This window comes from Cellulophaga sp. RHA_52, from assembly GCF_007827205.1.
Lineage (GTDB): Bacteria > Bacteroidota > Bacteroidia > Flavobacteriales > Flavobacteriaceae > Cellulophaga > Cellulophaga lytica.
Window position 1 is genome coordinate 3,585,514 of record NZ_VIRZ01000001.1, and the last position, 57,671, is coordinate 3,643,184.

The 57,671-nt window shown below is 31.8% G+C and carries 62 protein-coding genes (1 of these 62 running past the window's edge); 12 read left to right on the forward strand and 50 right to left on the reverse strand.

Translation table 11 applies throughout. The annotated features are described in order from the left end of the window. The 3 genes in view from JM80_RS15655 to JM80_RS15665 are tightly spaced (at most 7 nt apart) and all read right to left on the reverse strand, a layout consistent with a single transcriptional unit that may run on beyond the window. Nucleotides 1-24, reverse strand: partial view of a PepSY domain-containing protein gene (locus tag JM80_RS15655; RefSeq protein ID WP_144711005.1) — the 5' portion only. The gene continues 2,178 nt to the left of window position 1, outside the view; the window shows 24 of its 2,202 coding nt (coding positions 1-24); the start codon lies at nt 22-24; the stop codon falls past the left edge of the window. A gap of 7 nt (nt 25-31) precedes the next feature. Further along, nucleotides 32-517: a DUF2271 domain-containing protein gene (locus JM80_RS15660; protein WP_089118918.1), complete on the reverse strand. Its 486-nt coding sequence runs from the start codon at nt 515-517 to the stop codon at nt 32-34. Nucleotides 518-523: 6 nt separating this feature from the next. Further along, the gene (locus JM80_RS15665; protein WP_144711007.1) at nt 524-1,999 is read right to left on the reverse strand and encodes an ankyrin repeat domain-containing protein; all 1,476 of its coding nucleotides are present in this window, start codon (nt 1,997-1,999) and stop codon (nt 524-526) included. 219 nt (nt 2,000-2,218) lie between these two features. Between JM80_RS15665 and JM80_RS15670 the strand changes: the two genes are divergently transcribed. Continuing rightward, nucleotides 2,219-2,578, forward strand: coding sequence for a hypothetical protein (locus JM80_RS15670; protein ID WP_013621799.1), 360 nt, complete (start codon nt 2,219-2,221; stop codon nt 2,576-2,578). A 3-nt stretch (nt 2,579-2,581) separates the two neighbouring features. On the opposite strand, the gene JM80_RS15675 is transcribed toward JM80_RS15670, so the two are convergent. Continuing rightward, entirely contained in the window at nt 2,582-3,562 is a 981-nt protein-coding gene (locus tag JM80_RS15675; protein ID WP_144711009.1) for an AraC family transcriptional regulator, read from the reverse strand. A gap of 124 nt (nt 3,563-3,686) precedes the next feature. Between JM80_RS15675 and JM80_RS15680 the strand changes: the two genes are divergently transcribed. Together JM80_RS15680 and JM80_RS15685 are read left to right on the forward strand one after the other, a co-directional pair. Then, entirely contained in the window at nt 3,687-6,113 is a 2,427-nt protein-coding gene (locus tag JM80_RS15680; RefSeq protein ID WP_144711011.1) for a TonB-dependent receptor, read from the forward strand. Between the two features lie 20 nt (nt 6,114-6,133). Continuing rightward, nucleotides 6,134-7,501, forward strand: a complete 1,368-nt coding sequence (locus JM80_RS15685) for a hypothetical protein (protein WP_144711013.1) — start codon at nt 6,134-6,136, stop codon at nt 7,499-7,501. Between the two features lie 83 nt (nt 7,502-7,584). Here JM80_RS15685 and JM80_RS15690 read toward each other — a convergent pair whose 3' ends face one another. From JM80_RS15690 to JM80_RS15765, 16 genes are all read right to left on the reverse strand, one after another. Beyond that, entirely contained in the window at nt 7,585-7,959 is a 375-nt protein-coding gene (locus JM80_RS15690) for a hypothetical protein (RefSeq protein WP_144711015.1), read from the reverse strand. A 122-nt stretch (nt 7,960-8,081) separates the two neighbouring features. Beyond that, the gene (locus JM80_RS15695; protein WP_144711017.1) at nt 8,082-8,708 is read right to left on the reverse strand and encodes a hypothetical protein; all 627 of its coding nucleotides are present in this window, start codon (nt 8,706-8,708) and stop codon (nt 8,082-8,084) included. A gap of 7 nt (nt 8,709-8,715) precedes the next feature. Further along, nucleotides 8,716-9,285, reverse strand: coding sequence for a hypothetical protein (locus JM80_RS15700; protein ID WP_013621793.1), 570 nt, complete (start codon nt 9,283-9,285; stop codon nt 8,716-8,718). A gap of 330 nt (nt 9,286-9,615) precedes the next feature. Continuing rightward, the gene (locus JM80_RS15705) at nt 9,616-9,966 is read right to left on the reverse strand and encodes a hypothetical protein (RefSeq protein WP_144711019.1); all 351 of its coding nucleotides are present in this window, start codon (nt 9,964-9,966) and stop codon (nt 9,616-9,618) included. 103 nt (nt 9,967-10,069) lie between these two features. Then, nucleotides 10,070-10,732, reverse strand: a complete 663-nt coding sequence (gene folE, locus JM80_RS15710) for a GTP cyclohydrolase I FolE (RefSeq protein WP_144711021.1) — start codon at nt 10,730-10,732, stop codon at nt 10,070-10,072. Further along, nucleotides 10,725-11,129 carry a MerC domain-containing protein gene (locus tag JM80_RS15715; RefSeq protein WP_144711023.1) on the reverse strand — a complete coding sequence of 135 codons (405 nt, stop codon included), beginning with the start codon at nt 11,127-11,129 and terminating at the stop codon, nt 10,725-10,727. Before JM80_RS15715 ends, folE begins: the two co-directional genes overlap by 8 nt. Before the next feature lie 194 nt (nt 11,130-11,323). Further along, the gene (locus JM80_RS15720; protein ID WP_034642686.1) at nt 11,324-12,355 is read right to left on the reverse strand and encodes an OmpA family protein; all 1,032 of its coding nucleotides are present in this window, start codon (nt 12,353-12,355) and stop codon (nt 11,324-11,326) included. 203 nt (nt 12,356-12,558) lie between these two features. Further along, nucleotides 12,559-12,948 (reverse strand): RidA family protein, encoded by a 390-nt coding sequence (locus tag JM80_RS15725; protein ID WP_034642688.1) that lies wholly within the window; start codon nt 12,946-12,948, stop codon nt 12,559-12,561. Between the two features lie 166 nt (nt 12,949-13,114). Then, nucleotides 13,115-13,678, reverse strand: a complete 564-nt coding sequence (locus JM80_RS15730) for a Crp/Fnr family transcriptional regulator (protein ID WP_144711025.1) — start codon at nt 13,676-13,678, stop codon at nt 13,115-13,117. Nucleotides 13,679-13,868: 190 nt separating this feature from the next. After that, nucleotides 13,869-14,336 (reverse strand): hypothetical protein, encoded by a 468-nt coding sequence (locus JM80_RS15735; protein WP_013621784.1) that lies wholly within the window; start codon nt 14,334-14,336, stop codon nt 13,869-13,871. A gap of 218 nt (nt 14,337-14,554) precedes the next feature. After that, nucleotides 14,555-15,490: a DUF5677 domain-containing protein gene (locus JM80_RS15740; RefSeq protein ID WP_144711027.1), complete on the reverse strand. Its 936-nt coding sequence runs from the start codon at nt 15,488-15,490 to the stop codon at nt 14,555-14,557. Nucleotides 15,491-15,638: 148 nt separating this feature from the next. Beyond that, entirely contained in the window at nt 15,639-16,235 is a 597-nt protein-coding gene (locus JM80_RS15745; protein WP_144711029.1) for a hypothetical protein, read from the reverse strand. Nucleotides 16,236-16,734: 499 nt separating this feature from the next. Then, on the reverse strand, nt 16,735-17,052 hold the full coding sequence (locus JM80_RS15750; protein ID WP_089118331.1) for a hypothetical protein: 318 nt from the start codon (nt 17,050-17,052) through the stop codon (nt 16,735-16,737). A 39-nt stretch (nt 17,053-17,091) separates the two neighbouring features. Then, the gene (locus JM80_RS15755) at nt 17,092-17,289 is read right to left on the reverse strand and encodes a hypothetical protein (protein ID WP_038507472.1); all 198 of its coding nucleotides are present in this window, start codon (nt 17,287-17,289) and stop codon (nt 17,092-17,094) included. Nucleotides 17,290-17,299: 10 nt separating this feature from the next. Continuing rightward, nucleotides 17,300-17,647, reverse strand: a complete 348-nt coding sequence (locus JM80_RS15760) for a hypothetical protein (RefSeq protein WP_013621780.1) — start codon at nt 17,645-17,647, stop codon at nt 17,300-17,302. After that, the gene (locus JM80_RS15765) at nt 17,648-17,977 is read right to left on the reverse strand and encodes a YtxH domain-containing protein (RefSeq protein WP_013621779.1); all 330 of its coding nucleotides are present in this window, start codon (nt 17,975-17,977) and stop codon (nt 17,648-17,650) included. A gap of 181 nt (nt 17,978-18,158) precedes the next feature. Here JM80_RS15765 and JM80_RS16505 point away from each other — a divergent pair, with 181 nt between their 5' ends. Both JM80_RS16505 and JM80_RS16620 read left to right on the forward strand, forming a co-directional pair. Then, nucleotides 18,159-18,335 carry a hypothetical protein gene (locus JM80_RS16505; protein WP_013621778.1) on the forward strand — a complete coding sequence of 59 codons (177 nt, stop codon included), beginning with the start codon at nt 18,159-18,161 and terminating at the stop codon, nt 18,333-18,335. Between the two features lie 91 nt (nt 18,336-18,426). Continuing rightward, nucleotides 18,427-18,558 carry a hypothetical protein gene (locus JM80_RS16620; RefSeq protein WP_255436839.1) on the forward strand — a complete coding sequence of 44 codons (132 nt, stop codon included), beginning with the start codon at nt 18,427-18,429 and terminating at the stop codon, nt 18,556-18,558. Nucleotides 18,559-18,644: 86 nt separating this feature from the next. On the opposite strand, the gene JM80_RS15770 is transcribed toward JM80_RS16620, so the two are convergent. From JM80_RS15770 to JM80_RS15815, 10 genes are all read right to left on the reverse strand, one after another. After that, on the reverse strand, nt 18,645-19,463 hold the full coding sequence (locus tag JM80_RS15770; protein WP_013621777.1) for a universal stress protein: 819 nt from the start codon (nt 19,461-19,463) through the stop codon (nt 18,645-18,647). Nucleotides 19,464-19,485: 22 nt separating this feature from the next. Continuing rightward, complete coding sequence (gene hemN / locus JM80_RS15775; RefSeq protein ID WP_144711031.1) at nt 19,486-20,847, reverse strand: oxygen-independent coproporphyrinogen III oxidase; 1,362 nt, start codon at nt 20,845-20,847, stop codon at nt 19,486-19,488. A gap of 84 nt (nt 20,848-20,931) precedes the next feature. Then, nucleotides 20,932-21,981, reverse strand: a complete 1,050-nt coding sequence (locus JM80_RS15780) for a lactonase family protein (protein WP_013621775.1) — start codon at nt 21,979-21,981, stop codon at nt 20,932-20,934. Nucleotides 21,982-22,084: 103 nt separating this feature from the next. Further along, nucleotides 22,085-23,452: an L-fucose:H+ symporter permease gene (fucP, locus tag JM80_RS15785; RefSeq protein WP_144711033.1), complete on the reverse strand. Its 1,368-nt coding sequence runs from the start codon at nt 23,450-23,452 to the stop codon at nt 22,085-22,087. Nucleotides 23,453-23,641: 189 nt separating this feature from the next. Then, a complete protein-coding gene (locus JM80_RS15790; RefSeq protein WP_144711035.1) occupies nt 23,642-25,051 on the reverse strand; it encodes a rhodanese-like domain-containing protein in 1,410 nt (469 codons plus the stop codon). Between the two features lie 65 nt (nt 25,052-25,116). Continuing rightward, entirely contained in the window at nt 25,117-26,841 is a 1,725-nt protein-coding gene (locus JM80_RS15795; RefSeq protein ID WP_144711037.1) for a SulP family inorganic anion transporter, read from the reverse strand. A gap of 68 nt (nt 26,842-26,909) precedes the next feature. Next, nucleotides 26,910-27,692: an aldose 1-epimerase gene (locus tag JM80_RS15800; protein ID WP_144711039.1), complete on the reverse strand. Its 783-nt coding sequence runs from the start codon at nt 27,690-27,692 to the stop codon at nt 26,910-26,912. A gap of 26 nt (nt 27,693-27,718) precedes the next feature. Beyond that, complete coding sequence (locus JM80_RS15805) at nt 27,719-28,306, reverse strand: sugar O-acetyltransferase (protein WP_034642723.1); 588 nt, start codon at nt 28,304-28,306, stop codon at nt 27,719-27,721. Nucleotides 28,307-28,318: 12 nt separating this feature from the next. Beyond that, nucleotides 28,319-29,299, reverse strand: coding sequence for a PLP-dependent cysteine synthase family protein (locus tag JM80_RS15810; protein WP_013621769.1), 981 nt, complete (start codon nt 29,297-29,299; stop codon nt 28,319-28,321). A 92-nt stretch (nt 29,300-29,391) separates the two neighbouring features. Further along, nucleotides 29,392-30,633: an FtsX-like permease family protein gene (locus JM80_RS15815; protein ID WP_034642725.1), complete on the reverse strand. Its 1,242-nt coding sequence runs from the start codon at nt 30,631-30,633 to the stop codon at nt 29,392-29,394. A gap of 3 nt (nt 30,634-30,636) precedes the next feature. On the opposite strand from JM80_RS15815, the gene JM80_RS15820 reads away from it, so the two are divergent. Further along, on the forward strand, nt 30,637-31,872 hold the full coding sequence (locus JM80_RS15820) for an exo-beta-N-acetylmuramidase NamZ domain-containing protein (protein WP_038506163.1): 1,236 nt from the start codon (nt 30,637-30,639) through the stop codon (nt 31,870-31,872). On the opposite strand, the gene JM80_RS15825 is transcribed toward JM80_RS15820, so the two are convergent. The 3 genes from JM80_RS15825 to JM80_RS15835 form a co-directional block, all read right to left on the reverse strand. Continuing rightward, the gene (locus JM80_RS15825; protein WP_013621766.1) at nt 31,869-32,699 is read right to left on the reverse strand and encodes a sterol desaturase family protein; all 831 of its coding nucleotides are present in this window, start codon (nt 32,697-32,699) and stop codon (nt 31,869-31,871) included. The two genes, JM80_RS15820 and JM80_RS15825, sit on opposite strands and share 4 nt — an antisense overlap. Before the next feature lie 63 nt (nt 32,700-32,762). Continuing rightward, nucleotides 32,763-33,257 carry a YkgJ family cysteine cluster protein gene (locus tag JM80_RS15830; protein WP_089118338.1) on the reverse strand — a complete coding sequence of 165 codons (495 nt, stop codon included), beginning with the start codon at nt 33,255-33,257 and terminating at the stop codon, nt 32,763-32,765. Then, on the reverse strand, nt 33,257-33,772 hold the full coding sequence (locus JM80_RS15835; protein WP_013621764.1) for a DUF2059 domain-containing protein: 516 nt from the start codon (nt 33,770-33,772) through the stop codon (nt 33,257-33,259). The genes JM80_RS15830 and JM80_RS15835 overlap by 1 nt, the downstream gene beginning before the upstream one ends. Nucleotides 33,773-33,832: 60 nt before the next feature. Between JM80_RS15835 and JM80_RS15840 the strand changes: the two genes are divergently transcribed. Together JM80_RS15840 and JM80_RS15845 are read left to right on the forward strand one after the other, a co-directional pair. After that, nucleotides 33,833-34,549: a bifunctional 2-polyprenyl-6-hydroxyphenol methylase/3-demethylubiquinol 3-O-methyltransferase UbiG gene (locus tag JM80_RS15840; RefSeq protein ID WP_013621763.1), complete on the forward strand. Its 717-nt coding sequence runs from the start codon at nt 33,833-33,835 to the stop codon at nt 34,547-34,549. Between the two features lie 68 nt (nt 34,550-34,617). Next, the gene (locus tag JM80_RS15845; RefSeq protein ID WP_038506155.1) at nt 34,618-35,424 is read left to right on the forward strand and encodes a hypothetical protein; all 807 of its coding nucleotides are present in this window, start codon (nt 34,618-34,620) and stop codon (nt 35,422-35,424) included. Nucleotides 35,425-35,439: 15 nt separating this feature from the next. On the opposite strand, the gene JM80_RS15850 is transcribed toward JM80_RS15845, so the two are convergent. Genes JM80_RS15850 through JM80_RS15870 form a run of 5 tightly spaced genes read right to left on the reverse strand, consistent with a single transcriptional unit; the run spans nt 35,440 to nt 39,217 of the window. Further along, on the reverse strand, nt 35,440-35,868 hold the full coding sequence (locus JM80_RS15850; protein ID WP_013621761.1) for a VOC family protein: 429 nt from the start codon (nt 35,866-35,868) through the stop codon (nt 35,440-35,442). Nucleotides 35,869-35,882: 14 nt separating this feature from the next. Beyond that, nucleotides 35,883-36,725, reverse strand: a complete 843-nt coding sequence (locus JM80_RS15855) for an alpha/beta fold hydrolase (protein ID WP_144711041.1) — start codon at nt 36,723-36,725, stop codon at nt 35,883-35,885. A gap of 30 nt (nt 36,726-36,755) precedes the next feature. Beyond that, entirely contained in the window at nt 36,756-37,124 is a 369-nt protein-coding gene (locus JM80_RS15860; RefSeq protein ID WP_013621759.1) for a cupin domain-containing protein, read from the reverse strand. A gap of 1 nt (nt 37,125) precedes the next feature. Beyond that, on the reverse strand, nt 37,126-37,671 hold the full coding sequence (locus JM80_RS15865; protein WP_013621758.1) for a hypothetical protein: 546 nt from the start codon (nt 37,669-37,671) through the stop codon (nt 37,126-37,128). 37 nt (nt 37,672-37,708) lie between these two features. Then, a complete protein-coding gene (locus tag JM80_RS15870) occupies nt 37,709-39,217 on the reverse strand; it encodes a helicase HerA-like domain-containing protein (protein ID WP_013621757.1) in 1,509 nt (502 codons plus the stop codon). 170 nt (nt 39,218-39,387) lie between these two features. Between JM80_RS15870 and JM80_RS15875 the strand changes: the two genes are divergently transcribed. Then, on the forward strand, nt 39,388-40,035 hold the full coding sequence (locus JM80_RS15875) for a 7-carboxy-7-deazaguanine synthase QueE (RefSeq protein ID WP_232228747.1): 648 nt from the start codon (nt 39,388-39,390) through the stop codon (nt 40,033-40,035). 62 nt (nt 40,036-40,097) lie between these two features. Here the strand turns inward: JM80_RS15875 and JM80_RS15880 are convergent, their stop codons facing one another. From JM80_RS15880 to JM80_RS15910, 7 genes are all read right to left on the reverse strand, one after another. Beyond that, the gene (locus JM80_RS15880) at nt 40,098-40,955 is read right to left on the reverse strand and encodes an esterase family protein (protein WP_144711043.1); all 858 of its coding nucleotides are present in this window, start codon (nt 40,953-40,955) and stop codon (nt 40,098-40,100) included. Nucleotides 40,956-41,086: 131 nt separating this feature from the next. Then, nucleotides 41,087-41,548, reverse strand: coding sequence for a GyrI-like domain-containing protein (locus JM80_RS15885; RefSeq protein WP_013621754.1), 462 nt, complete (start codon nt 41,546-41,548; stop codon nt 41,087-41,089). Nucleotides 41,549-41,590: 42 nt separating this feature from the next. Continuing rightward, on the reverse strand, nt 41,591-42,316 hold the full coding sequence (locus JM80_RS15890) for a YafY family protein (protein WP_144711045.1): 726 nt from the start codon (nt 42,314-42,316) through the stop codon (nt 41,591-41,593). Nucleotides 42,317-42,319: 3 nt separating this feature from the next. After that, nucleotides 42,320-43,291 carry a sulfurtransferase gene (locus tag JM80_RS15895; protein WP_144711047.1) on the reverse strand — a complete coding sequence of 324 codons (972 nt, stop codon included), beginning with the start codon at nt 43,289-43,291 and terminating at the stop codon, nt 42,320-42,322. Nucleotides 43,292-43,443: 152 nt separating this feature from the next. Further along, entirely contained in the window at nt 43,444-44,331 is an 888-nt protein-coding gene (locus tag JM80_RS15900; RefSeq protein WP_013621751.1) for a bifunctional 5,10-methylenetetrahydrofolate dehydrogenase/5,10-methenyltetrahydrofolate cyclohydrolase, read from the reverse strand. 49 nt (nt 44,332-44,380) lie between these two features. Next, the gene (ffh, locus tag JM80_RS15905; protein ID WP_013621750.1) at nt 44,381-45,721 is read right to left on the reverse strand and encodes a signal recognition particle protein; all 1,341 of its coding nucleotides are present in this window, start codon (nt 45,719-45,721) and stop codon (nt 44,381-44,383) included. 134 nt (nt 45,722-45,855) lie between these two features. Then, nucleotides 45,856-47,574: a hypothetical protein gene (locus JM80_RS15910; protein WP_144711049.1), complete on the reverse strand. Its 1,719-nt coding sequence runs from the start codon at nt 47,572-47,574 to the stop codon at nt 45,856-45,858. Nucleotides 47,575-47,688: 114 nt separating this feature from the next. On the opposite strand from JM80_RS15910, the gene JM80_RS15915 reads away from it, so the two are divergent. The 3 genes from JM80_RS15915 to JM80_RS15925 all read left to right on the forward strand — a co-directional run bounded on the left by JM80_RS15915 (nt 47,689) and on the right by JM80_RS15925 (nt 51,725). Beyond that, complete coding sequence (locus tag JM80_RS15915) at nt 47,689-48,201, forward strand: RNA polymerase sigma factor (RefSeq protein WP_013621748.1); 513 nt, start codon at nt 47,689-47,691, stop codon at nt 48,199-48,201. Between the two features lie 94 nt (nt 48,202-48,295). Then, a complete protein-coding gene (locus JM80_RS15920; protein WP_144711051.1) occupies nt 48,296-49,204 on the forward strand; it encodes a FecR family protein in 909 nt (302 codons plus the stop codon). Continuing rightward, nucleotides 49,191-51,725 (forward strand): carboxypeptidase-like regulatory domain-containing protein, encoded by a 2,535-nt coding sequence (locus JM80_RS15925; RefSeq protein WP_013621746.1) that lies wholly within the window; start codon nt 49,191-49,193, stop codon nt 51,723-51,725. The genes JM80_RS15920 and JM80_RS15925 overlap by 14 nt, the downstream gene beginning before the upstream one ends. On the opposite strand, the gene JM80_RS15930 is transcribed toward JM80_RS15925, so the two are convergent. The 5 genes from JM80_RS15930 to JM80_RS15950 all read right to left on the reverse strand — a co-directional run bounded on the left by JM80_RS15930 (nt 51,722) and on the right by JM80_RS15950 (nt 57,650). Next, the gene (locus tag JM80_RS15930) at nt 51,722-52,534 is read right to left on the reverse strand and encodes a zinc-dependent peptidase (protein ID WP_144711053.1); all 813 of its coding nucleotides are present in this window, start codon (nt 52,532-52,534) and stop codon (nt 51,722-51,724) included. The two genes, JM80_RS15925 and JM80_RS15930, sit on opposite strands and share 4 nt — an antisense overlap. Nucleotides 52,535-52,552: 18 nt before the next feature. Beyond that, complete coding sequence (gene argS / locus JM80_RS15935) at nt 52,553-54,325, reverse strand: arginine--tRNA ligase (RefSeq protein ID WP_144711055.1); 1,773 nt, start codon at nt 54,323-54,325, stop codon at nt 52,553-52,555. 59 nt (nt 54,326-54,384) lie between these two features. Then, complete coding sequence (gene ctlX, locus JM80_RS15940) at nt 54,385-55,317, reverse strand: citrulline utilization hydrolase CtlX (RefSeq protein WP_013621743.1); 933 nt, start codon at nt 55,315-55,317, stop codon at nt 54,385-54,387. A gap of 16 nt (nt 55,318-55,333) precedes the next feature. Beyond that, nucleotides 55,334-56,245, reverse strand: coding sequence for a dimethylarginine dimethylaminohydrolase family protein (locus tag JM80_RS15945; RefSeq protein ID WP_144711057.1), 912 nt, complete (start codon nt 56,243-56,245; stop codon nt 55,334-55,336). 121 nt (nt 56,246-56,366) lie between these two features. After that, nucleotides 56,367-57,650 carry a citrate synthase gene (locus JM80_RS15950; RefSeq protein ID WP_013621741.1) on the reverse strand — a complete coding sequence of 428 codons (1,284 nt, stop codon included), beginning with the start codon at nt 57,648-57,650 and terminating at the stop codon, nt 56,367-56,369. Nucleotides 57,651-57,671: the final 21 nt, after the last annotated feature.

The following is a 57,671-nucleotide window of genomic DNA, read 5'->3' on the forward strand; positions in this document are numbered from 1 at the left end:
GTATCTCCATACTGATAATGTCATAAATTAATTATTTCTGTGGTAACATACGTATGTAACGGATGTAACCAGTACCATCTACTTTGCTATTTACGCTTGCAGAAGTAAGCTCAAAAGTTACATCGTCCTCAACATATTTTTGATCTTCTACAGCAGTTTCAAACCTAATTTTATAGCCACTGTCTATTTTATCGTCATCAATTTTAATAACTTTTATAGCACGTTCACCACCACTAATTGTAGCACCTGTTATGGCATCAATACTTGGTTTCTTATTTTCAAAAAAGCTGTACCATTTGGTTAAATCATGGTACCACTCTGGGTCGTCTCCCAAAACATTTAATGTCTCTACGTATTTACCTTCAGCATCTAATAAAGATACCACAACGTAAGCACCTTCACCCTCATAATTTTTTAACTGAATCATACATTTGTATTGGCTAGTTTTAGGAGCCGTTGTAAAAGCTGCCATAGTAAACAAACCTACTATTGCTATAATTACTACTTTAAATTTCATTTTCTATTATTTTAAAAATTCAATTTTATTTTTATTCAAAAGTTCGTTTTCAGAAGCTAAGTCATAAACCGTTTCTTCAAACTCTGTTACAGCGTCTTTTTTAGCTCCAACACTAATTAAATACTTAATTAAGTCTACATTATTAGTTGTCATAGCAGCCAAATGTAAAGGTGTTAATCCGTTTGCATTTTTAGCATTTACATCAATATTTAATGGTGCTATTTTAGCTAATAAGTCTTTATTATTTTTAGCTACAGCCAAGTGTAAAATATTATTTTTACCCTCTTGTACGTGTGTCATATTTAAACCTTTAGCAGTTAACAAGTTCCATTTTTCTGTAAACGCTTTTTTATTTCTTTTAGAGTAAGAGTTAACCAAGTAGTATGCCAAATTGTTTCCTTTTGTATCTACCACATCAATAGCAGCTCCTTTGTTTATTAAATAAGTAACAACATCTGCACTATTATATGCTACCGCATTAGTTAATGCTGTTTTGCCATCTTTATTTTTAGCATCTAAATTTTTAACCTCAAAAAACTTTACAACCTCTAAACTGTTACGCCCAGCAGCATTCATTAACGGAGTATTTCCTTTAGCATCTGCTTTTGTTGTAGTAACACCTTTGTTTATAAAGTAATTAAAAATAACATTGTCTTTATTTCTGCTAGCCAAATTATGTATTGGTGTAACACCATTATTATCTGTAACATTTGGGTTTATACCTAAACCTTCTAAATACTTAAAAAACGCTAAGCTATTACCAGGACCTCTACCACCTTCTGACGCTACTAAAATAGCATTGCTACCATCTGCATTAGTATCTTTATAAGCAACTCCTTTTTTAACCAACTGTGCTATAATTGTTTGGTTACCAGAACGTGCTGCATAATCTACAGCATTGTGTCCATCCTTATCTGTGTGGTTTAAGTCTAACCCTTTTTCTAAAAAGTAGTTTAAATCTTTAAGGTCTTTAGCACCACCAACTAATTTTAAAATAGCGTTGGCACCTTTAGGCGTAGTTTCTGTTATTTTAGCACCGTTTGCCAATAACAAATCGTATAATTCTGGATTAGTTTGTCCGCCACCAGCAGCAAAAAGTAATACAGAACTTCCTTTATCATCTACAACATCTGTTTTTGCACCTAGCTTAATTAGCTTTTTCATTAATGGTAAATTACCCTTCATAGCTGCCCAAAAAAGGTAAGTACGTCCGTCATGGGTAACCTTATTTACATCATTACCTTTTAAACTTAACAAGTAGTCTACAACCTCTGTAGATGCATTTGCTAAAATAGCATTTGTAGTAGCATCAAAATTATTAGAGCTTAATGCCGTTGCACTGTTACCTGCAGCTTCTTTTGCTTGTATATCTTTAACTGTAGTATTTGGCTTAAAAAAACCACGAGACCAAAAAACATTTGCGTCTTGTGCGGCAATAGTACCTACAAACAGTAGTAAAACAAGTGTTGTTATTTTTTTCATAATAAAGTGTATTTATAATAAATAAAGCTTATTTGTTTATTTAGACTTAGTATTGATAAAGCGCAAATATAAGAACTATTTTTATTTAGAATGATTAAAAATAGATTTTTTATTTAACAATTTTACAAGGAAGATTACAGCAGTTAAGTACACTATAACTTTTAAGTGTTTACATTTGTATGCAACCAACAGCTACTACAAAATTAAATTACTATACCTATGCACATTGAAGACTTGCCTGGCACCTATGCTATTATGGGAAACAACCAAAATGCCGAAAAAACAACTTACAAAGGCACGTTAGTTTTAGCTTTAGATACAAATAAGCGTATAAAAGCAAAATGGTTAATAGGTAATGAACAATACCAATTAGGTACAGGCTTTTTTAAAGACAATATTTTAGTAATTAATTTTAATTATAAAGGAGAAGATAATGCTACGTACAAGGGTGTTGTGGTATACAAATGTATTAGCAAAGATATTTTAGACGGCTTTTGGTCTGAAAAACACGGAGACCCTAATTACTTAGGAGAAGAACGTTGCTTTAGATTAAAAGAAGAACAGGAATTGGTGAATTAGTGGTTATTTAATTAGTTTACTTGGTAAGTAGCCAATTGTTTTTTTAAAAGCTGCCGTAAAATGCTGTGGGTTAGAGTAGCCAACTTCATAAGAAACCTCAGCAATAGACAAGCCTTTTTCCTGTATAAGCTCTTTTGCTTTTTGCATTCTTAGTTGGGTTATGTGTTTAAAAATGGTGGTTTTATATACCTTTTTAAAGTCGCGTTTTAACTTTGTTGTATTAAAACCAGCAATAAGCGATAAATGATTAATAGTTAGTTTTTTCTTTAAGTTTTGGTTACAATACGCCTCTACTTTTACCAGTGCTAAATAATCTTGCTCAGCTATAATTGCCTCTTCTGCCACAGGTTTTGCTGTTTTCATTAAAAAATCTATTAGTAAAACTATAAGCCTGCTTTTTAAATAATTGTCTTTTAAACTACCAGTGTATTTACACTGTAAAATTTCGTTAATCTGGTTTTTAAATTTTAAAGGTATTTGTTTACTTTTTTTATAATAAGCTGCTGGCTCTAGGGCGGTAATTTTAGAAAAAAACTGTTTTAAATCTGTCCCAAATTCAGCACCTACAATTTTTGCCAATTCTTGCGGTGTAATATATACTTCTAAAGTTTTATGGTGCCTACCTGTATACGTTTCTACTGTTGGTAAAACTGGCACAAAAAACATATTACAACACCCTTCTGGCACATTTACCTTAAAATTGGTTGTATTGGTACAAGAGTGTAAATAATTACCTCGCAATGAAAAATGCAACTTTACAAATCTAACATCACTAGTAACATCTACATTAAACCCTATTTCTGTTACAGTGTTTTTATTAGCTACAACTATAGTACTATTACACACTAAGACCTCTTCATCTACTTGGTTGTGTACATTACTTACTATGTTGGTCCCCTTTAAACTAATTTTATCTTGGGTAGCTTTTACAGTGCTACAATTAAAATTAATAAAAGAAGAAAAGCTTTTTAACTCTACACTCATTATTTCTTAATACGTTGTTAAAACTTCCTTTTACGTTAGTTGTTTCAGTTGTCCTAAACTTAGATTTGCAAATCTAAATTAATTTAGACTAAGTCTTAATAAATATAAAAAATAATTTAATTCTATGTTAAAAATAGTATCAGTTTTAAGCCTGCTATTAACTTTTCCGGTTTTTTCACAAGCATCTGAAGAAATTGAAACAGGTACTATATCTGGAGTTATTTATTTTAAAAATGGTATACCGGTTGCAGAAGCATCTGTTTTTACAGAAAAACCAATTCAGCACTCTTATACAAACAGCAAGGGATACTTTACACTAAACAACCTTGGTTACGGAACTCATAAAATTGCAATAAAATACTACGGTAAAGACATTGAATATATTACGGTTAAGGTATCTAAAAAAAACACAAAAATTAAACATACACTTAGTTATAATGAAGACAATGAGCTAAATGAGGTGTTACTAAACGGTAAAACAAAAGAAACCCAAATAGAAACTCAAGGTTTTGCTGTAAACGTAGTAAAAACTGAAGAAGCAAGTATTAGAAACATACAAACAAATGAGCTACTTAACACTACTGTTGGTGTAAAAATAAGACAAAATGGTGGTTTAGGGTCAGACGTTAGCTATAGTCTAAACGGATTATCTGGTAGTGCTGTACGTATTTTTATAGACGGTATTCCTAGTTCTATGTATGGTTCTTCATTTAACTTAAATAGCATACCACCTTCTATGATAAAAAATATAGAAGTATACAAAGGTGTTGTCCCTGGCCATTTGGCAGATGATGCCTTGGGTGGTGCAATTAATGTTGTACTAAAAGATAATGCTAAAACTAATTTAAATGCATCTGTATCTTACGGGTCTTTTAACACCTTACAAGCTAGTGTTAATGGTTTGTACAGGTCTAACAATAGTGGTTTTACTGTAAAAACTTCTCTTTTTCACAATTACTCAGATAACGACTATAAAGTATCTGGAAGAAGTGTAGTTGTTACTGGTTTAGGTGGTGTACAAACCCCTATAACAGCTCGTAGGTTTAATGATGCTTACCGCTCTACTGGTGGTATGGCACAAATTGGATATACAAATGTAAAATGGGCAGATCAGTTTTTGGTTGGTGTTACCGGATCTGATGATTATAAAGAGGTACAGCATGGTGCTTTTATGACAATTACGCCATATAAAGACAGGTTTTTAGAGTCTAATGCATTACTGGCTAATTTTATTTACAAAAAAAATGATCTTTTTACCAAAGGATTAGGTGTTACAATAAACGGTGTTTATGGTAAAAGAAACCGTACTGTTAATGACACTGTTTCTTGGGCCTATAGTTGGAACGGAGATAGAGCAATTGATTTTAGAGGAGATGAATACCAATATACTTGGAGATCTCAGCAAGAAGGCGGACCAACTTTAGCTAAAATTAAAAGAGATGTTTCTTCTATTAGAACAGGTATATCTTACGCTATTAATAAGAATAACAAAATAGTTGCCAATCATATTTATAGTGGAATTGATAGAGAAGATAGTGACGAGCTAAGGTCTGTTTTAGAAAACACATTTAAAGGCACAAGAAATTTACATAAAAACATATACTCTTTAAGTTATGAGCTGTCTGCCGTAAATAACAAGTTAAAAGCAAATGTGTTTGGTAAACTATATCAGCAAAAAACAGAAAATATAGATCCAGAGATACAAGAAGATAGTAATGGTAATGCTACTGTTGTAGATGAAATTACTGTTAGTGATGTAGAGCACACTGGTTATGGTTTTGCTACATCTTACACCATAACACCTACTATTACCGTATTAGCATCTGCAGAAAAAGCCATAAGATTACCTAATGAAACAGAGGTTTTTGGCGATGATGGAGACAATGTAGTTGCTAACACAAGTATTAATCCAGAGCAAAGTAACAATTACAATTTAGGGTTTAGGTTTGGTTCTTTTCAGGTTAAAAAACACAATTTTACTGTAGCTACCAATTTGTTTTCTAGAAACATAAAAGACCGTATTGGCTTACCTATAGAAACATCTTTAAATATTGATGATGAACTAATTGTATACGTAAACCAAGGAAGCGGAACATCTAAAGGTATAGACGCACAATTAAATTATACGTTTAACAACAACTTTAACCTAAATTTTAATGCCTCTACGTTTAAACTAAATATAGAAAGTAATGGTATAGACATAGCTGTACCTAACACTCCGTTTTTTACTATGAATGGTAATGTGCGTTACGCTTTTAAAAATGTAATACAACAAAAATCTAGGTTAAACCTTTTTTATACAATGTACTTTACAGATGAGTTCTCTTACCTACCACCACAAGGTAAAAATACTGTAGGAGACGAGTTTTTTAAAGTACCTACACAATTGGTACAAGATTTTGGACTTAGCTATGTTTTTCCTAATAAAAAACTGATTGCAAGTTTTGATATTAAAAACATTTTTGATGAGCCTGTGTACGACAACTTATCGGTACAAAAACCAGGTAGAGCCTTTTACTTTAAACTTAATTATACCATAAATAAATTTTAATTTTTTAAACATTATATAAAATGAAACGTAATTTAATTCATATTAAATCTTTTGCTGTAGCCTTTGCTACATTAGGGTTATTGGCTTCTTGTAGTAGTGATGATAGCGGAGATGCACCAACAGATACTGAAGATCCAACTGCTGGCAGATGGATAACTGTTGCAGCAGCTAAAATGGGAGACAATCCTGGAGATGGTAATGGTGGTACTTTAATTTACTCTTTATCTAGTGAAGATGCCAAAGACCCAACGGTATCTATTGCTCCTTTTGATAACGGATTTATTGTGCCATCTAACAGAACTGCAAGGTTACAATCATCTGAAGATGGTAGTACAATGTTTAATATTAGTTATGCTGGTGATACTGGTGGTAATTATACAAAATACACTGTAGAAGGCGGACAAAATTTTACCAAAACAGGTACAGAAGTTAGTATTGCTCCTTATGTTGGTACTGCTCCAAGATGGATAAAATTATTTGATGGTGACCAAACAGGTACTGCTGTTTATGTTTCTACAGAACACCAGTTTGATGATAATGGTACACCTGATGATGCCACAGATGATACATATTTACGCACTGAAGCTACTATGGGTGTAGTTACTTTAGATTTAGAAAACTCTTCTATTAAAAACTTTGAAGAGCAAAGCATTTCTTTATCTGCAGAAGAAGAAGCGCAAGGTTATTACATTTCTAGAATAGATATGCCTACTTTAAATGCTGCTGGAGATAAATTATACATTGGCGCACGTTTAAGTAAAGTAGACCCTGCAACTGCAGAGTCTGACAGTGATTATGAAATTTTAGGTTCTAAAACAATTGTATTAGACTACCCATCTTTATTAAACCCAACCGTAATTACTTCTACTGCCGGTAATGGCAATACAAACGGTTACCGTAGTATTAATGCATTTTTATACAATGGTAGCGTATACCAAGCTAACCAAAGTGATCCTAATGGTTCTCATATCTTAAAAATTGATGCAGATAATGAATATGATAATTCGTATGATTTTAATTTAGATGATGCTTTAGGTGTAGAAGGTGCTTATATTTTAGCTTGGAGACCAGCTGCTAATGGTAAAGCTGTTGTTGCTTACCGCCATAATGGTTCTGCAGAAGGTATTTCTGGTAGAGGCGAAAGCTTTTTTGCATTGGTTGATTTAAATGCAAAAACAGCAACAACTATAAATGACATTCCTTACGAAGTAGATTTTGAATTATTTCAGTACCAAGGTTTTGTTGTAGATGGTGATGATATTTACGTAACACAAGCTCCTGTTGGTAAAAACGGAAACATATACGTTATAAACACTGTAACTGGCCAAGTTACAAAAGGTGCAGAACTAGTTAACACAACTGGTAGCCACTTTATTGGTGCTTTCTAAGTCTTAAAAAAAAAGACTTTGTGCAAGCAAAAAGTCCCTTATCTAAAATTTAGATAAGGGACTTTTTTGTTTTAAGTAAGCATCTATGCCTCTACAGCTTCTTCCTTTTTCTTCTTTTTAAATAATGCACCTAAACCTGGTTCATGCACTTCTATTTCTATATTCATGTTGTCTTTAATAGTGTTTCTTACTTCATCATAAATTTCAGAATCACTACCATATATTAAGCGTATTACAATTCTGCCAATAAAGCCTAATTGGTTATTTAAAAAACCTAACCAGCCCGCTAATGTAGCTTCAGAAAAGTTTATAGTTGTGTACTTAGGTACAGATGGTGATGAGCTAGATGTTGTTTGTAAACCAACAACCGTTCTGTGGTAAGCATTTTTAATTACGGTAATTTGATCTTGAGCCGCTCCGCCAACCATAGCACCAGCTAAGCTTGCTTTTTTCTTCAATTTATACTCGTACTTATCTCCTAATTTTTCTTTTTATACTTTTTCTACGTCTTCAATTGTAGGATGATCTACTGCTTTGTACAATTCTATTTTCATTCTAATTTTATTTAGTTGGTTATTATTTATTTTTCAAATACGTTTAATCCTTCTGTAGCTACAAGTGCACCATTTTCATCAGTTTTAAATGAAAATTTAAACACATTGCTATCTTCTATTCGTTTGCCGTAAAAACTGTTTTCTTTGGTAGAGATTTTATCAGCAAATAAATTAAAAGACTCATTTATTTTTCCTGTCTTTTGATCTACAATCATACTATAACTACCTTCTAACCTGTAGTTATTAAATTCTTTTGTTTCTTTTTCTATTAAAACAATTGCCTTGTTATAATTTGCTAGGATATTATCTACATTAAAATCTTTTAATTTTACGGCTTTTGTATTATCAGTCTCTTTTACTCCAGATTCGGGCTTAAAAAGTTTGTTCATTAACGTAGAATAAAACCACATAGAAGATTTACCTTTTTCTGCTAGCATAACAGTTACCTGCTCTACCTCTATAGAGTTTAAACTTTTGTTAGAAATAGTTAAAGAGTAAGCATCTTTGTCTAACCCAAATTGGTCTTCTACTATTTTTTTTATTTCTGAAACTCCTTCTTTTGTACTTAATACTATAGTACCACTAGTTCCTTTTCCACAACTAGATAAAACTAGAAGCAACACACAACATAAACTTTTTATTACTTTACTCATTTTACTACTACTTTATTAAACTTAATGCATTATTCTTATCTACTTTAAAGCTATACTCATCATAAATTATGGTGATAACTTTACCAACTTTATTAGCCCCTACTTCATATTGCAAATCAAATTCAGAAAAAATATCTCCATTTTTATCTGCTTCAAAAACCCAATCGTTAAGTATGTAGTCTGATTTTTCTTTAAACAATCCTTTTTCTTTTAAAAGCGCTATAGCCTCTTTATATTTAGTAGGAATAATAGATACATTAGCATCTCCTACTTTAAAAGGTTTATTTTGTTTAAATAAATTTGCAAACGGACTTTTTACGGGATCTGTAAAACCATTATAAACAAACTTGTCCTGAAAAAAAATGTCCTTAACCTTATATACTCTTGTTATGTTATCTAGGTTACTTTTTAAAGTAGATGCGTTTAATGACAATTGATACACTTCAAAATCATCATCAAAATTCTCTTCTAAAATTTTTTCAATGTTTACAATTCCCTCTTCTGTACCTATCTCCTTGTCTTTGCAAGAAAACAAGGTCAGAGTTAAAAAAAATAATACCATTAATCCCCTTCTCATCTATAATTATGTTTTGTACTGTTATTAATTACTTTTTTTACACAAAGTAAACGTACAGATAATTAAGGAGTTATAGTTGTATGAATATATATATGACCGGGTTTGGTATATATTTGATACTGTAGAGGTACTATTGTAAACTTTTAGTCTTTAAACTATGTTTAGAGAAAAAATTTATACCAAAATAATAAATAGCAGTATTTATTACAGTTGATAAGCAAAACTGGTTTATGTATGGTATACTAAACAGCAATTTTGGTAAACACAAAAATTGCTGTTAATATGTAATTTTTATAAAATAGAGTACGCCCTATAAGTTTAGGTATTGTATTACTGCTTTCTATAATCGTACTCACAAAAAATAGCAAGCATTTTTTTATCCTTTCCTTTATCTAAATAAAGCATTGCTTCTGTAATGTGCTCTTCATTACCATCTGCATCAGTAACATCAAACTCCAAAGCAACATCAATCATACCTGTATCTCCAATAGGCGTAATTTCTCCTATCTTAAAGTTTTTAATTACTGCGTCTTTTGGTATTTTATCTTCTTCACAATACCCACTCGCTATTTTTTGATAAACATCTTGACTAATTTGCTGCTCAAACGTTATTTTCTTATCACAAGAAACAATTATAAGAAAGAAAAGAATAACTAATAGTGAGTGGCTTGTATTTTTCATATTTAAAATTTGTTTGGTTGGTTGTTATTAATAGTACACCAATGTAACAAATAAAAAACACATACAATTGTGAAGGTTTAGATTACTTTTTTTATTTTTAAAATTATACCGTTGTTTTCTCTATTATTTTTAAAAAGTCGTTTCTGGTTTGCTCATTGGTAAAACAACCACTATATTCTATTGTAGTGGTAAAGCTATTTTTGTCTTTTATGCCTCTAGATGATACACATAAGTGTTTTGCTGTTACCATAACTATAACATCTTGTGTCTCTAATGTATTTTGAAGGTCTTTTAATATTTGCAAAGACAACCGCTCTTGTACCTGTGGTCTGTGTGCATAATAATCTACCAACCTATTTATTTTAGATAACCCAATAACCTTATCTTTTGGCACATATGCAATGTGTGCAAAACCCGTTATTGGTAAAAAATGATGCTCACAAGAGGAGTCTATAGTAATGTTTTGCTCTACCAACATTTTATTGTAAGCATACTTGTTTTCAAAAACAGATAATTTTGGCTTGTTTTTAGGATCTAAACCATAAAAAAGTTCTTTAACATACATTTTTGCAACTCTATATGGTGTACCAGATAAGCTATCGTCTGTAATATCTAAACCTAACTCTTCCATTATTTTTTTAAAGTGATGCTGAATAGCGCTTATCTTTTCATCATCAGACTTTAGAAAAGCATTTTTACGCAAAGGAGTATCTACACTTGTAGCTATATGGTTATCTCCTACTGTTTCGATATTATTTTTATCCATTATTACTACAACAATTATTGGTTTTACACTGGCAATATTTTAAGTTATAAATATGCAATGTAGCAAGTACAATAGCTACAATATAGGTTAGGGTTTCTGTTAAAGAAAGTAACTGTATTTTTTCGTTTACAATTAAAAAAAACAGGCTAAACCAGCTTGCCCAAAGTAAAGGTTTCATAAAACTTTTAGAGGTGTTTTTTGCAGATTGCAATACCGCAAAAAATGAAATAATTAAAAAAATATAATCTAAGCTACGCCACCATACCGGACTAGTTTCACAGCCACCAGCAGCACAACTATGTGCTATAAAAATAAAAGGTGTAGCAAAGCAATGAACTAAGCATAAGGCACTGGCAAGTGCGCCAAAAGTATCTGGCCTGTTTAACGTTAATTTCAAAATAAACTATATTTAATACAACAAGGTTGCAAATATAAGAATGTATTTTGTTAATGCAATAAAGTTGCAATAAATTTATAAGATATTAAAAAACAATAGCCTCTGAATAAAAAATTCAGAGGCTCTGTTTCCTTATAAATAACCCTTTAACAAAACTTATTACAAATTGCTATAAAAGGGCTACTTTACATATACTATATTTTTCTTAGCTCTACTCTTCTATTTTGTGCTTTACCCTCTTCTGTAGTATTATCATCTAAAGGTTTTGTTTGTCCAAATCCTTCACTTTTTAAACGGGTCTCATTAATACCTTCTTCTACAATAGCCATTAGTACGGCTTGTGCTCTGTTTTTAGATAGTTTTAGGTTAGAAGAAGCGTCACCTACATTATCTGTGTGCCCTTCAATACTAATTTTTAGTTCTGGATTAGATTTCATCATTTTAGATATTTCACTAATTACTTCATAAGAATCTGCCTTAATTCTAGATTTACCAGTATCAAAATTAATATGTAATGTAGCAATACCTTTATCTGTAATTTCTTTTAAAATATCCTCTGCAGTAACTTTTTGTATTGTTTGTACAAACGCTTTATTTTCTACAACTGAAATGGTTTTGGAGTTAGAGGATACTTGAAAAGCTATTTTTTTATCTGCGGTTTTAAGCACATAAAAACTAACAGGATGGTTTACCACATCTGCTCCATAAAACTCGTGCATATGTTTGTAAATAGCATTTGGACTGTCGCCCCATTTTTGAGTTAACTCTGACGGAATTTGTCCTTCAAAAATTAAATTTGCTCCAATAGATTTTAAATATTCAGAGACACTTTTATCAAATAAATATTGTTGCCATTCTTTATCGCCTTCCATTTTTATTTGCATACGCTCTACTCTACCGTCTAGTACAAAAAACGTATTACCATCAAAAAACTCAAGCTTATCAAATTCAAAAGATTCAGATCCATCTTTGTCTACAATCATCCCTTTTGGTGGTGTAATGTAAGGGTACGCACCAATATCTAGGGTAGATTCAGGTATATTATCCCATAAAAATTCTTTTACATTAGTATTATCTGGTTTATCTGTTTGTACATCCTTTTTTGTAACAGTCTCTTCTTTTTTAACTGGTTCCTGTAGTTCATTTTTCTCTGTTTTTTTATCATTTTTACATGAAATAAAAGCTAAGGCAACTAAAAGACTTGCAAGTATAGATATATTTTTCATTGGAAAATATTTAATGGTTTTTATTATTACAGAATTAGTTTTAAAGTGTTTATATATTTCCGTACCAAATTAGCAAATAAATCGTACATAAAAAATAGATAAATACATATACTAAGGAGTTCATAAATAGGCGTAAACTAGCTATTACCTTTACACATTATCAGCTATTTGTTTTTTTATGATTTTAGTACCTTAATCCAATATTATTTTACCACGGTAACTTCTAATTCTATTTTTAAAGTTTCAAAAAGACTTTTAACTTCTAATAGTGTACTTGCTTGCTTTATGTTATGTTTCTTAATCCAATTCTGGAAAACATCAAAACAGGTAAAAAGCTCTTCAGATGAAGTTGTATAAATGTTTAATCTCACAATATTTTTACATTCATAACCGGCTTCCGTTATCACTTTTTCTAAATTTTCTATAGATTTAATTAATTGAGTTTGCATATCTGCAGTGCTAGATTTTCCATCAGCATCTATTGCTGTTTGCCCAGAAACATACAAAGTTCCTTCTGGTTTTCTTACTTCAATTGCTTGTGCATAACTTCTTTCGTTCTGCCATTTCCAAGGATTAATTATTCTTTTTTCCATTTTTTCTTCTTTTTTATTTTGTGCTAATGCAGAAACAGTAATTAATAATATAATTGCTACTATTTTATTTCTCATAATTGTAGTTTTATTTTGTACACTACAAACTTCTGAACTAGAGTACTGTTAGAGCGTGATAAACATCACAATTTTAAAGAGACAAAATACGTTAAGAAGAAAGCCGACTAAGTGTCTCACGTGAAACACCTAAATATGAAGCTAAAAGAGTTTTGGGAGCTCGCTGAAATAGTTGAGGATATTGTTTAAGTAACTGTTTATACCTTTGCTGAGCATTTGAAGTTAAAAAAGATAAAATTCTATTTTGTGAAGAAATGTATCCTGCGTTAGATTTTTGGAGAAAAAAACGCTCCATTTTGGGTAATTGAGATAATAGTTTTTGATAATTTTTAAAGCTTAAAGAAAATACCATAGTGTCCTCAATACACTGTAATGACATTTTAGCTTTAGTTTGTGTAAAATAAGCTGAAAAGTCGCTTTCCCACCAGTCTTCCATTGCAAATGAAACAATATGCTGTTTCCCATTTGTGTCATCGTAAACTAATTTTAAAAGTCCCGAAACAACAAAATAACAATACTTTACATTATCTTCTACTTGAATAAGAAAATCATTTTTTTTATATTTTTCAAATGAAAAATGCGATAGAACAAATGAAAACTCATCATCTGTAAGAGGTATTAAATTTTGAATATGATCTCTTAACTTTTCTTCCATCAAATAATAATTCTAATTTTTAATATAATACTTAAATGATGCACAATGTTTTTGTATATAGTTAGTGCGTGGCTTAAGCACCTAATTTAGAAAATAAAAACAGAATAAAAAGTCTGCTAGTCTAAAAGCTTCGGGATTTGTAAGTAGGCGTATACTAGCAATGAATTATACGCATAGCTGTAAACTGTTTTTATTTAATTATTTCAAACATTCTTTCGCTATTATTAGCTTCCCATTTTAAATTTCCATTATACCATACTTTTGTTACAATTGTATTAGAACTGTTTTTGTCAATTTCTGTTTTTATAATATCGAAATCAGAGTCAGAAAATTCAATTTTAGTTTCTGAGAGATTGTTTGCGTCCAACGTTGTACTTGGTGAAATATTTAAAACTTTTCCGTTTTCTCCTTTAACAACCTTAATTCCTTTTGGGGAGTCTAAATTACTTTTATAATATTTGTTCCATTCTCCGTTTATCTTATGGTAAATGGTAATGCTCGTTTCGTTATAACCATTATCTATTTCAAATAAGTTATCGCCTTCCGCATTTAAGTATTTTATATCAATTCCAATATCAACGTTTACACAACATTCATTGTCATCTGCACAAGCAAAAATTGAAAGTCCTATTATCACAAGTAATATAATTTTTTTCATCAAAGTTTCTTTTCTACAAGATTCAATTTTCTTAATTAGTTGCGTATAAAAAGAAGCTAACTTTTCGGGTTAACACAGAGCCGAATTTTTATATTTTGTTTTTATCTTTTTATTTTTAAAAGCCAAATTTAAAAATTTGGCGACTTTGCAAATAGACAACGACCTTTCGATTAAACACTAATCGCCCTATTTGCTATATATAGTGTTGGCAACTGGCTTTATTTTTTATAATTAATTACTGATTCCGAAACAATTCTATTATATGGTTCTTTAAAATCTTTGTACCATTCGGTTAATTCATTTCGTTTTTCAGGAATTCTTTTTGTCAAGTATTCAGCGTAGCACTCAAGCAAGTAAGACACGGTTGAAATAAAAACATCCTTGCAATGCTCAAAATCTCTAATTTGAATTATTTGAGCTTCATCTTTTCCAGCTTTTGCAAAACCTTTTTGAATTCCAGTTACGTGTACATTTTCCGAATATTTCCGGTATTGGAATTCATAAATTACAGTTTTCTTTAGACGATTTGACATCTCTTGAAAATTATTAGGTCCATCATACAAAGAATACCAGTTTGGATTTTTTGTATTTAATTTTTTTGAAGTCCTCATATATTCTTGATGAACCTCTTTGAATTCTGGTTTATTTAATAAAGTTACTTTTGCTTCAATAATCTTAATTACATCAGGTCTATCAAAGAATTTTGTTATGTCAACATCCATTTCATCTTTCAGGATTTTAGCTTTAAATTCTTTTGAGGATGGATTTTCAGATACAAATTGTTTATAATATTTTAAGTCTTTTATTGCTCGCCATACCATAAAAGAAAGTGCTCTTTGTCTTTCATCTTTTTGTAGTATATATAATAATCCAAAATGATTTTCTAAAAGAGCTCTAATTTGAATTTTAGCAGGGTCAATTAATGAGTTTTTAGTTAAAACTGAAATAGAATCCGATAATTCAATTATGTTTCTTAAGAAAAGAGTAGGGATGTTATTGTCTTTTCCTTCTCGCTTATATTCAACGTCCCATAAAAGAATATGAGTTCCAAAATTCACTACTTCGTCAATTGTTTTTGAAAAATCATCAAGAATCTTTTGCAAATACTCATCTGCAATTCTTGGTAAAATATCGTCAATTGGTTTAGTGTTCATTTTTTAGCTTGTTGCCAACGTGTTTGTGTATGATTAGTTGCGGGAAAGGACGTGAGTCATTTTCCGCCGTAACCGAAAGATAATTAATAAGATTGAATTTCCGAGAGGAAATTCAGCCGCAATTAATTATACACGTTGTTGTGGCACGTTATTTAATAAATTCTGCGAGGTCTTCGTTTATCATCCTTAAGTATGATTTATAAATCTTTTTTTGCTCTTGATGATTAGATTTTAAATTGGTCAATAAATTCCGTCCCTCATTTAATTTGATATTTATACTTTCTGTGGTATCTGATTCTAAGATTTCAATTTTTTGTAATTCTTGAATTATATTAAAAGATTTGGTGTTCAATTCATTCAACTCTTCGGTGTCAAAATCATAAAACATATGAATATGGTGATGTTCAAATGAATTCGGATTAACGGTTCTTTGGGATATTACTTCTATCGTATTCTGAATTGTTTCAGGTAGAGTTCCAGGGCCGTCTTGACGCAAAACGATGTCAATTTTATGAATCATCAAACCAAGTAATTCCTGATGGTCATAATAATATTCTGATGCTTTCTTAGCAGCATTAATTCGTTCGGTCCAATATATTTTTTTCAGTTCTTTTTTATATCTCCTACTTTCCAAAAAAGTATCTATCAATGTCTTAAATATAAAGCCTATTGCTGTAAAAGTAGTCGCTATAAAGAGAGTGCCTATTTCAGGATTTTCTCGTAATATTTTAAATATGAATTCCAAATTCCAAGGGTTGTTTTAATGTGCCACAACTACATATAAACGCAATTAATTGCGTTTATTCCGCCAATATGGTTGTATAAACGCACATTTGGCTTTCTAGTTGTTTTTTGTCTGTTAATTTTCCTACAATGTAAAACTATTTTTTATATCACAATTACGGAAATGTGTAATTGACATAAAATAGTTTACCTGTGGTAGTTTTTTAATTATAAATTACTACAAAAAAAAAGCAACACTATATACATAGTGCTGCTCTCTTAAAAGAGAGGTTCTTTTGGGGAACAGTCTCGTCTCTTACAATTCTAACTTAAAAACCAACTAACTAATTTTCTTACAATTTATAATTAATTTTTCTACTTAAAACATACATATGTATAGTTGTAGCAAAATACTTTACCAATGGTAGCTTTTTAATGGTAGTTTGTTATAAACAAAAAAGCAACACTAAAAATAGTGTTGCTTTTTCTCATATATATAGAGAGCTGTTTTGGGGAACAGTTTAATTGTTGTAATTTTCTTTGGGTATGTCTTTAAAAAATTCTGCTGCATTTAAATTACCCGTTGGCCCATAGCCAATTAAAGCAGTACCTTTATTGTTGTCTTCTGTTTTTATAACATACAGTATAGACATATCAGACGGGTTACTCATACCCTCATACCTGTGTTCTTCTACCACAAAAACTTGTTGTGGCGTGTATTTGGTTTTTTCTGCTACGTCTACCAATTTGCCATCTACCACACTAAAATTACTTGTGTAACCTTTTGCTTGGTATTTTTCTATGTTATCTCTTTCGTTTTTTGCATATTCATTACTCATAGTTGTGTGTGTTTTTGTGATTAAACGTTAGGCAATAGCTTATTTAAATAGTTTTTTAATAACTAGTAAAGCTCCGTATTTACGTGCTAGCTTATAAGCCCAGCTTACCCAGTTGTATGGTTTTAAGTCTTCTGCAACTTGGTGTTTTTGTGCCTTTAGCTCTTCTACTAGTATTTGCCTTTCTAAACTAAGCCTTTTCAAATCCAGCTCAATTTGCTTAAATGATGTGTATTGCATAGTTTGTGGTTTAATCAAAATATGTTTTAGACATATTTTTAATTAATATTTTATCTATAAATGTTCTTCTACTATACACCAATAGGCCAAACAGTATAAAAATACCTCCTACTGCCAAATACCCTAATGGTATATTGTTAAACAAGTCTCCTAAAGCCAGTGCAGCGCCAATTGCCATAAACAAAAATGCTAACAGTAGTAGGCCTCCTATAATAACTGTTTTTACTACATAGGATGATGTACTTGTTAACTGCTGAAAAACTTTTAGCTCGTAGTATTTTTTAGATACATCTACGTATTTTTTTCCAGCCGCTGCGGCTTCAGTTGCCGTTTTGTCTATGGAGTTAATTACACTCATTTATGATTTTTGTAATTTTTTGTTTTTAGCCTTTAGTTCTTTTAATTTACCTTCTAATTGGTTAATTACATCGTCTGCTTTGTAACTAGCGTCAGATACTAAGTTTTCAATTTTTGTGTCTAACGTTTCTTTATTTGTTGCTACTGTTGCAGCTACCGTATTTCTTAAATCTAAAGCACTATCTGCAAGAGATTCTTTTGTTGCTACGGCTTCATCTACCAATTTTCTTCTGGTATTAATTCCTTTGTCTGGCGCAAACAAAATTCCTAATGTTGCTCCTACTGCGGTTCCTGCTAATACTCCTAATAATGTGTTACTGTTATTGCTCATAATTTTTATATTTTATTTGTTTGTGTTACAAATTTCAGCAAACTATAGGGGTTACATTGCCGCAAATGATATTATCCTTAACTCATTTACCATAAAGCATTTGAGTTATTTTTATTTTTTTTTGCGATACTAGTTTTTACCACATTCTTGTATACTTGTGCACACACTAAAAACTATAACAATGAAAAGAGATTTAAAACAAGGAGAAGAAGATATTAAGTTTATGAAAGAAGAAGAGAAAAAAACAAGTAACTACTTTTTTCAGAACAACACTATTACTATAGCTGCATTTATAATTGTAATTGCAGCATTAATACTATTAACTATTGCTGTTTTTAGTACAGGTACAGAACTTTAATTACTTTTTTTTAGAAGACTGACAATTATCATATTATAGGTGGGTTTTAGCCAATATCTTTACGGTATAAAACATAAATACACCACCAATAATGAAATTAAATATAATATTATCTAATTTAAATAATGGTAAAATAATGATTGCCATTTTTGCGCTAGTATGCATTGTATTAGTGGCAATAGTTGTAGGTTTTTTAATGAATAGCACTAAAAAAAAAGAATAATACGTGGTTAATGGTTAGTTGTAATAATTGATTACATGTTTGGTTGAAATGAAAAAGCAGGTTTTTAAAACCTGCTTTTTTTATGTTTATATTTTAAATGTTACAACGGGTATGGTGGCGTGGTTTGCAACATCTTCTCCTATGCTGCCCATAAAAAAGTGAGATAAGCCTTTTCTGCCGTGTGTAGATATGGCTATTAAATCTGCATTTGTTGTATTGCTGTAATTTAAAATTCCTTTTTCTACAGTATAGTCGTTATAAATTTCTACTTCTATACCTGCATTGGTTTTAGATATAAACTGTGCTATTCTGGTATACGCATCTTCTGTACTTAAAAAATTATCACCTGGTGTGTTTATGTACACGTAGTTTATTTTGGCTCCTAAAAGGTTGGCAAAACTTTTTACTTTATGAAAAGCTGGTATGTTGTCTTCATTAAAACTAGACGCAAAAACAATAGAGTTTACTGTAAAATCTTCAATATCATCTTTAATTACCAAAACTGGCACTGTTGCATTACGCACTACACGCTCTGTATTGCTACCTATAAAAATTTCTTCTAAACCATCTACACCGTGGGAGCCCATAACAATTAAGTCTGCTTTGTGCTCTTCTGCTACCTCATTAACCTCACTAAACACTTTGTAATGTTTTATTATTGGTGTTACTGTTAGGTCTTTTAAAAATGGTTTGTCTAAAAACTCTGAGAATCTTTTTTCTGTAAGTTTTAATAAAAATACAACTTGCTCTTGTGGTAATCCTTCAGAAGAAATCATTACAGCATTTAGCTCTAACATATGCAAAACTACAAGCTCTGCGTTGTGCTTACTAGCTAAAGATGCAGCAACTTTTAATGCTTTATTAGATTGATCTGAAAAATCTACAGGTACTATTATTTTTTTCATGCGTAAAATTTAAAGTTTATAATTAAATTGTCATTGAAAATAGTCTTGTCTGTGGTGTTTTTTGATGCAGTAACACATCAAAAGCCATACATATATTTCTAATAAAAGGCCTGCCTTTATCTAATACAGTTAGCTTTGTAGAAGAAATTTCTATAAGACCATCATTCTTCATTTCTTGTAACTTGTCTAAAGTTTCGCTTAATTGTGCAAATTCTTCATTTTTGTTACTCCAAGAAGTTTCTAACCTACACATCAAATTTAAAATATGTTTTCTAATTACAACATCTTCTTGTGTTAAAATGTGTCCTCTATAAATAGGAATTATATTATTAAATACCAAATGATTGTATTCTTCTAAACTTTTTACATTTTGTGCAAAACTATACCAACTATCACTAATACTAGAAACACCTAAACCTATCATTACTTGTGTTTTAGATGGTGTATACCCCATAAAATTTCTATGTAAATTGTTAGTTACCATAGACTGGTATAAACTATCGTTCTCTAAGGCAAAATGATCCATACCTATTTCTTTATAACCTACTTTTGCTAGTAAGTTTTTTCCTTTCTCATACTGGTCTCTTTTTTGTGTTGCTGTTGGCAAATCTTCGTCTTTATAACCTCGCTGCCCATTACCTTTTAACCACGGTACGTGTGCGTAACTGTAAAAAGCCAACCTATCTGGCAGCAATTCTTTTGTTTTTAAAATGGTTTCTTCTACATGCTGTAGTGTTTGGTGTGGCAGTCCAAAAATAATATCATGACCAACAGAGGTATACCCTATTTCTCTAGCCCACTCCGTTACATTTTTTACATTCTCAAAAGACTGTACTCTGTTTATTGCTTTTTGTACAGTACTGTTATAATCTTGCACGCCATAGCTTACACGCCTAAAACCTACATTGTATAGTGCTTGTAAATGTGCTTTGGTGGTATTGTTTGGGTGACCTTCAAAACTAAACTCGTATTCCGCTGCTCGTTCTGCTTTTCTAAAAATACCATTTATAAGTGCCTGTAAGTTTTCTGGTGTAAAAAAAGTAGGTGTACCACCACCCAAATGCAACTCTTTAACAATTGGTTTTTCTGGCAACATATTGCAATACAATTGCCACTCTTTTAATACTGCTTGTATATAAGGTTTTTCTACTTCATGCCTTTTGGTTATACGTTTATGGCAACCACAAAACGTACAAAGACTTTCACAAAAAGGCAAGTGTATGTACAAACTTATGCCTTCTGTAGCATTACTTTCTTTAAAAGATTTTATTAAGGTATGCTCCCACTCCTTACCAGAGAACGTATTAATATCCCAATACGGAACTGTTGGGTAGCTAGTATATCTTGGACCTGGAATATTGTATTTCTGAACTAAATTGCACATTTATATAGCGTATTTTTAAGGTAAAAATACAGGCTATTTTATGCTATAACTATGACAAATGTCATACTACAAAAAAAATACAATTTAGGCTTTATGCCAAACTATGCAAGTTGGGGTATTTATGTCTTTTATTTGGTGTGATAGGGTTAACGTACCTTCATCTTTATTTCTTTTAAAAACACTTACATCATTAGAACTCTGACCAGCAACCAGTAACCAATCTTCAGACGGAGACAAATTAAAATCTCTTGGTACTTTACTGCCCGCATCTACACGCTCTACCAATGTTAATTCTCCCGTTTTTTTATCAATCTTAAAAACTATAATTTGACTAGTGGTTCTTTCTGATGCGTATAAAAATTTTCCGTTATCACTTATTCTAATGGCTGCCGCACCTGGCAAACCTGTAAAAGATTCTGGCAACAATTTTATGGTTTGCAACAAACTACTGTCTTTGGTAGAAAATACACTTACAGTACCAAACATTTCGGTTAACACATACACAAACTCTTTTTTAGGATGAAAAACACAGTGTCTTGCTCCACTACCTGCGGCTACCTTAAAGTCTAAATTAGCCCTATTCATAAAACCAGTATTGCTACCTTTTTCATAGGTTTTAACAACATCTAAACCTAGGTCTGTTACATACATTCTGTTTTTGTTGTACAAGCACATATGCGCGTGCGGCCCTTCTTGCCTGCCTGGGTTTACTCCTTTACCGGTATGTTGTAAAATTTGAGCATTTTGCACAAAACCGTTTTTCTGTATGGCATACACCTCAGCATTTCCTGTACCATAATTGGCAACAGCAACTTCTTTACCATTTGGTGATATGGCTATGTGGCAAGGGTATGCGCCGTGTATGTATTTTTCATCTATAAATGTATAATTACCATTACCGTTGTGTTTAAATACTTTTAGTTTTGGTGTATCTTCATAGGCAATTTCTTCAATAACATACAAACAATTGTTTTTTTCATTGTAAGCAAAATAGCTTGGGTTTTTAAGTGGTAAATGTCCTATTTCTGTAGTAGTACCTGTATCTTTATTCCATTTTAAAATGTAAATACCTTTACTTTTTCCTATTAAGGTTTCAGACATTTTTTGGGTGTAACCACCAACCAATACAATCATAATTTAAATGCTAGTTATTTAAATCACAAATTACAAATAAAAGAGTAACATTACTTTATAAGCTACTTTAAATTTACAATAGCTTAAAAAAGTGTTTGTGTAATTATGTTGTTGTTACACCAGCGTCATACTTTTTAAACACCATATAGCCATACCAAGCTATGTATACAAAACATAAAAAAGGCAATATAAAAGAGAAATTAATTTCTGATACGCCCATTATTGTGGTGTCTGATACTCCTGTACCTCCCATATCTATAATTAAACCCTGTAAAGGTGGCATTAAAGCACCACCAACAATTGCCATTATTAAACCTGCAGAACCTACTTTAGACTGGTCTTCTGTTAAGCCATCTAAAGCAATACCATAAATAGTAGGAAACATTAAAGACAAACAAAATGATACGCCCACCAAACTATACAAGCCAAACATACCATCTATAAAAATAGTACCTAAAACAAATACAATTGCCAGTACTGCAAAACCAGACAGTAGTTTACCTGCGCTCATAAAACGCAACATTGCTGTGCCAATAGCCCTACCAACTACAAAAAGTAAAAAGGCTATAATTTGATAATAGAATCCGTCTTTTAATACCTCTGTACCAAATACTGTAATATAACTTTCTTTAAAAACACCGGTATTAACCAAGCCTTCTACGTATTGATAAATATAGGTCCAACACATAATTTGTGCTCCTACGTATAGTATTTGCGCTAAAACACCCAACGCATATTTTTTATTTTTAGCTAAGTCTTTAAATGTCTCTTTTATGCTTGGCATTTTACCCTCTGTACTATTCTGAGGCATTTTACTTACCAAAAACAATACAAAAAAACCAATTAAAACTAATCCTAAAATCACATACGGGTCTCTAATAACCGCTAAATCTGATGCAGTTATAGCCGCTTTTTTAACGGAGTCTAATGCAGCAAAGTTTTCATAATCATCTGACTGTAGTTTTTCTGCCACAAAAAATTTAGCAATTAAAATACCCGCAATTAACCCAACCGGATTAAACGCTTGTGCCAAATTTAAACGCTGTGTAGCTGTTTCTTTTGCTCCCATTGCTAATGCATATGGGTTTGCTGCTGTCTCTAAAAAAGCCAAGCCAAAGGTTAAAATATACAAGCCTAAACAAAAAAACCAAAATTGCTCTGTTACTGCTGCCGGATAAAAAAGTAATGCTCCCGTTGCAAACAAGCCTAAACCAATTAACACACCTACTTTGTATGAGTATTTACGCATAAACATTGCTGCCGGTAATGCCATACAAAAGTAACCACCGTAAAAAGCCATTTGTACCATAGATGCCTGTGTATTGCTAAGTTCTAACACTTTTTTAAATGCAGATACCATAGGGTCTGTAACTGCATTAGCAAAGCCCCATAAGGCAAATAAAGAAGTAATTAAAATAAACGGAAGCAACATTTTTTTGGTTACAACAGGTACTTTGCTTGTAGTTTTCATATCGTAGTTTGTTTGGTTTTTAATTTAATGTACAATGTATTTAAAAGACAGCACGTAAACCATTTTTTTTCGACTAACAGATGGTTTTAAAGTAATTATGACGCAATAGCTACTAAAAACAAAAAAGGTTAAAACAAGCTGGTAAGCACCAAACTGTTTTAACCTTTTGTAATTTGTGTTGTGCTACTACTACAAAGTAGATGGACAAACGTATTTTGTTATATTCATATCTGCTTTACGCATAGCCGCAAAACCACCTGCAATATCTACTAAATTATGAATTCCTCTGCTTTTTAAAATAGATGCAGCAATTACAGATCTGTAACCACCAGCACAATGTATATAAAAAGTTTCTTCTTTAGGAAACTCTGCTAAATGGTTGTTTAGCATACTTAATGGTGTACTTGTAACATCTACTAAATGCTCTGACTGGTACTCGCCTACTTTACGAACATCAAAAACAGGTGCATTTTTTTCTGCAATTTCTTTTTTAGCTTCTTGTGCAGATATAGAGCGTAAGCTATCTACTTCTTTACCCGCAGCTTTCCAAGCTTCAATACCACCTTTTAAATAACCAATAGTATTATCAAAACCAACACGAGACAAGCGTGTAATTGCTTCTTTTTCTAGTCCGTCTGGTACAATCAAAACAATAGGTTGCTTAACATCTGCAATTAAAGCACCTACCCAAGGAGCAAAACTACCATTAAGTCCTATAAAAATAGATCTTGGTATGTGTTCTTCTACATATTCATTTTGGTGCCTAACATCTAAAACAATTGCATTAGTTTCATTTGCTACAACCTCTAACTCTTCTGGTGATAATGGTCTTGTACCTCTTTCTTGTACAACAGCTATATCATCATACCCCTCTTTATTCATTTTAACATTAAGCGGAAAATATTTTGGAGGAGGAGCTAAACCATCTGTAACCTCTTTTATAAATTCTTCCTTAGTCATATCTGCACGTAAGGCATAATTCATTTTCTTTTGGTTACCTAGTGTGTCTACGGTTTCTTTCATCATATTTTTACCACAAGCAGAACCTGCACCGTGAGCTGGGTACACAATAACATCATCTGCTAAAGGCATAATTTTGTTACGTAAACTATCAAACAAAAAGCCTGCTAAATCTTTTTCTGTAATTTCACCTGCTTTCTGTGCTAAATCTGGTCTACCAACATCTCCTAAAAACAATGTATCACCAGAAAAAATAGCGTGGTCTTTACCATTTTCATCACGCAATAAATAGGTTGTACTCTCCATAGTATGCCCTGGTGTATGTAATACCACAATTGTTACATTACCTACTTTAAACTCTTGTAAGTCTTCTGCTATAAGGGCATCAAAACCAGTATTTGCGTTTGGCCCAAAAACTATTGGTGCGCCAGTTGCTTTAGACAAAGAAACGTGTCCGCTAACAAAATCTGCATGAAAATGAGTTTCAAAAATATATTTTATAGTAGCATTATCTGTAGTTGCTCTTTTAATATAAGGATCTATTTCTCTTAACGGGTCTATAATTGCAACCTCGCCATTACTCTCTATATAATAAGCACCTTGTGCCAAGCATCCTGTATAAATCTGTTCTATATTCATAATCCTTTTCAATTTTGTAAACGCGTAAAACTACGTTAATTATTTTTTTTAGTTACTGATATTTATCAGTTAAAATTTTTTTGGTGTGCCACTTTGGCTCTTAACATTGATATTTCCTTTGGCTCATCAAAATACGTTACAGCTTCAGATGTTTTTACAAACAAAAACTCTCTGTGCAACTCTGTTATAATTCCGCTTGTAAAAATAATGTCTCTTGCAGGACCTATTGCTCCAGCAACATAAAACTGTATATTTTTTTCGTGAATTTCTCTAATTACTTTTTCTAGCATTTGTGCAGCACTAGAGTCTATATAATTTATGGCTTCAGCATTTAATATTACACCTTTTAGAGCGGCACCTTTTTTATGTATGTTTTTGTACAATTCTGTTTTAAAATAGCTTGCATTACCAAAATACAACTGCGCATCAAACCTAACTATTAATAAATCATCTCTTGTAATTACCTCAGTACCAAAACGGCTAACATTTTTGTAATAATCTGTACCTTTTACGTTTCCTAACACTGCAAAATGTGGTTTAGATGTTCTGTACACCATCAGCAATAATGAAAATAAAACACCCACTAAAATACCCTCTTTTATGCCTATAAAGACCGTACAAATAAATGTTGCTAGTAAAACTAAAAACTCGTCTTTACGATGTTTCCAGAGTTCTTTGGGGTAAGCTACGTCTATTAATCCAAATACAGAAACCATTATTATAGATGCTAATACTGCTTTAGGTAGATAGAAAAATAATGGTGTTAAAAATAATAACACCACCACTACCATTATTACGCTAAAAAGTGATGCTAAATTTGTTTTTGCTCCTGCCTCATAATTTATAGCAGACCTAGAAAAACTTGCTGTAACCGGAAAAGATTTAAAAAAAGAACCTACCATATTTGCAGATCCAATAGCAATTAACTCCTGATTTGGGTTTATAGTTTCTTTACCACTTTTTTCTTCTAAAGCTTTACCTATTGAAATAGCCTCTAAATAGCCAACCAAAGCTAATGTTACTGCAATTGGCCAAATATCTAATATGTTTTTTATATTTATGTTAGGTACACCAAATGAAGGTAAACCGTCTGGAATAGCACCTACTATTTTTACTCCGTATTGCTCTAGTTTAAAAAAGTAAACAGCCAAAATACCCAATACTACTACAAATAAAATAGACGGTATTTTTTTATTTATTTTTTTTACTACCACTATTATAAGTATACCAACCATACCAATGGCAAAGTCGTACATATTGGTTTCTGCTACTTTTGCAAACACATTTTTTATTAAAGTTACAAATTTGCTACTGCCCTCTATATTTGCGCCTAGTAAATGTTTAAGCTGACTAAACATAATTATAATTGCTGCACCAGATGTAAAACCACTAATTACAGGTTTAGACATAAAGTTTACTAAAAACCCCATTCTAAATAACCCCAATAAAAACTGAGTAGCACCAACCATAAAACCCAACACAATTGCCATAGCAATATAATCTTGTGTAGTGGCAAGTGACAAAGCTCCTAACCCAGCGGCTACAAGTAAAGAATCCATAGCAACAGGCCCCACAGCCAACTGCCTAGATGTTCCTAAAAAAACATACATTAAGGTAGGAAACAAGGCTGCATACAGACCATAAACCGGTGGTAAACCAGCAATCATAGCATATGCCATACCTTGAGGGATTAAAATAATACCAACGGTAAAACCTGCCAATAAGTCTTTTATAAAATCTCCTTTTTTATAGCTTTTAAGCCACGTTAGTATGGGAAAGAAATGCTGCATTAGGCAAATTTACAGTTATTGTTTATAGTATAAATAAAAATTTGAAAAATTGGGTGACAAATAATTTACTAATTAATTGGTTTTAAAAACACTTTATATTCAGCTGGCAACTTACCTATATGGCTAAACCCTTTAAATAATTTGTTTTGTGCAACATCATAAGGGTAAAATGTAATAGGCTCTATACATAACATAGTGTCTACCTCTGTCCATAACATTAACTCTTTAAAGCCTTGGGTTTCTATAGTAATAGCATTTGTATTTTGTAGTTCTGCCTTAGTAACATCTCTTAACGGGTAAGCCACACTACCTGCAGCTTTTATATCTTGTACACTAGCTTTAGTATTTTCTCCATAACTAACTTGTGTAGTACTGTTTTCGGTTTTAAAAGCAGGATGGTACCCTAACATATACGGCATACCTTCTTCTGCTGTAATTGTAAATGTGATTTTTAACCCGCTATTAGTAAGTTGGTATTTTTTTTGAAATTGAAAATCATATGGCCAGTACAATTTACTTACAGTAGATTTATTTGGGTATTTAGAATTAGTTACTTTGGTATTGGCCTTATACTCCTTTTGAAAAATTGCCGTAGTACTGCTATTTTCTACCAGTGTATATGCTAACTCTCTTAATAAACCGTGTTGGTCTTGCACAGCATCTCCTTTTGGTGTTTGTACCTTAAAATTTGCTTCTGCAGTTGGCCCAATAATAGGAAACATTTCTGTATCTGCGTTTCGCCAACCTGGATCTCCCTTTTGGTGTATAAACTCTACATCATTAACAATGTAATTTACCAGTTCACCTTTATCAATCTTAACGGTTTGGTTTGCTAATTTTAGTGTTATCATGCTAAAAAATTATAGCACACAAGTTACTATTTTATATCAAAATAGACTTTATCTTCTTCGGTAATTTGCCTTTTAACCACACAAGGATTACCTACTGCAACTACATTACTAGGAATATTTTTAGTTACTACACTCCCAGAACCAATAACACTATTAGCACCAATAGTTACTCCTGGGTTTATAACAACGTTACCGCCAACCCATACATTACTACCAATAGTTATAGGTAAAGCGTGCTCATAATGTTTGTTTCTAATACTGTGGTGTATGGGGTGTGTTGCGGTATACATTGCAACATTAGGACCTAGCATTACATTGTCTCCTATGGTAACTTTTGCACAGTCTAAAATAGTAAGGTTATAATTGGCAAAAAAGTTAGCGCCAATTTCTATATTATAACCATAATCACACCTAAAAGGCGGCTCTATATAGAACCGCTTAGGAGTTTTACTTAAAAGCTCTATTAAGTCTTGCTTTTGCTCTTTTATTTGTGTGGGCCTGCGAGAGTTAAAATTAAAAACAATTTCTTTTGCTTTTAAACGCTCTGCTGCTAATTGTTTATCGTAAGGAGAATACGGCTTACCAGAAAGCATTTTTTCTTTTTCACTCTGCATATGCACTAACCTTTATTCTATAAAGTTTTGTTCTCTCATCCAATCATCATTAAACATTTTACCAACATACCTACTTCCGTGATCGTGAAAAAGTACCACAACTACATCATCTTTTGTAAAATGTTCTTTTAACTGCAACACACCTTTAATAGCGGCACCTGCACTATTGCCTAAAAACATACCTTCTTCTTTAGCCAAGCGTTGCGTGTATACAGCAGCATCTTTGTCGGTTACTTTTGTAAAACCATCAATAATACTAAAATCTACATTTTTAGGTAAAATATCTTCACCAATACCTTCTGTTATGTATGGGTAAATCTCGTTTTCATCAAACTCGCCCGTCTCATGGTATTTTTTAAATACAGAACCATAGGTATCTACACCCCAAACTTTTACATTAGGATTTTTAGATTTTAGGTATTTACCAACACCAGATATAGTACCACCAGTACCAACACCAACAACAAAATGTGTTATTTTACCTTCTGTTTGCTCCCAAATTTCAGGACCTGTACTTAAAAAATGTGCTTTAGCGTTAGACGGATTGTCATATTGATTTACATACCATGAATTTGGTATTTCTTCTCCTAAACGTTTAGAAACAGAGTAGTAAGAACGTGGATCCTCTGGCTCTACCGCTGTAGGGCAAACAACAACCTCTGCTCCTACTGCTTTTAAAATATCTACTTTTTCTTTAGACTGTTTATCTGCCATTACAAAAATACATTTGTATCCTTTTATTATAGCAGCCAATGCTAATCCCATTCCTGTATTACCAGAAGTACCTTCTATTATTGTTCCGCCTGGTTTAAGTCTTCCGTCTGCCTCTGCATCTTCAATCATCTGTAAAGCCATACGGTCTTTTACAGAATTCCCAGGATTAAAAGTTTCGTATTTAGACAATACCAAACAAGGTAATTCTTCTGTTAGTTTATTTAATTTAACTAATGGTGTATTACCAATAGTCTCTAAAATATTCTCTGCGTAATTCATTTAAATCGTTTCTATTTAAGTGCAAAGATAAATTAATGACACAGAAAAATAACTAAACCTAAAGTTATTGTTAGATTATGTATGTTGTTAGCCTACTCAAACTTAATAGACTTTACTGGACTTATTCTTGTAATTATGTAAGATGGTAGTAACAACATAAGCAAACAAAGTAGCATTACACCTATGTTTAAAATTAATACTGTAACAGCATCTATATGCACAGGTATGTACTCTATATAGTATTCTTTAGGGTCTGCAAAAGTTAAAAACTTAAATTTATTTTGTAACCACAACAAGCCTAAACCTATTAAATTGCCCCAAAAAAGCCCAATTGCAATTAAGTAAACTGCATTGTATAAAAACACTTTACGTACACTCCAATTTGCAGCACCAAGAGCTTTTAAAATACCTATCATTTGTGTGCGCTCTAAAATTAAAACCAACAGAGCAGTTATCATATTAATACCGCCAACAATTATCATAATACCAATAATAAGTGCCACATTAAAATCAAACAAACCTATCCACTCAAAAATACTACGGTATTTATCTTTTATATTGCTAGAGTCTAATGTAGAAACCGTAGTGCCGTAAATTTCTTTGCTTTTTTGGTCTATAGCATCAAAACTATTTAAAAAGACTTCAAAACTACCAACTTGGTCTTTGCTCCATTTATTAATACGTTGTATATGGCGTATGTCTACAAAAACATACGTGCCATCAAATTCTTCAAAACCACTATCATACAAACCAACAATAGTAAAATTTCTGCGGTTTGGTGTTTGTGATGGGTTGTTGTCTTTTAAAAAGAAGGTAGAAAAGGTATCGCCAACCTTTAACTGTAACTTATTAGCAATTAATGAAGACACCAAAACTTCTTCATTTAATTTATCATTGTAATTAGGCAACCTACCAGCTACTACATACTCTTTAAAAACATCCCAATTATAATCTTTGCCTACGCCTTTTGCTATTATACCTTCAAAAGTATCATCTGTAATAATTATACCTCCTTTATTGGCTATGGCTTGTACGTGAGTAATACCGTCTATATTTTTAAATTCTGGGTAAAATTCTTGATTTATAGACACAGGAACAACAGACACATCTGAGGTGTTATTGTCATAATTAAAAATTTGAATATGCCCATTAAAAGCGGCTACTTTTTCTCTTACCTTTTCTTTTAAGCCATCTCCTGTTGCAATAGCAAAAAGCATCATAATTACGCTCAATGCAATTGCTACAATAGCAATTTTTATTATTGGCGCAGATATACTACTTTTATTCTCTTTACCTTTAATTAGGCGTTTAGTAATAAAAAATTCTAAGTTCAATTTATGGCAATTTTATCCGGTTTCAAAAGTACAGTTTTATTATGGTTTTTAATACTTTCTGCTTGCGGAAACGCCCCAAAAGCTAATTTTACAGCCAATACAGAAGAAAAACCTACAATTATACCCCCTAAAAAAATTGTAGTTGCAGCTAATAAAACTAATGATTACTTGCCATTATTAGAAGGTAAAAAGGTTGCAATTGTTGCCAACCAAACTAGTGTAATTTTTAAAACAGACAGCACCTACACGCATATTGTAGATTCTTTACAAACATTGCAGATTAATATAAAAAAAGTTTTTGCTCCAGAACACGGTTTTAGAGGCAAGGTAGATGCTGGTGAACACGTAAAAGATGGCGTAGACACTAAAACTGGTTTACCTTTAATATCACTATACGGTAAAAATAGAAAGCCAAATAATACACAGTTAAAAGATATTGATGTGGTGCTTTTTGATATACAAGATGTTGGTGTACGCTTTTACACTTACATAGCTACATTGCAATTGGTTATGGAAGCTTGTGCAGAAAACAACATTAAAGTTGTGGTATTAGATAGGCCAAACCCAAACGGACATTATGTAGACGGACCAACTATGGAAACTGAACATAGAGGCTTTTTAGGAATGACAAATATTCCGTTAGTATACGGAATGACCATTGCAGAATATGCTACAATGATAAATGAAGAAGGCTGGTTAAATGGCAATAAAAAAGCCGACTTAACTATAATTAAGCTTAATAATTATGAGCACACAAGTGATTATAATTTACCTATTAGGCCTTCTCCTAACCTACCAAACAATACTGCAATTACACTATACCCTAGTTTAGGTTTGTTTGAAGGTATGAACATTAACGCTGGCCGTGGTACAGAGTTTCAGTTTCAGCGTTATGGTGCTCCTTTTTTAGACAGTACAAAATATGGCTTTACTTATACTCCGCAACCTAATTTTGGATCTAAAAACCCAAAACACAAAGGGAAACTATGTTATGGTAATGACTTGTCTAAATCTGAAAGAATGAACACTATGACATTAAAATGGATTATAGATGCTTATGAAAATAGTACTGATAAAAGCAACGTATTTTTAACAAGCGGATTTACAAAACACGCTGGTACAGATAAATTGCAAAAACAAATAGAATCTGGTATGTCTGAATCTGAAATTAAAAAGACTTGGCAACCAGCTATTGAAGAGTTTAAAAAAATAAGAGCTAAATACCTTATTTACAACTAAGTTTTAGTTGTAGGTTTCCTATATTTATGAAAGGGTTGCTTTAGCAGCCCTTTTATACTTGCATTCTCTACCTCATCTGGAAAAGTATCTACACCATATACAATACTATCACGGTCTAATTTCATAAATGTACCAAACAACCTATCCCAAACTGAGAAAATGTTGCCGTAATTGGAGTCGGTATAAGGCAAAACATAATGATGATGCACTTTGTGCATATCTGGAGATACTAAAAAATAACTTATAACCTCATCTACCCTCTTAGGTAGTTTAATGTTAGCGTGTCCAAATTGTGTAGCAACTAATGATAAAGATTGATATAACATTACAACACCCATTGGTGCACCAACAATAAAAACACCTGCTAAAGTAAACACAAAACGTATTACGCTCTCTAACGGGTGGTGCCTGTTTGCTGTAGTAGTGTCTACATTATGGTCTGTATGGTGAACCAAATGTACCATCCACAACGGTTTTACTTTATGCTCTGTAAAGTGTGCTAGGTAAGCGCCAAAAAAATCTAGTAACATTACACCTATTATCACATACAACCATAAAGGCATTTGTGGTAACCAATTTATAATCCCAAAGTTATTTACAACAGTCCAATCACTTGTTTTAAGCAATAAAAAAGCGAGCAAAAAATTTATTACAACGGTAGTAAAAGTAAAAAACAAATTAGGCAATGCGTGTCGCCATTTTTTATACGTAAAACTTTGTAACGGTAAAATACCTTCTAAAAGCCAAAAAAATGTAATACCACCAACTAAAATAAAGCTACGGTGAGCAGACGGTATGGTTTCAAAATATGTAATTATACTTTCCATCTTCTAAATATAAAAAAAACCGTTAACTTTTTAGTTAACGGTTTGTATATAAAAGCATAATTACTACACTTTAATTCTCTTTTTCATTTCTTCTACAATATTATAAGCAGCCGGACAAATAGCAATATTTTTCATTGTTAAATTACTTATTTGCTGAAACTTTTTACGGTCTGTATGCGGAAACTCTCTGCACGCCTTTGGCCTTACATCATATATAGAGCAATAATTATCTGAGCCTAAAAAGGTGCAGGGTACACTTTGCAATACATAATCATTCTCTTCATCTATACGTAAATAGTTTTCTATAAACTGCTGTGGTTTTTGCCTAAAAAATTTTGCAATGCGCTCTACATCTGCATTGGTAAATAAAGGCCCTGTTGTTTTACAGCAGTTGGCACAAGTAAGGCAATCTGTTTTAGTAAACTCCTCTTCATGAAGTTCTTGCATTACATAATCTAAATTTTTTGGCGGCTTTTTTTTAAGTTTGGTAAAAAACTTTTTATTCTCGTTTTGCTTTTGTTTCGCCTTTTTGGGTAGTTCTTTTAAAACTTCTTTCATTATTTTAATAAACTCATAGCTGTTTCATACAAATCTCTGCTCCAAGCCTCAGAAGCAGCTCCTATTTCTTTGCTAAGCACTTGTTGTTTTGATATTATTTTTTTTCCAACCTCAGAGTTGTAATATGCATTAAGCTCTTGTTTTTGTTCCTCTGTCATTTTTGTTCTGTCTGCTAGCATTTGTTTAGCAGCTTCACCTCTATAAAAGCCTAACATTTCTTTAATATCTTCTTGTGTAAAATGTTTTGTATATACTACTTCTAAATCGTTTAAAATTTCAGCTACAGCCTTACTTTTATTATCATTTAAATATTTGTAAGCATCTGCATTCTTATCTGTTTTTGGATGATTTTTATGCAACATTGTAAGTAATTGGTCATACGCATACTGGTATTGAGCCGCAGAACCATTGGCTTTTAAATACGTTGCTACCAAACTATTATCTTTTTTTGTTTGTGCAATACCATTTGTTGCAAAAAAAAGAACTAAAACTAATGCAATACCAAGTTGTTTCATATAAAATACTTTCTAATGTTGTTAAAAAATGCCACTTTTGTTGGCTAAAATACAAATAAAATGGGAAGCGATATTTTTGGTGCCGCAATGTTAGATTATCTTAATAATACCTACAAAGAAGATATTGTAACGCGTTCCTCTATTTCTGAAGATGATACAATTCCCGTGCCATACCTTTTTAGGAGTTATGCAGAAATGCCAATTATAGAGCAAAAAGCACTAAATTTAAGTAAAGGAAAAGTTTTAGATATTGGTTGTGGCGCTGGTAGCCATAGCTTGTATTTACAAAATAAAAATATAGATGTTACCGCTTTAGACTCATCTAAAGGAGCCATAGAAGCTTGTAAAAAAAGAGGCATATCTAAAACCATAAATGCTAAAATACTAGAGCACAACTCTACTACATATGATACTCTTTTACTACTAATGAATGGTATTGGTATTGTAGGCGAGCTAAATAAGCTAGGAGACTACCTACAACACTTAAAATCTTTATTAAATACAAACGGACAATTGCTACTAGATTCTAGTGACATAATTTATATGTTTGAGGAAGATGAAGATGGCGGCTACTGGATTCCTCCTGGTAAAGATTATTATGGAGAGGTAGATTACGAAATGCAATACAAAAATGAAAAAAGCGACACTTTTCCTTGGTTATATTTGGATTACAACACACTACAACGCGCTGCTATTTTAAATGGTTTTAATTGTGAATTGATAGTTGAAGGAGAACATTACGACTATTTAGCTAAACTTACTGTTGCTAAGCAATAGAAGTGCCCTTTTATACGTTTGTAAGTAGGGTTTTGTTGCAACTAATTGTTAGTTATAAAAAGATATATATGAAGAATTTTAGCGCTTTACTATTTGCTGTTTTGTTAGTTGTTAGCTGTTCTAGTACAGATGACAGTACCTCAGAACAAAAAGGAGGAACAAATAAAACATCTAACCTGCAAGGCTCTGGAGATTCTGCAAATGAAATATTATCTAACAATACCTATAGTAAATTAGCATTAGAAATTGTGTACGTTGAAGGTTTTAGACCTAATGATGCATCTTTGGCTAATTTTACAGATTTTATTAATGACATTACCTTTAAAAACGAAATTACAACTACTTACAAGCAAGTTTCTTCTCCTAATGAAGAAGACTTAACTATAGAGGAAATAGCAAAGCTAGAAACAGATAATAGAACTGTTTATAATACAGATGATACTTTAGCTATTTACATTTACTTTGCAGATGCACCGTCTAATAATGATGATGAAGAAACAAACTCTGTTACTTTAGGCGCTGTATACCGTAACACATCCATGGTTATTTACGAATCTACAATTAAAGATTTAGCCGCTAAAAGTGCTTTAGTATCAGAAACATCTGTAGAAACTGCAACACTCCAACATGAGCTTGGCCACTTAATGGGTTTAGTTAACCTTGGTACAGAAATGGTACACCCGCATGAAGGCGAAACTACAAACGATGATGGTGAAACTGTGGGTAGTAACCACTGCAATGTAGAAGATTGTTTAATGAACGCAAAACTAGAGTTTGGTGCTGGTATGAAAAAAATGCTTATTGCTAGTAAAAACGGACTACCTACACTAGATGCAGAATGCTTAGCAGATTTAAAAGCTAACGGCGGCAGGTAATTACTTTAGCATTTACTATTTTGCAAATAATTGATTTAAATCTTTAAAAGCTTTAAACTCTAGCGCATTACCAGCAGGATCATAAAAAAACATAGTTGCTTGTTCTCCGGTTTCTCCTTTAAACCTTACATAAGGCTCTATTACAAAAGTTACTCCTTTTGCTTTTAAGTCTTTAGAAAAATTCTCAAAAGTTTCCCAAGGTAATACTACACCATAATGTGGTACAGGTACATTTTTACCATCTACAGCATTAGTATGCAATTCTTCTGTTTCTGTTTTTGGCTTGTAGTGTATTACCAATTGGTGACCAAACAAATTAAAATCTACCCAATGGTCACTACTTCTTCCTTCTGGACACTCTAAAACATCTCTGTAAAAAGTTCTACATTCCTCTAAATTATGTACAGGTATTGCTATGTGAAAAGGTGCTATTGGGTATTTCATAATATCTATTTTATTTAAGCTTCTTTTAAAAATGACAGGACAGCATTACTAACTTCATCTTGGTGTAATGAGTGGCCATAACCTTCTGTTACCAGTAATTTACTAGTAGTCCAATTTTTATGCACTAATTCAGAGTCTGAACAAGGAGCTATTAAATCTAACCTATCATGTACTAGTAACCCTTTTTTAGTGTTCTGCTTTGCGTACTCTGAAATAGAAAAATCCTCTGGCAAAAAATTAAACTTTTCAAATATAAATTCTTTTAAACTGTTAAAAACAGCATTATTAAACTTTAACATTGCCTTGTAATTTTTTAGTATGGTATAAAACTCAGACGGAGCTCCTAATATTACAAGTTTTTCTACAAAAGTATTGTTGTATTTGTAATTATTGTACAAGGTAGTCATACCTCCTACACTGTGGCCTATAATATGTTTTGGCTGGTATTTGGTTATTAATGCTTGCGCTACTTCTGTATAAATTGGCACGTGCAAAACAGTACCTGTAGAGTTACCATGTGCTGGTGCATCAAAAGCAATAATATTGTAATTTTCTTTAGTTAGGTAACCTATCAAATTTCGCCATCTAAACACATTACTTTCCCAACCGTGTAACAACAAAATTGTTTCTTTTTCTCCAGGCCATTGGTATACTTGCAAATCTATATTTGCGGTAGTTACCACTTCTTTTTTTGCGTTGTTTAAAAACTCTTTTTGGTGTGGTAATACCTTACCTTTTCTTGGCGTACAAAAAAGATAAAATGCTTTTTTAGCTGCAGTCTTTGTAGAGAATACAGAAAGCACATTAAAATATGCACCATAAGCTATAGGTATAATTTTACTTAGCATTTTTTTCATAAAAAAGGTGTAGGCTAGTATAAATAGGGGTTAATCTTCTTCTCTATGTACCGTATCAATAGAAAAAGCTGGGGTACATATAGAAATATACTCACAAGGAGCATCAAAAGGGTTTGCGTATTGTACGCGTGTATTTTTCTCTATACGTATAGATTGTCCTTGTTCTAAAACAACGAGTTCACCAGCTATAGTAAATTGTTTTTTTCCCTTAATAATATAAGTATACTCTGTAAACTCAGGAGTCTGAAAAGGCTCTGACCAACCTGGTGGTGCTACCATATGAGCAATACTCATATCTTGCTGTTTATTAGTTGCTCCGCCAAAATGTTCTTCTATTAATTTACCATCTGTAGTAGGCACAACAAAAGGCTCTGTTTGTATGGTATACTTCTTTTTCATACTATTCCCAATCTATCATTAAGTATTTTATTTTAGCAGCGTCTGGTATCTGTATTGCTTCAATATTGGTATTATTACTGTAGCGTAAGTTCTCTGGCAGCTCTTTTTTATCAATAGTAAAATACACATCACTATCTTTTATAAAAAGTACAACATTATTCATAGAGGTTAATACTTTTCTTATAGTGTAATTATCCTTAATATCTTTAAAAGTACTAAGTAAATTAACCCCTTTTTCTGTAGTGTAACGCGGGTCTAAAACTCTAATATTGTCTATAATAGTATCGTTACTAATACTTACTGTAAATAATGGTTTACCTCCTTTTTCGTAAATATGCTCTTTGCGCATACTTGCACTTAATTGTATTGCATTATCTTTTACAATAGAGTCTGATGCGTAAATTGTTTCTATATCATTAGCAGAATTATTTTTACTTAACTTTCCAAAACTAGTTGTAGTTATTAAAAATTCTGAATCTGTACCTTTTCCGCATTTAGCTGCTAAAATTGCTACTGCAACTAAGCAGGTAATTGTAATTTTTTTCATTTAAAATATGTAGTTAGTAAGTAGGTTTATTTTTTATTTAGCGTAACACTTTTTTAAGCACACCTAACATACCTCTTATAAAAGTAGCGCTGGTTAACACTTTTACAATAGGGTTTTGCCTTGTACTTCTAGAACGACTACTAGTACGTTTTGCTGCTGGTTTTTCTTTTTCTTTTGCTGCTATTTGCTCTGCCTTTTCAATTTTATCATTTAGCATTTCATAAGCACTTTCTCTATCTATACTATCATTGTATTTTTTAACTAGAGAAGATGAGTCTATAACTTCTTTTAACTCTTTTGCAGTTAAAACGTCCATACGGCTCATAGGTGCACGCAACATTGTAGCTGCTAATGGTGTTGGCCTTCCTTTTTCATCTAAAGCAGATATTAAAGCTTCTCCTATACCTAAAGATGTTAATACATCTTCTGTATTGTAATACTCACTATCTGGGTAATTTTGCGCAGCTAACTTAATAGCTTTTCTATCTTTTGCTGTAAATGCACGTAATGCGTGTTGCACTTTTAACCCTAGTTGTGCCAAAACATCTTCTGGTACATCTGCAGGGTTTTGTGTTACAAAATATACACCAATACCTTTAGAACGTATTAATTTTACTATACTTTCTATCTGGTTTAATAATGCTTTAGATGCTTCATCAAAAATTAAGTGAGCCTCATCTATAAACAATACTAGTTCTGGTTTATCACTATCTCCTTGTTCAGGAAAAGTATCATAAATTTCAGCCAATAGACTTAGCATAAAAGTTGAAAACAACTTTGGCCTATCTTGTATATCTGTTAATCTTAAAATATTAATGTATCCTCTACCATTTTCATCAATCCTAGTTAAATCATCTACCTCAAAAGATTTTTCACCAAAAAATAAATCGGCTCCTTGCTGTTCTAACTCTATTATTTTTCTAAGAATTGAACCTGTAGAAGCAGAAGAAATTCTTCCGTAGCTTTCTTTAAACTCTGCCTTACCCTCTTCTGTAGCGTACTGTAGTACTTTTTTAAAATCTTTAAGGTCTAAAAGTGGCAATTTATTATCATCACAATACTTAAAAATAACTGCAACAATACCTTCTTGCGTTACTGTTAAGTCTAAAATTCTAGAAAGCAACACCGGACCAAATTCAGATACTGTAGCTCTTAACTTTACACCATCTTGCTCAGACAACGATAAAATTTCTACAGGAAAACTTTTAGCGTTAAAAGGCAAACCTATTTTAGCATGGCGTTCATCTATTTTAGGATGTCCTGCACTTGGTTGTGCTATACCACTTAAATCTCCTTTTAAATCCATTAACATAACTGGCACACCTTTATCTGACAAGTTTTCTGCCAATACCTGTAACGTTTTTGTTTTGCCTGTACCTGTAGCACCTGCAATTAAACCGTGACGATTAAGTGTTTTTAAAGGTACTTTTACAAACGCATTTGTAACGGTTTCACCGTCTACAATACCAGCGCCCATAGTTATAAAGTCTCCTTTTGTAGCGTATCCTTTTTCTATATCTGCTAAAAACTTTTCCTTGGTGCTCATTTCTTAAAATTTTGATAAAAATAGCTTAAATTTAAACAACTAAAAAGAGAAGTTTTACAGTAAACACAATAAAACATTAAGTTACAGACGCTATAAATGTTATTTTTTTTGATGTTACCCTATAACTTTATGCTATCTTTTATGTAAAGTTAGATAGTGAAACACAAAAAATGTATCTTTGCATAATGGTTAAAAATGAGGTATTAGCATTGGTAGACAAAGGAGAAATGCTTCCGTTAATGGAAGAATTTTATACCATACAAGGAGAAGGTTTCCATAAAGGAACTGCTGCGTATTTTATACGTGTAGGTGGCTGCGATGTTGGTTGCCATTGGTGTGATGTAAAAGAAAGTTGGAATGCGGCTACGCACCCACCAACAACTATTGATGCCATTGTAAATAACGCAGCAAAATACTCTAACACTATTGTAGTTACAGGCGGCGAGCCATTAACGTGGAATATGGCACCACTTACTGAAGCTTTAAAGGCTAAAAAATTACAAACACATATAGAAACTTCTGGAGCATATACCTTAACTGGTATTTGGGACTGGATTTGCTTATCTCCTAAAAAAAATAAATTACCACAAGGTATTATTTATGATAAAGCAGATGAGTTAAAAATGATAATTTATAATAAAAACGATTTTAAATTTGCCGAAGAACAAGCGGCTAAAGTAAATAAAGATTGTATTTTATATTTACAACCAGAATGGAGTGTTAAAGATAAAATGACTCCGTTAATTGTAGATTTTGTAATGAAAAACCCGCAATGGAAAGTATCCTTACAAACACACAAATATTTAAACATACCATAAAAAAACAAGCTAGTATAAATTTATACTAGCTTGTTTTAATTTTATACCTTTTGTATGCTTAGCTAATGCTGATGAAAAGCTGCCGATACAAATTTTAAAACTTCTGGTAGAGACTCTCTCCAATACGTCCAATTATGCGCACCATCACGAACTCTGTACTCGTGTGGTACTTTCTTTTTCATCATAGAAATATGTACCAAACTATTCCCTTCAAATAAAAAATCATCATCTCCACAGTCTATATACCAACGTACAGATTTAATATCTTCTACCGGAATAGAATCTAACAAAGAAATGGCAGAATGTCTTTTAAAATACTTTCTCATTTCTGCTACAGATTTTTTTTCGCTCTCTGCAAAATCTTTAATTTTTACGGTGTCTTTTGGCAACATACCCACAGAGGCACTGAGCGGACAAGCAGAAGAAAATAACTCTGGTTTATGTAAAGCATACATAAAAGTACCACCACCACCCATAGAGAGTCCAGAAATTGCACGATAGCGTTTTTCTCCTTTAATTCGGTATTTTTTTTCTACATATGGCATTAACTCTTCAAAAAAGAAATCTTCATACCTCCAATCTTCAGTATTAAAATACCCGCGTTTGCCAGTATTAGCATCTGGCATTACAATAATCATTGGTGTTGCTTTGCCTGCCTTAATAGCTTTGTCTGTAATATGTAAAACTTCTCCAAACTGCACCCAACCCGTGTGGTCATCACCAGCACCATGAAGCAAATACAATACAGGATAATCTCTTTTAGATGACTCGTAATCTGGCGGTAGGTAAATTGAAAAGCTACGTTCGCTTTTTAGAATTTTACTTGTAAGTTTTAGGTTATCAAAAACCTTACCTGTTTGTGATTTTACTGCAAAACTAAACAACAAACAAAAGCAAATAGTAGGTATTAATTTTTTCATGGGGCAAAAAACTTTATAGGCTAGTGTCCTTAAATATAAAAAATGTAGCCCAAAACAGGACTACATTCTCTTTAAACCTTTTAATATATTGGTTAAGTTACCACTGTAACCTAACTACTACAATATTAAAACTACTCTTTAATAGCTATAAAAATGGGAACCTCTGCATTTTCTGGGTTACTTGCTGCTTCACCATAAATTTCAAAGTCTGATGTATACAAACGATCTACTTTTGAATTCCAAATTTCTAACCATTTGTTATACACTACGTTTTTAGATAAGTCTCCCTTTGCTATACTTTTTTTATAGGTTGATGCCTTAATAGTATGTGCTACCATACCATTTGGAACCTCATCTATACTAGAAACTTTACATCCTAAAATAGTGTCATAAGGCTTTGTGTAATCGCTCTCATAATTGGTATAAATTGAAAAAATTTCGGAACTTATTTTATTAGGAATTTTATCTAAAATTTGCTCAGACATAAAAGTGTTCCATAATGCAACAATGTCTTTTGCTGCTTGCTCGTTTTCATTTGTAGTACGTACTTTAATACCTATTACATAAAAAGACTCTAGAGTTTCAGTTTTCATAATTCTTATTTTTTATTGATTTTTATCAAAAATAAACCAGATCTATGTCATAGGAGTGTCAGGGGTGTTTTCCCATTTTTTACGAGCCATATCAAAATATTCTTGCAGTGTTAATTTATGAGGATCAAAAGAAGTAGATAACATCACTAATTGCTGAATACAGTCTACCCTAAATGCTCTAAAATCTTTACGTAACCTACAAAAGGCTATTAGTACCCAATTGTCATTATTATGTATAAGCGCAAAAGGCTCTATTGTTCTTTTAGTTTTTACATTCTGAAGCGACAAATAACTTATTTGAAGTAATTTATAGTTGGTTAATGCTATTTGCAACTGCATTAAATGGTTACTTGTTACGTGCTTTTCTAAATTTGTTCTAATATCTAAACGCTCTGTAAGTAAGGACGATTTATCTCTTTGAGAATATTTTAAAACCGATTTTATTTTTTCTACCGCACTGCTATACTTTTCTATAAAAGAAATGTCTTTATTTTTATTTACAATTTGCTCAGCAGTTATTAAAGCATTTGCTTCTTCTTCTGTAAACATTACAGGCGGTAACTTATAACCATCTACCAAAGAATATCCCTTGCCTTCTTCTGTATAAATAGGAATTCCAGATTGCTCTAAAGTACGTATGTCTCTATAAATAGTTCTTATACTAACCTTATACTTTGCTGCCAGCTCTGTAGCTGTCACAATTCTTTTGCTTTGTAACTGCGTAACTATTTCTGTTAGCCTCACCAATCTGGGTTTTCCTTTTTCCATTTATTACTCTTCCTCTTCCTTATCTAATTCTTCCGCATTAAAGTCTTCATTATCACTAATACTCTCTTGTACAATTTCTTCAGCAGCAGGTTTGGTTTCATTAACCTCATCTAAACTTACATCATCATCTAATTCTACTTCTTCTTCTAATTCTGCTTCATACAATTGTACCCACTCTGTCCAAGAGCCATCATAAACAGATGTATCTTTAGTGTCATCTACCAATTTACTTGCTAACAAAATAACACAAGCTGTTAAACCAGAACCACAACTAAAAACTAATGGTTTATCTTCTGCTAAAATTGGCTCTAAAATAACCTCTAATTCTTCTTTAGATTTAAATTTACCATCCTCTAAAACATCTGTAAACGGAAGATTAATAGAGCCTGGTATGCTACCACTAGCTAAATCTTCTCTAGGTTCTGGCTCCGTACCATTAAACCTGCCTGCAGAGCGTGCATCTACAACTAAAGCGGTATTGCTCTCTGTATTTTCTTTAACCATTGAAAAATTTACAACTGCAAACTCTTTTTGGTGTGCAATAAAGTTACCTAAAGGAATTCTTTTTTTAGCAGCCTGTTCTGTTGGTAAATCTTGCGCTACCCACTCTGGCAAACCACCATCTAAAACTGTAACATTATTATGACCAAAGGTGTTAAATAACCACCAAACTCGTGGTGAGGTATAAATACCTAAATTATCATACACCACAATTTTACTATTTTTATTTATTCCTAATTTACGTGCCTCTTCTTGAAACTGTTTAGCGCTAGGTATAGTATTTGGAAAATTACTAGAAGCGTCACTAAAATTAGCTTTTATATTAAACTTACGAGCTCCTTTTATCTGCAAATCTTCTAGGTTAGTACTTAAACCAGATACGTTTGTAGCAGGACTAGCGTCTAAAATTATAATGTTATTTTCTTCTACCAATAAGGCTTGCAGCTCTTTAGCCGAGATAAGGGGTGTTTTCATTATTTTATATTTATGCGGATTAAAATTACCTATTTAAATGGTAGGTTTGAAGCTAACTTATTAACATAAAAAAAACCATTGCACAATATGCAATGGTTTAGTATTATTACTAAAAATTTTTGTTTATTTAGCTTTAAAAATAGCTACTATTTTTATCTATTAGCATTTCTATGACGCTCTCTTGCTAATAAAGTATTCTTTAACAACATAGCAATTGTCATTGGTCCTACACCACCTGGAACAGGTGTTATAAAAGATGCTTTTTTACTTACGTTTTCAAAATCTACGTCACCGGTAATATAGTAACCTTTTGGTTTTGTATCATCTGCTACACGAGTAATACCAACATCTATAACTACAGCATCATCTTTTACCATTTCTGCCTTTAAGAAATTAGGAACTCCTAACGCAGAAATAACAATATCTGCCTGAGAAATAATTTGTGTAATATTTTTTGTAGCACTGTGTGTTAAGGTAACTGTAGAGTTCCCTGGCCAACCTTTACGTCCCATTAAAATACTCATTGGCCTACCAACAATATGACTACGACCAATAACAACGGTATGTTTACCTTTAGTATCTACTTTATAACGCTCTAGCAACTCTAAAATACCAAATGGCGTTGCTGGTATAAACGTACTCATATCCAAAGCCATTTTACCAAAGTTGGTTGGATGAAAACCATCTACATCTTTATCTGGATCTACCGCTAAAAGCACCTTTTGCGTGTCTATTTGTGGTGGCAATGGCAATTGTACAATAAAACCATCTATTTCATCATCTTGGTTAAGTTCTTCAATTTTACGTAGCAATTCTATTTCACTAGTAGTACTTGGCATTTGTACTAAAGTAGACTCAAAACCAACACGCTCACAAGAGCGTACTTTACTACCAACATACGTTAAGCTTGCCCCATCATTACCAACTATAATTGCTGCCAAGTGTGGAACTTTTTCTCCACGCTCTCTCATTTTGGTTACCTCAACGGTAATTTCTTCTTTAATTTGGTTTGATACTTTTTTTCCGTCTAGTAATTCCATTATTAGGTTGTTAGTTTGATGGTTTTATATTGAAACTAATTTTTATTAATTATGGGCGCATACCTTTCATACCACCCATCATTTGCATCATTTTTTTACCGCCACCGCCTTGCATCATCTTCATCATTTTGCTCATCTGGTCAAATTGTTTAAGTAATTGGTTTACTTCTTGTACAGATCTACCACTACCTTTAGCTATTCTTCTTTTACGGCTTGCGTTAAGTAAATTAGGAGTTTCACGTTCTACAGGCGTCATAGAATGTATAATAGCTTCTACATGTTTAAAAGCATCATCATCTATATCCATACCTTTTAATGCTTTACCAGCACCAGGTATCATTCCCATTAAATCTTTTAGGCTACCCATTTTCTTAATTTGCTGAATTTGCTTTAAGAAATCATCGAACCCAAATTTATTTTTTGCAATTTTCTTCTGTATTTTTCGTGCCTCAGCCTCATCAAACTGTTCTTGTGCACGCTCTACTAAAGACACAACATCTCCCATACCTAGGATACGTTCTGCCATACGAGAAGGGTGAAAAACATCTATTGCGTCCATTTTTTCACCAGTACCAATAAACTTAATAGGCTTAGTTACTACAGATTTAATAGATATGGCTGCACCACCACGAGTATCACCATCTAATTTTGTAAGTATAACACCATCAAAATTTAACACATCATTAAAGGCTTTTGCTGTGTTTACAGCATCTTGCCCTGTCATAGAATCTACAACAAATAATGTTTCTTGAGGGTTTATTGCTTTATGTACATTGGCAATCTCTGTCATCATTTCCTCATCTACAGCTAAACGACCAGCTGTATCTATAATAACAACATTATGTCCGTTTGCTTTTGCGTGTGCTATACCAGCTTCTGCAATTGCTACCGGATTTGTATTACCACGGTCTGAGAAAACCTCTACTCCTATTTGGTCACCTACAACGTGTAACTGATCTATAGCCGCAGGACGATAAACATCACAAGCAACCAATAAAGGTTTTTTAGTTTTTTTAGTTTTTAGGTAATTAGCAAGTTTACCAGAAAAGGTTGTTTTACCAGACCCTTGCAAACCAGACATTAATATTACTGATGGTGTACCAGATAGGTTTATACCTTCTGCGTCACCACCCATAAGCTCGGTAAGCTCATCCTTAACCAACTTAACCATTAACTGGCCAGGCTGTAAGGTTGTAAGTACGTTTTGACCTAGTGCTTTTTCTTTTACTCTATTGGTAAATTCTTTTGCTATTTTAAAGTTAACATCGGCGTCTAATAAAGCTCTACGAACTTCTTTTAAAGTTTCTGCAACATTAATTTCTGTTATTTGTCCGTGTCCTTTTAAGACGTGGAACGCTTTATCTAACTTTTCACTTAAATTATTGAACATAAGTCTACTTTTTTCTGGAAATGCAAATTTAATAATTACATTGGGAAGTGTATGGTTTAAGGCAAAAAATATGGCACAAAAAAAGGACAACTTGTAAAAAGTTGTCCTTTTGCATAATTATGATGTGCTAATATTTAGTCACATGCTTTGGTTAAGACAATAATTTCTTCTCCTCTTTCTAATTTAAAAGTATCTGTACCACATTCTATTACATTCCACTCTCCTATGTAGTTTGCTAAAGTCATACTTAAACTATTAAATTGTAAAGTACCACTTTGCAAAGACCAATTACCTTCATCTGCTATTGTATTGTTAGCATCATAAGCGTGAATATTATTGTTAGAAAAATCTATGTATAATTCTTCAAAAAAAGTACCATCTAAGTTTGTGATTTTAAATTTACACTGTCCCAGTAAAGCTTCATTTATATCTGCATCACTACAAGCAGCACCATCCTCACAATTTCTTTGCAATACATTTTGGTACATTACCTCATCTTCATTGTAGATATCTACATACATTTGAGTTTCTGAATATGATCTTATTTTCCATTTTTCAGCAATCAATTCTTGATTGGCATTATAAAAAATAATGATATTACCTTCTAAAGCCCAAGTTGTAAAAGTATCTATAGTAAAAACACTTCCGTTTTCATCTACAAACTTAACCGTTCCGTTTTCTAAAAATTTAACATTGTAAACTCCAATACTAGAACTGCTAGGAACTGTAAACTCCCATTTACATTCTCCTAATATATCACTTAAGTTATCATTTGGATTGTTCCCAGATAACTCACAATATTTTTTTAATATAATTCTATCACTTCCGCCATTGGCAAAAAGTTTAATTTTATCATTGTTTAACTCATAAACAAACCATTCTAAATTAAAATCTACAAGAGTTTCAAACTCTAATTTTAATTCTACTCTTTTACTGTTAACTCCTATATTAGTAGACCAAGCTCCTTCAATATAATTGCCATCATTATCTTTAGTTATTACAGTTCCGTTTTCTTTAAAGTCTACAATAAACTCTAAGTACTGTTCTGTTTGTTCTTGGCTGTCTCTAAAAATTTCTTGTAAAATCATAGGACAGTCTACTAAAAATGCATCTAACCTTTCTTTAGTAAAATCATCGTCATTGTAATCATTATCATCATCCTCATCACACATATCTTTTGCATTTTCCAACACAACAGCTAATTCTGCATTGTTGTTTACAACAACTTTAGTCCCGTCATACTTTTCTAAAGTAATAGGAAAATCTATTCCAACAATATCATTAGCCCCTAAGCCTGCAAAAAACAATCTCATTTGCCTATCACTCTCTACCGTAGTAGTATTTGTAATTTCAAGGTTTGTATTAAAACTGAATAAATCTATTGGGTAAACAAAGTCTATGCACTCAATATCATCATCTTCACCACCTTCTATACACTCTTTAGCTTGGGCAACTAATTCTTCTCTACTATTAATAGTAATTTCTGTGTAGTTTGATAGTGTAATTTTAATTGGATAAATTATTTGTAAGTTGTAATCATTAGAATCTATTTCATCTAATATTTCTTCTATTAATTTTAAATCTGCTACAGAATCTATAGTAATATCTAAGCCATTTACAGTAACATTGTAAGGAAACTGTATGGCAAAACAACTAGCGCCATCAACTATATTGTCATAAGAGCCATCTTTAGAAGATGTTCCTTTAATTAAAGTAGCTGTGGCAGAAGTAGCTTCTATTGATTTACCATCATTGTTATCTGGTAATTCTTCAAACTCTTCTTGACAAGAAGTTAAACTAAATGTTGCTGTAAGTAGGGCAGCAAACATAAATTTTGCAAAAAAGTTTTTCATAATAATTTGGTTTATTTTTTGTTTTTATAGCTCTATAACAACTCAGTTAAAAAATACCCTACCAAAAAAATATCATTTTTTTAAAATACCTTTGGAAAAATAAAAAAACAAGTTTTGAACATAGACAACCACAACAATGTTTGCGAAGAGAAAGTATATAACCACCTCTTTACCACCAACTCTAAAACGGTGTTTAACTATATATATTATAAGTTTGGTAACGAAGAAAAAGCATATGACGCCGTACAAGAGGCTTTTGTAAAACTATGGGAAAATTGTGCTAAAGTTGTACCCACAAAAGCAAAATCTTATGTTTATACTATTGCCAATAATTTATATTTAAATATGATTAAGGCAGATAAAGTACGCTTAAAATATGCACACTTAAACACAGATGTGTCTAATGAAACACCAGAGTTTTTGCTTGAAGAAAAACAGTTTCAAGAAAAATTAGACAGAGCACTGGCAAATTTACCAGAAAACCAGCGTACTACTTTTTTACTTAATAGAATAGATAAAAAGAAATATGCAGAAATTGCAGAGTTAGAAGGTGTAAGTGTAAAAGCAATAGAAAAAAGAATGCATTTAGCACTAAAATCTCTTAGAGAACACATAGATGGCATTTAACACATTGATGCCAAATTATATAGATTGATAAAAAATAAAATATAAAGTAGGGTTTTTTACTTATTGATTGTTATACCTACGTAAAGCAAAAGTTATGCAAGAGAATTACCTAGCCAAATGGCTAAATAACGAGTTAACAGAAGAAGAAATTATTCAGTTTAAAAAAACCGAAGAATACGCATCTTACCAAAAAATTATTACAGCTTCTAGTAAGCTAAAGGCACCAGAATTTGACCAAGAAAAGGCTTTACAGGCTATTAATAAAAAACGCAATACAAATAAACAAACCAAGGTTATTAAATTAAACCCGTTTAAAAAATACATTAGTATTGCCGCTGCTGTTATACTACTATTTGGCTTAGGTTATTTTTATACTACAACTTTAGAACAAACAGTTAGTACAGATTATGCACAAAATAACGAACTTATTTTACCTGATAACTCTGAAGTTATACTAAACGCAGAGTCTAAAATTGCGTACAATAAAAATAAGTGGGACCAAAAAAGAGATGTATCTTTAGAAGGCGAAGCTTTTTTTAAAGTTGCAAAAGGAGAAAAATTTACAGTAACTACAAACCAAGGTGTAATTAGTGTTTTGGGCACGCAATTTAATGTAGAAACTAGAGCAAACTTTTTTGAGGTTACTTGCTATGAGGGGCTTGTAAATGTAAACTACAATGGTAAAGACTACAAGGTTCCTGGTGGCACATCTTTTATGGTTATTAACGGTAATGTTGCACCGCTTAGTCACGTAAAAACACTGGTACCGTCTTGGACTTTAAATGAAAGCACTTTTAAAAGCATACCTTTAGAGTTTGTTTTTAATGAATTACAAAGACAATTTAATTTAACTGTAAACACAAAAAATGTAAACACAAAACAACTTTATACAGGCTCTTTTAACAACAAGGATTTAGATCTTGCGTTAAAGAGTATTAGTATACCTTCTAAAATTAGTTATACATTAGAGGAGAATAAGGTGTTGTTTTATGCTGAAAAATAAGTATTTAAAAGTTATTTTTTATTGCTTTTTTTTTGCCATTAGTTGTGTAGCTAATGCGCAAGAAAGCAGTAGTACGCTACCTTTAACAACTTACTTACAACAGTTAGAGGAGCAATTTAATATTAGAATATCTTTTGCTAATAAAGACACAGATACATTAACAATTACACCAAGCACAGATAATAACTTAGAAAGTATTTTAAATTATATAGCTAAAAAAACTTCCTTAACTTTAACTAAATTAAGTCAACGGTATTATGCTTTTTCTAAAGAGAATACCATAAGTATACACGCAAAATTTTTAGATAATTTTGAGCAAAACACTATAAATGGTGCTACCATAGAAGTTTTAGAACAAAATATTGCTACAGTTACAGACTCTACCGGGTACTTTACATTAAACAATATACCCAAAGATGCTATAATTAAAGTACGTTTTATTGGGTACAAGACTATGCATTTTAATGCTACAGAACTTAATAAAAATAAACCAGTAAATACCTTTTTACTTAAACAACATTATGTACAATTAAAAGAGGTAGTAATTTCTAAGTTTTTAACTACTGGTTTACGTAAATCTAAAGACGGTAGTGTAATTTTAAATACTTCAGATTTTGGAATATTACCTGGACTTATAGAGCCAGATGTACTACAAACAGTACAAGCATTACCCGGAATTAAAAGTAGCAATGAAACTGTGTCTGATATTAATGTGCGTGGTGGTACTAACGACCAAAACCTTGTGCTTTGGGAAGACATAAAAATGTACCAGTCTGGGCATTTTTTTGGGTTAATATCTGCTTTTAACCCTTACCTAACCAATAGCGTAACAATAACTAAAAACGGCACCAGTCCGCAATATGGAGACGGTATTAGTAGTGTTATAGATATGCGAACCAACAACAATGTAAACGATTCTTTTTTTGGCGCAGGTTTTAACATGATTAGTGCAGACGCATACACACAAGTACCTATTACTAACAAAGGAGCTTTACAGTTTTCTGCCAGAAGATCTATAACAGATTTTTTAAACTCGCCAACCTACAACAGGTATTTTGATAAGACTTTTCAAGACAGTGATATAGAAAATAATGACCGAGATACAGAAATTACAAGAAGAGAAGATTTCTATTTTTATGATTTTACAGCAAAGGCCCTATATGATATCACTAATAAACATAAATTGCGCTTTAGCTTTATTTATATGAACAACGTTTTAAATTATGAAGAGACTAACGCAAATAACGAAAGTAACTTTAGCAATTTAGATCAAAAAAACACCTCTTTTGGTGGTAGCTTAGAAAGTAAGTGGACCAATAAATTTTCAACCAAAATAAATGCCTACCGCACCTCTTACAATTTAAATGCTAATGAAGTAGCAAACAATCAAGAGCAACAATTACAGCAAACTAATAAGGTTTTAGAAAACGGGTTAAAAGTAAATACTAAATACCAGCTAACAGATAATATAAAGCTAATAAATGGCTATCAACTTATAGAAACAGGTATTATTAATTTTACCAATGTAACACAACCTCCTTATAAAAAAAACATAAAAGGTGTAATTAGAGCTCACTCTATTTTTTCTGAAATTGACTACCAAACTATTAAGCTAAAAGCAAGAGCTGGGGCTCGTGTAAATTACATTGAAAATATTAATACTTTTAAACGTTGGATAGTAGAGCCTCGTTTAAACATAAACTACAATGTTGCCACAAATTTTAACGCATCTCTGTTAGGAGAATTTAAAAGTCAGACCACCAACCAAATTATAGATTTAGAACAAAACTTTTTAGGTGTAGAGAAAAGAAGGTGGATTTTAGCTGATGAAGATGAGTTACCTATAACCACAAGCAAACAATTATCTGTTGGGTTTAATTATGAAAAAAATAGCATTTATATTGGTATTGAAGGCTTTTATAAAAATGTAAAAGGAATAAGCACACTTACACAGGGGTTCCAAAACCAAGATCAATTTAATGGCGAAATAGGAAAATACAACATTAAAGGCATTGAGTTTTTAATTAACAAAAAAAACAATAATTATAGTACCTGGTTAAGCTACACATACAACTTAAACAATTATGTTTTTAAAGATATTACACCAAATACATTTCCTAATAATTTAGACATTAGACACACTATTACTTTTGCCGCAAATTACAATTACAAAAATTTTAAAATTGGTGTTGGCGTAAATTACAACTCTGGAAAACCGTATACAGAACCAGAAGAAGGCAATAATGCGTTAGATTTATTTAGTTTTCCTGCAAAAATAAATTACAAAGATCCAAACAGTAGTAGATTGCCAAATTATGTTAGAGCAGACATATCTGCACTCTACAACTTTAAAATAAGCAAAAAATATAAAGCCACATTGGGCACATCTATACTAAACATATTAAACAAAGAAAATATATTAAATAGATATTACAGAGTTACTAATGACAACGAAATTGAAACTGTAGAAAGTGTATCATTAGGTATAACACCAAATGCAAGTTTTAGAATAAATTTTTAAAGTTTGTTATGAAAACTAAACTCTTCAAAGTTTAGCATACGCGTAATTATTTTATACAACTCCGGAAAAGTGGCTACAAAATCTGATGGAGTCTCTACGTAATTTTCCAAGGCAACAGCAAAAAATTCATGAATATTTGTAGTTGCATAAGGTCTAAAATAATGAGTACTTTCTACTCGTTTTAAAAATTCCTTATCATGCAGCAATTTTTCCATTTTTGCTAATCCGTTTCTAAACTTAACAGCTGTGTATTTTAAATCTTTTTTAAAGTGAAAAGCTAATGCGTGGGCAAACTCATGCACTCCTAAATTTAGGTTATCTGTAGCATTTTCAAAACCACTTAATACGTGTTCGGCAGAAAAAACCAATGTTTTTAATTGCGGATTATACTCTCCTAAATGATTTTGTTTTGTAATTGTAGAAAAGTATGCAGAAGGGTAAATAAGTATTTTTTTTATTGTAGATATTCTATAATCTTTAAAACCTAACATTAAAAAAGCTGCCGTTGCAGACAATAGCAGCTTTATTTCTTCATCCTTAGAACTTTGTTCTGAAAATATAAATGTTTTATTAGCTCTAAATCTAGATACTCTGTTTTTAAACTTTTGTTTGTGCTTAGAAGACAACAAAGAATACGCAGGCAAATTTTTAATTATTAAATGTTCATCTGCTGCAGATAGCTTAATATTCTCTTTAGAAGGAGTAAAAAAGTATAAATCTGCTATATAGTAAAGAATATAAATAAAGTAGCCTAAAATTGCTAGTAAAGCAGTAATACCAAAAATACTAACCCCTAAATCATCACCCATTAAATTTGTTTATAAAAATTACATACGGTTTGGAACCTCTATACCTAATAAAGTAAACGCAGACTTAATTACTTCTCCTACTTTTTTAGACAATTGTACTCTAAATATTTTCTTTTGCAAGTCTTCTTCTGGCAAAATTGGCACATTCTGGTAAAAAGAGTTAAATTCCTTAACCAAGTCGTACGTATAATTTGCTACTAAAGCAGGACTATAGTTTTGAGCTGCATTTTGTACCACAGAAGGAAAAACTTGTATTTGCTTTAAAAGCTCCTTTTCTTTTTCATGTAAATCATTAGCAGTTACAGAAGCCGTATAATCAAAATTTGATTTTCTTAAGATAGACTGTATTCTGGCATATGTATATTGTATAAACGGCCCTGTGTTACCTTGGAACTCCACAGATTCTTCAGGGTTAAATAAAATACGTTTTTTAGGGTCTACTTTTAGTATGTAATATTTTAAAGCTCCCAAACCAATTATTCTATAAAGCTCTTCTTTTTCTTTATCTGTATACCCGTCTAATTTACCTAATTCTTCAGAAATACTAGCTGCTGTAGCTGTCATATCTTTCATTAAATCATCTGCATCTACAACAGTGCCTTCTCTACTCTTCATTTTTCCGCTAGGTAAATCTACCATACCATAACTTAAATGGTACAATTGTTCTGCCCATGAAAAACCTAATTTTTTAAGTATTAAAAATAGCACGTTAAAATGGTAATCTTGCTCATTACCAACAGTATAAACCATACCATTTACATCTGGATAATCTTTTGTACGTTGTATGGCTGTACCTATATCTTGGGTCATATAAACCGCAGTACCATCGGCACGTAATACAATTTTTTCATCTAAACCTTCATCAGACAAATCTATCCAAACACTACCATCTTCTTTTCTGTAAAAAACACCTTTTTCTAAACCTTCATCTACAATATCTTTTCCTAAAAGGTAGGTATCACTCTCGTAATAATAGGTGTCAAAATCTACACCTAAATTTTTATACGTTACCTCAAAGCCATTATAAACCCATTGGTTCATTGTTTTCCACAAGGCAACAACTTCTTTATCACCTGCTTCCCATTTACGTAGCATTTCTTGTGCTTCTAATAAAATAGGTGCTTGTTTTTCTGCCTCTTTAGCATCTGTACCTTTAGCTACTAATTCTGCTATTTGTGCTTTATACTCTTTATCAAACCTAACGTAGTAATTACCAACTAATTTATCGCCTTTAATACCTGTACTTTCTGGAGTTTCTCCGTTACCAAAAAGTTTCCAGGCTAACATACTTTTACAAATATGTATACCACGATCGTTAATAATTTGAGTTTTATATACTTTTTTACCAGATGCTTTTAAAATCTCTGCAACAGAGTAACCTAATAAATTGTTTCTAATATGTCCTAAATGTAGTGGTTTATTAGTATTAGGAGAAGAGTACTCTACCATAACAGCATCTTCAGATTCTGTTACAAACCCATAATTTTCTGTGTTTTTAATACCATTAAAAAAGTTTACATAAAAAGCATCGCTAATTACAATATTTAAAAAACCTTTAACAACATTAAAATTTTCTACTTCGGCTACATTATCTTTTAAATACACACCTATTTGCTCTCCAATTTGTGCAGGGTTACCTTTAACAAAGCGCAAAATAGGAAAAACAACCACAGTTATATCGCCTTCAAAATCTTTTCTTGTTGGCTGAAATTCTACTGTTGGCAGCTCTATTTTATAAATAGCTAAAACTGCTTCTTTTACCTTTTGCGTTAACACTTCTTGGATATTCATTATAAATTGTATTTAAGCCTGTAAAATTACGGCTTTTATCTTTTTTTTAAAGATAGATTTTAGTTTGTTTTTGGTAAAAATACTTCTGCCATCATACATCTTGCGCTACCACCACCACAAGTTTCTATAGTTTCTAAAGAACTGTGTATAATTTCTGATGTTTTTTCTATGATAGAAATTTGAGCTTTTGTTAAGCTATTATATGCTGCAGAGCTCATTACCAAATAACGTTTATTGTCTTTACCTAAAACCTGAAGCATATTACCTGCAAAGGAATGCATTTGTTTTTCTGTAATAGCAATTACCTCTTTACCATCTTCTTTTAAATGTTTAACTACATTTTTACGCTCTTTTTTATCGTCTATAGTATCTAAACAAATTACAGAAAAATCTTCTGCCAGGCACATCATTACATTGGTATGGTAAATAGGCAAGCGTTTACCATTTACTGTTTGGTTTGCAGTAAAAACAACTGGTGTATACTCAAAATCTTCACAAAACTCTATAAATAAATCTTCATCTGCTCTTACAGATAATGCACAGTATGCTTTTTTATTTACCCTATCTAATAAAATACTACCTGTGCCTTCTAAATATAACTTTTCTTCCTCTGCACTAGTGTAATCTATAGTGTGGTCTATATTAAATCCCTTTTCTTCTAAAATATCTAAAATATCTTCTCTACGTTCATTTCTTCTGTTTTCTGCAAACATAGGATACAAACCAACAGTACCGTTGCTATGAAAAGATATCCAATTGTTAGGGAAAATAGAATCTGGTGTATCTGGTTGCTTTGTATCATTTACAACAACAACATTTACTCCTTTTGCCTGTAAAGCATTCACAAAAGCATCAAACTCTTCTTGAGCTTTTGCATTTATTTCTGCATTTTTAATGTCAAGATCTTCTTGAAAATAATTATTTACAGCTGTTTGTTCGTTTTTACGAAAACCAACTGGTCTAATCATTAAAATTGTATTTGTAACCTGCATAGTACTATTATTTATATTATTCTCTTAAAAGTGGTAAAGTACTGCAACGCAATAACCCTTCTTGTTTAGATATTTCTGCATACGGAATTTCTTCAACCGTAAATCCTTGCTCTCTTAACCAATTATTTAATCTTGTAAAGTTCTTTTCTGATACAATTACTTCCTCTGATATAGAAAATACATTACTAAACATTTGATACATTTCATCACTAGTAATTTCAAAAATATTTTCTTTTCCAAAAAAGTTAACTAACCATTGATATTCTTCTTCTACTAAAAAACCGTTTTTATGAAGTATTGCCTTATTTTTTCCTAATGGTTGAAAACAACAATCTAAATGCAATGCATTTTCTTTTGCGTTTGTAGATTTGCGCAACTCAAAAGATTTCACTTTTTTATTAGGAAAAAGTTTAGTAATCTGTTCTACTGCTAGCTTATTTGTTCTGGCAGTTATGTGGTGCGAGTAATTTTCTGCTGTATAAGTACCAATAAAAATATGATTGTTCCATGGCATAACATCACCACCTTCTATATGTGCTTCCTCAGGAAGCTCTACAACCTTTTCTGGGTTAATTTGATCTACAATGTGTTGTATAGCCAAATACTCCTCTTCCCTGTCTGGTAATATATTGGCTCTAAAAAAAACATCGTCTATAACAAAAGCAATATCTCTAGAAAAAATCTGGTTACAATCTTTAAGTAGTTTAGGCCTTAATACTTCTACATTGTATTTTTTAAGAACAGCCTCAAAAGCATTCATTTCTGCTATCATATCTTCTTCCTTTGGATATGTACCTGCTAAAATATGCTCTAAAGACTTAGGATCATAAGCTTCCTCTGCTGTTGGAGTTGGCCCGCAACTTTGTGCTGTACCTAATACAACAGTTTTTAACCTAGAAGTTTCGTTTTTCACATTTATTTGACGCATAAACTAATTTTTATGCAAATATGAAACGAATTTTTCTAAATAAAAATAAGAATCCCTAAAATAATAAAAGCCTTTTTGAATTAACAAAAAGGCTTTTATTTATTGTATATATTGTAATAGACTATCTTTTGTTTACATCTACAAAAGATCTATGATTTTCACCAACATAAACCTGTCTTGGTCTACCAATTGGCTCATTATTTAATCTCATTTCTCTCCATTGAGCAATCCAGCCTGGTAATCTACCTAAAGCAAACATTACTGTAAACATTTCTGTAGGTATACCTAAAGCTCTGTAAATAATTCCTGAGTAGAAATCTACATTAGGGTATAATTTACGGTCTACAAAGTAAGGATCTTCTAAAGCTTCTTTTTCTAATCCTTTAGCAATATCTAAAATTGGATCATCAATACCTAAATCATTTAAAACTTCATCTGCTGCTACTTTAATAATCTTAGCTCTAGGGTCAAAGTTTTTATAAACTCTGTGTCCAAAGCCCATTAACCTAAACGGATCATTTTTATCTTTAGCTTTAGCCATATATTTTTTAGTGTCTCCACCATCTGCTTCAATAGCTTCTAACATTTCTAATACAGCTTGGTTAGCACCACCGTGTAATGGTCCCCAAAGAGCAGAAATACCTGCAGATAATGACGCAAATAAGCCTGCGTGAGAAGAACCTACAATTCTTACAGTAGATGTAGAACAGTTTTGCTCGTGATCTGCGTGTAAAATTAATAGCTTGTCTAATGCATCTATAACAATTTTATTAGACTTGTAATCTTCACTAGGTCTTTTAAACATCATTTTATGAATGTTTTCTACATAACCTAAAGAATCATCTCCATAATCTAACGGAAGACCTTTTTTCTTTCTTAATGTCCAAGCAACTAAAACAGGGAATTTAGCTAAAATTCTTACTATTGCGTGGTACATATCATTTTCTGAAGTAACATTTACAGAAGATGGGTTAAATGCTATTAAAGCACTTGTTAAAGATGATAACACGCCCATTGGGTGTGCAGACTTTGGAAAGCCATCTAAAATCTTTTTCATCTCCTCATCTACGTGAGACTCCTTTTTTATATCTGAATGAAATTTAGCTAACTGATCTGTGTTAGGTAATTCTCCAAAAATTAATAAATAAGCTACCTCTAAAAAGTCTGCTTTTTCAGCTAACTCTTCAATAGAATACCCACGGTACCTTAAAATACCTTTTTCACCATCTAAAAATGTAATAGCACTTTCACAAGAGCCTGTATTTTTATATCCTGGATCTATTGTAGTTAAACCGGTTGCAGAACGTAATGTTTTAATATCTATGGCCTGTTCTTTCTCTGTGCCTTCTACTATTGGAAAATCATATTTATTTCCCTTAAATTCTAAAGTAACTTTATCTGACATTGGTATAATTTACTAATATTA

Bases quoted from the DNA above. Each gene is read 5' to 3' on its own strand.
- JM80_RS15810 (WP_013621769.1), bottom strand. From the start codon at position 29,299: ATGAATTACGCAGAGAATATTTTAGAGACTATTGGTAATACACCATTA.
- JM80_RS15750 (WP_089118331.1), bottom strand. From the start codon at position 17,052: ATGAGTAATGAATATGCAAAAAACGAAAGAGATAACATAGAAAAATAC.
- JM80_RS15835 (WP_013621764.1), bottom strand. From the start codon at position 33,772: ATGAAACAACTTGGTATTGCATTAGTTTTAGTTCTTTTTTTTGCAACA.
- JM80_RS15840 (WP_013621763.1), top strand. From the start codon at position 33,833: ATGGGAAGCGATATTTTTGGTGCCGCAATGTTAGATTATCTTAATAAT.
- JM80_RS15900 (WP_013621751.1), bottom strand. From the start codon at position 44,331: ATGGAATTACTAGACGGAAAAAAAGTATCAAACCAAATTAAAGAAGAA.
- JM80_RS15665 (WP_144711007.1), bottom strand. From the start codon at position 1,999: ATGAAAAAAATAACAACACTTGTTTTACTACTGTTTGTAGGTACTATT.
- JM80_RS15795 (WP_144711037.1), bottom strand. From the start codon at position 26,841: ATGCAGCATTTCTTTCCCATACTAACGTGGCTTAAAAGCTATAAAAAA.
- JM80_RS15700 (WP_013621793.1), bottom strand. From the start codon at position 9,285: ATGAGAAGGGGATTAATGGTATTATTTTTTTTAACTCTGACCTTGTTT.
- JM80_RS15760 (WP_013621780.1), bottom strand. From the start codon at position 17,647: ATGAGTGTAATTAACTCCATAGACAAAACGGCAACTGAAGCCGCAGCG.
- JM80_RS15695 (WP_144711017.1), bottom strand. From the start codon at position 8,708: ATGAGTAAAGTAATAAAAAGTTTATGTTGTGTGTTGCTTCTAGTTTTA.
- JM80_RS15845 (WP_038506155.1), top strand. From the start codon at position 34,618: ATGAAGAATTTTAGCGCTTTACTATTTGCTGTTTTGTTAGTTGTTAGC.
- JM80_RS15790 (WP_144711035.1), bottom strand. From the start codon at position 25,051: ATGAATATAGAACAGATTTATACAGGATGCTTGGCACAAGGTGCTTAT.
- JM80_RS15740 (WP_144711027.1), bottom strand. From the start codon at position 15,490: ATGAACACTAAACCAATTGACGATATTTTACCAAGAATTGCAGATGAG.
- folE (WP_144711021.1), bottom strand. From the start codon at position 10,732: ATGGATAAAAATAATATCGAAACAGTAGGAGATAACCATATAGCTACA.
- JM80_RS15945 (WP_144711057.1), bottom strand. From the start codon at position 56,245: ATGCGTCAAATAAATGTGAAAAACGAAACTTCTAGGTTAAAAACTGTT.
- JM80_RS15950 (WP_013621741.1), bottom strand. From the start codon at position 57,650: ATGTCAGATAAAGTTACTTTAGAATTTAAGGGAAATAAATATGATTTT.
- JM80_RS15925 (WP_013621746.1), top strand. From the start codon at position 49,191: ATGCTGAAAAATAAGTATTTAAAAGTTATTTTTTATTGCTTTTTTTTT.
- JM80_RS16505 (WP_013621778.1), top strand. From the start codon at position 18,159: ATGAAAAGAGATTTAAAACAAGGAGAAGAAGATATTAAGTTTATGAAA.
- JM80_RS15850 (WP_013621761.1), bottom strand. From the start codon at position 35,868: ATGAAATACCCAATAGCACCTTTTCACATAGCAATACCTGTACATAAT.
- ffh (WP_013621750.1), bottom strand. From the start codon at position 45,721: ATGTTCAATAATTTAAGTGAAAAGTTAGATAAAGCGTTCCACGTCTTA.
- JM80_RS15725 (WP_034642688.1), bottom strand. From the start codon at position 12,948: ATGGAAAAAAGAATAATTAATCCTTGGAAATGGCAGAACGAAAGAAGT.
- JM80_RS15920 (WP_144711051.1), top strand. From the start codon at position 48,296: ATGCAAGAGAATTACCTAGCCAAATGGCTAAATAACGAGTTAACAGAA.
- JM80_RS15875 (WP_232228747.1), top strand. From the start codon at position 39,388: ATGTATCTTTGCATAATGGTTAAAAATGAGGTATTAGCATTGGTAGAC.
- argS (WP_144711055.1), bottom strand. From the start codon at position 54,325: ATGAATATCCAAGAAGTGTTAACGCAAAAGGTAAAAGAAGCAGTTTTA.
- JM80_RS15755 (WP_038507472.1), bottom strand. From the start codon at position 17,289: ATGCAATACACATCATTTAAGCAAATTGAGCTGGATTTGAAAAGGCTT.
- JM80_RS15800 (WP_144711039.1), bottom strand. From the start codon at position 27,692: ATGATAACACTAAAATTAGCAAACCAAACCGTTAAGATTGATAAAGGT.
- JM80_RS15680 (WP_144711011.1), top strand. From the start codon at position 3,687: ATGTTAAAAATAGTATCAGTTTTAAGCCTGCTATTAACTTTTCCGGTT.
- JM80_RS15880 (WP_144711043.1), bottom strand. From the start codon at position 40,955: ATGAAAAAATTAATACCTACTATTTGCTTTTGTTTGTTGTTTAGTTTT.
- JM80_RS15685 (WP_144711013.1), top strand. From the start codon at position 6,134: ATGAAACGTAATTTAATTCATATTAAATCTTTTGCTGTAGCCTTTGCT.
- ctlX (WP_013621743.1), bottom strand. From the start codon at position 55,317: ATGCAGGTTACAAATACAATTTTAATGATTAGACCAGTTGGTTTTCGT.
- hemN (WP_144711031.1), bottom strand. From the start codon at position 20,847: ATGTGCAATTTAGTTCAGAAATACAATATTCCAGGTCCAAGATATACT.
- JM80_RS15860 (WP_013621759.1), bottom strand. From the start codon at position 37,124: ATGAAAAAGAAGTATACCATACAAACAGAGCCTTTTGTTGTGCCTACT.
- JM80_RS15930 (WP_144711053.1), bottom strand. From the start codon at position 52,534: ATGGGTGATGATTTAGGGGTTAGTATTTTTGGTATTACTGCTTTACTA.
- JM80_RS15720 (WP_034642686.1), bottom strand. From the start codon at position 12,355: ATGAAAAATATATCTATACTTGCAAGTCTTTTAGTTGCCTTAGCTTTT.
- JM80_RS15820 (WP_038506163.1), top strand. From the start codon at position 30,637: ATGGCAATTTTATCCGGTTTCAAAAGTACAGTTTTATTATGGTTTTTA.
- JM80_RS15910 (WP_144711049.1), bottom strand. From the start codon at position 47,574: ATGAAAAACTTTTTTGCAAAATTTATGTTTGCTGCCCTACTTACAGCA.
- JM80_RS15870 (WP_013621757.1), bottom strand. From the start codon at position 39,217: ATGAGCACCAAGGAAAAGTTTTTAGCAGATATAGAAAAAGGATACGCT.
- fucP (WP_144711033.1), bottom strand. From the start codon at position 23,452: ATGAAAACTACAAGCAAAGTACCTGTTGTAACCAAAAAAATGTTGCTT.
- JM80_RS15855 (WP_144711041.1), bottom strand. From the start codon at position 36,725: ATGAAAAAAATGCTAAGTAAAATTATACCTATAGCTTATGGTGCATAT.
- JM80_RS15885 (WP_013621754.1), bottom strand. From the start codon at position 41,548: ATGAAAACTGAAACTCTAGAGTCTTTTTATGTAATAGGTATTAAAGTA.
- JM80_RS15730 (WP_144711025.1), bottom strand. From the start codon at position 13,678: ATGGAAGAAAAGTTAAGAGATCATATTCAAAATTTAATACCTCTTACA.
- JM80_RS15660 (WP_089118918.1), bottom strand. From the start codon at position 517: ATGAAATTTAAAGTAGTAATTATAGCAATAGTAGGTTTGTTTACTATG.
- JM80_RS15675 (WP_144711009.1), bottom strand. From the start codon at position 3,562: ATGAGTGTAGAGTTAAAAAGCTTTTCTTCTTTTATTAATTTTAATTGT.
- JM80_RS15780 (WP_013621775.1), bottom strand. From the start codon at position 21,981: ATGATTGTATTGGTTGGTGGTTACACCCAAAAAATGTCTGAAACCTTA.
- JM80_RS15895 (WP_144711047.1), bottom strand. From the start codon at position 43,291: ATGAAAACACCCCTTATCTCGGCTAAAGAGCTGCAAGCCTTATTGGTA.
- JM80_RS15865 (WP_013621758.1), bottom strand. From the start codon at position 37,671: ATGAAAAAAATTACAATTACCTGCTTAGTTGCAGTAGCAATTTTAGCA.
- JM80_RS15825 (WP_013621766.1), bottom strand. From the start codon at position 32,699: ATGGAAAGTATAATTACATATTTTGAAACCATACCGTCTGCTCACCGT.
- JM80_RS15830 (WP_089118338.1), bottom strand. From the start codon at position 33,257: ATGAAAGAAGTTTTAAAAGAACTACCCAAAAAGGCGAAACAAAAGCAA.
- JM80_RS15670 (WP_013621799.1), top strand. From the start codon at position 2,219: ATGCACATTGAAGACTTGCCTGGCACCTATGCTATTATGGGAAACAAC.
- JM80_RS15805 (WP_034642723.1), bottom strand. From the start codon at position 28,306: ATGCAGAGTGAAAAAGAAAAAATGCTTTCTGGTAAGCCGTATTCTCCT.
- JM80_RS15735 (WP_013621784.1), bottom strand. From the start codon at position 14,336: ATGAAAAAAATTATATTACTTGTGATAATAGGACTTTCAATTTTTGCT.
- JM80_RS15765 (WP_013621779.1), bottom strand. From the start codon at position 17,977: ATGAGCAATAACAGTAACACATTATTAGGAGTATTAGCAGGAACCGCA.
- JM80_RS16620 (WP_255436839.1), top strand. From the start codon at position 18,427: ATGAAATTAAATATAATATTATCTAATTTAAATAATGGTAAAATAATG.
- JM80_RS15890 (WP_144711045.1), bottom strand. From the start codon at position 42,316: ATGGAAAAAGGAAAACCCAGATTGGTGAGGCTAACAGAAATAGTTACG.
- JM80_RS15705 (WP_144711019.1), bottom strand. From the start codon at position 9,966: ATGAAAAATACAAGCCACTCACTATTAGTTATTCTTTTCTTTCTTATA.
- JM80_RS15770 (WP_013621777.1), bottom strand. From the start codon at position 19,463: ATGAAAAAAATAATAGTACCTGTAGATTTTTCAGATCAATCTAATAAA.